This is a genomic window from Streptomyces sp. NPDC107559 (assembly GCF_055657365.1).
This window is the reverse complement of record NZ_JBVKBD010000004.1, coordinates 380,991-437,484: the sequence shown is the minus strand read 5'-3', so window position 1 is coordinate 437,484 and position 56,494 is coordinate 380,991. Positions and strand designations below refer to the sequence as shown.

At 72.1% G+C, this 56,494-nt stretch carries 52 protein-coding genes and 1 tRNA gene (2 of these 53 only partly in view); 19 read left to right on the top strand and 34 right to left on the bottom strand.

Annotated elements, in window-relative coordinates; all coding sequences use genetic code 11:
- Positions 1-533, bottom strand: partial view of a trans-aconitate 2-methyltransferase gene (locus tag ACZ7OY_RS16565; protein WP_471912021.1) — the 5' portion only. It extends 286 nt beyond the left edge of the window; 533 of the gene's 819 nt are visible here — the first part of the coding sequence; the start codon lies at positions 531-533; the stop codon falls past the left edge of the window.
- A 110-nt stretch (positions 534-643) separates the two neighbouring features.
- On the opposite strand from ACZ7OY_RS16565, the gene ACZ7OY_RS16560 reads away from it, so the two are divergent.
- A complete protein-coding gene (locus tag ACZ7OY_RS16560) occupies positions 644-1,141 on the top strand; it encodes a MarR family winged helix-turn-helix transcriptional regulator (RefSeq protein WP_471912020.1) in 498 nt (165 codons plus the stop codon).
- A 157-nt stretch (positions 1,142-1,298) separates the two neighbouring features.
- Here the strand turns inward: ACZ7OY_RS16560 and ACZ7OY_RS16555 are convergent, their stop codons facing one another.
- Positions 1,299-2,072 (bottom strand): response regulator transcription factor, encoded by a 774-nt coding sequence (locus ACZ7OY_RS16555; RefSeq protein ID WP_351609019.1) that lies wholly within the window; start codon positions 2,070-2,072, stop codon positions 1,299-1,301.
- A gap of 265 nt (positions 2,073-2,337) precedes the next feature.
- Here ACZ7OY_RS16555 and ACZ7OY_RS16550 point away from each other — a divergent pair, with 265 nt between their 5' ends.
- Positions 2,338-2,805 carry a GNAT family N-acetyltransferase gene (locus tag ACZ7OY_RS16550; RefSeq protein ID WP_471912019.1) on the top strand — a complete coding sequence of 156 codons (468 nt, stop codon included), beginning with the start codon at positions 2,338-2,340 and terminating at the stop codon, positions 2,803-2,805.
- 174 nt (positions 2,806-2,979) lie between these two features.
- Here the strand turns inward: ACZ7OY_RS16550 and galK are convergent, their stop codons facing one another.
- Genes galK through galT form a run of 3 tightly spaced genes read right to left on the bottom strand, consistent with a single transcriptional unit; the run spans position 2,980 to position 6,175 of the window.
- Positions 2,980-4,140: a galactokinase gene (galK, locus tag ACZ7OY_RS16545; RefSeq protein ID WP_471912018.1), complete on the bottom strand. Its 1,161-nt coding sequence runs from the start codon at positions 4,138-4,140 to the stop codon at positions 2,980-2,982.
- Positions 4,140-5,117 (bottom strand): UDP-glucose 4-epimerase GalE, encoded by a 978-nt coding sequence (gene galE / locus ACZ7OY_RS16540; protein WP_471912017.1) that lies wholly within the window; start codon positions 5,115-5,117, stop codon positions 4,140-4,142. The genes galK and galE overlap by 1 nt, the downstream gene beginning before the upstream one ends.
- A complete protein-coding gene (gene galT / locus ACZ7OY_RS16535; protein ID WP_471912016.1) occupies positions 5,114-6,175 on the bottom strand; it encodes a galactose-1-phosphate uridylyltransferase in 1,062 nt (353 codons plus the stop codon). The genes galE and galT overlap by 4 nt, the downstream gene beginning before the upstream one ends.
- Positions 6,176-6,296: 121 nt before the next feature.
- Here galT and ACZ7OY_RS16530 point away from each other — a divergent pair, with 121 nt between their 5' ends.
- The 3 genes from ACZ7OY_RS16530 to argG are packed head-to-tail and all read left to right on the top strand — an operon-like array spanning position 6,297 to position 9,839.
- Positions 6,297-7,976, top strand: coding sequence for a sodium:solute symporter family protein (locus tag ACZ7OY_RS16530; RefSeq protein WP_471912015.1), 1,680 nt, complete (start codon positions 6,297-6,299; stop codon positions 7,974-7,976).
- A gap of 21 nt (positions 7,977-7,997) precedes the next feature.
- A complete protein-coding gene (locus ACZ7OY_RS16525) occupies positions 7,998-8,339 on the top strand; it encodes a hypothetical protein (RefSeq protein WP_471912014.1) in 342 nt (113 codons plus the stop codon).
- Between the two features lie 51 nt (positions 8,340-8,390).
- A complete protein-coding gene (gene argG, locus ACZ7OY_RS16520) occupies positions 8,391-9,839 on the top strand; it encodes an argininosuccinate synthase (RefSeq protein ID WP_471912013.1) in 1,449 nt (482 codons plus the stop codon).
- An 82-nt stretch (positions 9,840-9,921) separates the two neighbouring features.
- Here argG and ACZ7OY_RS16515 read toward each other — a convergent pair whose 3' ends face one another.
- The 4 genes from ACZ7OY_RS16515 to ACZ7OY_RS16500 form a co-directional block, all read right to left on the bottom strand.
- Positions 9,922-10,617, bottom strand: a complete 696-nt coding sequence (locus ACZ7OY_RS16515) for a LuxR C-terminal-related transcriptional regulator (protein ID WP_162469276.1) — start codon at positions 10,615-10,617, stop codon at positions 9,922-9,924.
- Positions 10,618-10,871: 254 nt separating this feature from the next.
- The gene (locus tag ACZ7OY_RS16510; protein WP_471912012.1) at positions 10,872-12,668 is read right to left on the bottom strand and encodes an outer membrane protein assembly factor BamB family protein; all 1,797 of its coding nucleotides are present in this window, start codon (positions 12,666-12,668) and stop codon (positions 10,872-10,874) included.
- Between the two features lie 136 nt (positions 12,669-12,804).
- Positions 12,805-14,580 carry an outer membrane protein assembly factor BamB family protein gene (locus ACZ7OY_RS16505; protein WP_471912011.1) on the bottom strand — a complete coding sequence of 592 codons (1,776 nt, stop codon included), beginning with the start codon at positions 14,578-14,580 and terminating at the stop codon, positions 12,805-12,807.
- A gap of 233 nt (positions 14,581-14,813) precedes the next feature.
- Entirely contained in the window at positions 14,814-16,622 is a 1,809-nt protein-coding gene (locus tag ACZ7OY_RS16500; RefSeq protein ID WP_471912010.1) for an ABC-F family ATP-binding cassette domain-containing protein, read from the bottom strand.
- Between the two features lie 145 nt (positions 16,623-16,767).
- On the opposite strand from ACZ7OY_RS16500, the gene ACZ7OY_RS16495 reads away from it, so the two are divergent.
- Positions 16,768-17,373: a Uma2 family endonuclease gene (locus ACZ7OY_RS16495; protein ID WP_471912009.1), complete on the top strand. Its 606-nt coding sequence runs from the start codon at positions 16,768-16,770 to the stop codon at positions 17,371-17,373.
- A gap of 5 nt (positions 17,374-17,378) precedes the next feature.
- Here the strand turns inward: ACZ7OY_RS16495 and ACZ7OY_RS16490 are convergent, their stop codons facing one another.
- From ACZ7OY_RS16490 to rsmI, 6 genes are all read right to left on the bottom strand, one after another.
- On the bottom strand, positions 17,379-18,272 hold the full coding sequence (locus ACZ7OY_RS16490) for a 4-(cytidine 5'-diphospho)-2-C-methyl-D-erythritol kinase (RefSeq protein WP_471912008.1): 894 nt from the start codon (positions 18,270-18,272) through the stop codon (positions 17,379-17,381).
- Positions 18,269-19,150 carry a 16S rRNA (adenine(1518)-N(6)/adenine(1519)-N(6))-dimethyltransferase RsmA gene (gene rsmA, locus ACZ7OY_RS16485; protein WP_471912007.1) on the bottom strand — a complete coding sequence of 294 codons (882 nt, stop codon included), beginning with the start codon at positions 19,148-19,150 and terminating at the stop codon, positions 18,269-18,271. Before rsmA ends, ACZ7OY_RS16490 begins: the two co-directional genes overlap by 4 nt.
- An 82-nt stretch (positions 19,151-19,232) precedes the next feature.
- The gene (locus ACZ7OY_RS16480) at positions 19,233-20,669 is read right to left on the bottom strand and encodes a ubiquitin-like domain-containing protein (protein WP_471912105.1); all 1,437 of its coding nucleotides are present in this window, start codon (positions 20,667-20,669) and stop codon (positions 19,233-19,235) included.
- 442 nt (positions 20,670-21,111) lie between these two features.
- Positions 21,112-21,996, bottom strand: coding sequence for a TatD family hydrolase (locus ACZ7OY_RS16475; protein ID WP_471912006.1), 885 nt, complete (start codon positions 21,994-21,996; stop codon positions 21,112-21,114).
- A gap of 47 nt (positions 21,997-22,043) precedes the next feature.
- Positions 22,044-22,445, bottom strand: coding sequence for a hypothetical protein (locus ACZ7OY_RS16470; RefSeq protein ID WP_471912005.1), 402 nt, complete (start codon positions 22,443-22,445; stop codon positions 22,044-22,046).
- Positions 22,446-22,892: 447 nt separating this feature from the next.
- Positions 22,893-23,741 (bottom strand): 16S rRNA (cytidine(1402)-2'-O)-methyltransferase, encoded by an 849-nt coding sequence (gene rsmI / locus ACZ7OY_RS16465; RefSeq protein WP_471912004.1) that lies wholly within the window; start codon positions 23,739-23,741, stop codon positions 22,893-22,895.
- A 97-nt stretch (positions 23,742-23,838) separates the two neighbouring features.
- On the opposite strand from rsmI, the gene ACZ7OY_RS16460 reads away from it, so the two are divergent.
- The 3 genes from ACZ7OY_RS16460 to ACZ7OY_RS16450 all read left to right on the top strand — a co-directional run bounded on the left by ACZ7OY_RS16460 (position 23,839) and on the right by ACZ7OY_RS16450 (position 29,306).
- Positions 23,839-25,590 (top strand): dolichyl-phosphate-mannose--protein mannosyltransferase, encoded by a 1,752-nt coding sequence (locus tag ACZ7OY_RS16460; RefSeq protein ID WP_471912003.1) that lies wholly within the window; start codon positions 23,839-23,841, stop codon positions 25,588-25,590.
- Between the two features lie 189 nt (positions 25,591-25,779).
- A complete protein-coding gene (locus tag ACZ7OY_RS16455; protein ID WP_471912002.1) occupies positions 25,780-27,420 on the top strand; it encodes a penicillin-binding transpeptidase domain-containing protein in 1,641 nt (546 codons plus the stop codon).
- 221 nt (positions 27,421-27,641) lie between these two features.
- Positions 27,642-29,306, top strand: coding sequence for a penicillin-binding transpeptidase domain-containing protein (locus ACZ7OY_RS16450; RefSeq protein WP_471912001.1), 1,665 nt, complete (start codon positions 27,642-27,644; stop codon positions 29,304-29,306).
- A gap of 76 nt (positions 29,307-29,382) precedes the next feature.
- On the opposite strand, the gene ACZ7OY_RS16445 is transcribed toward ACZ7OY_RS16450, so the two are convergent.
- Positions 29,383-29,736, bottom strand: coding sequence for an SsgA family sporulation/cell division regulator (locus tag ACZ7OY_RS16445; protein WP_471912000.1), 354 nt, complete (start codon positions 29,734-29,736; stop codon positions 29,383-29,385).
- 173 nt (positions 29,737-29,909) lie between these two features.
- Here ACZ7OY_RS16445 and ACZ7OY_RS16440 point away from each other — a divergent pair, with 173 nt between their 5' ends.
- The 6 genes from ACZ7OY_RS16440 to ACZ7OY_RS16415 all read left to right on the top strand — a co-directional run bounded on the left by ACZ7OY_RS16440 (position 29,910) and on the right by ACZ7OY_RS16415 (position 34,887).
- Positions 29,910-30,962, top strand: a complete 1,053-nt coding sequence (locus tag ACZ7OY_RS16440; protein ID WP_471911999.1) for an energy-coupling factor ABC transporter permease — start codon at positions 29,910-29,912, stop codon at positions 30,960-30,962.
- Position 30,963: 1 nt separating this feature from the next.
- Complete coding sequence (gene cbiQ / locus ACZ7OY_RS16435; protein ID WP_471911998.1) at positions 30,964-31,725, top strand: cobalt ECF transporter T component CbiQ; 762 nt, start codon at positions 30,964-30,966, stop codon at positions 31,723-31,725.
- The gene (locus ACZ7OY_RS16430; protein WP_384730302.1) at positions 31,713-32,471 is read left to right on the top strand and encodes an energy-coupling factor ABC transporter ATP-binding protein; all 759 of its coding nucleotides are present in this window, start codon (positions 31,713-31,715) and stop codon (positions 32,469-32,471) included. Before cbiQ ends, ACZ7OY_RS16430 begins: the two co-directional genes overlap by 13 nt.
- Before the next feature lie 98 nt (positions 32,472-32,569).
- Positions 32,570-33,034 carry a MarR family winged helix-turn-helix transcriptional regulator gene (locus tag ACZ7OY_RS16425; RefSeq protein ID WP_471912104.1) on the top strand — a complete coding sequence of 155 codons (465 nt, stop codon included), beginning with the start codon at positions 32,570-32,572 and terminating at the stop codon, positions 33,032-33,034.
- A 180-nt stretch (positions 33,035-33,214) separates the two neighbouring features.
- The gene (locus ACZ7OY_RS16420; protein WP_471912103.1) at positions 33,215-33,619 is read left to right on the top strand and encodes an organic hydroperoxide resistance protein; all 405 of its coding nucleotides are present in this window, start codon (positions 33,215-33,217) and stop codon (positions 33,617-33,619) included.
- A gap of 104 nt (positions 33,620-33,723) precedes the next feature.
- On the top strand, positions 33,724-34,887 hold the full coding sequence (locus tag ACZ7OY_RS16415; RefSeq protein ID WP_471911997.1) for a serine hydrolase domain-containing protein: 1,164 nt from the start codon (positions 33,724-33,726) through the stop codon (positions 34,885-34,887).
- A gap of 101 nt (positions 34,888-34,988) precedes the next feature.
- Here ACZ7OY_RS16415 and ACZ7OY_RS16410 read toward each other — a convergent pair whose 3' ends face one another.
- From ACZ7OY_RS16410 to ACZ7OY_RS16390, 5 genes are all read right to left on the bottom strand, one after another.
- Positions 34,989-35,264 carry a DUF1876 domain-containing protein gene (locus tag ACZ7OY_RS16410; RefSeq protein ID WP_471911996.1) on the bottom strand — a complete coding sequence of 92 codons (276 nt, stop codon included), beginning with the start codon at positions 35,262-35,264 and terminating at the stop codon, positions 34,989-34,991.
- A 126-nt stretch (positions 35,265-35,390) separates the two neighbouring features.
- Entirely contained in the window at positions 35,391-36,236 is an 846-nt protein-coding gene (locus ACZ7OY_RS16405; RefSeq protein ID WP_471911995.1) for an EamA family transporter, read from the bottom strand.
- Positions 36,233-36,748: a YbaK/EbsC family protein gene (locus tag ACZ7OY_RS16400; protein WP_471911994.1), complete on the bottom strand. Its 516-nt coding sequence runs from the start codon at positions 36,746-36,748 to the stop codon at positions 36,233-36,235. The genes ACZ7OY_RS16405 and ACZ7OY_RS16400 overlap by 4 nt, the downstream gene beginning before the upstream one ends.
- 157 nt (positions 36,749-36,905) lie before the next feature.
- Positions 36,906-39,137 carry an MMPL family transporter gene (locus tag ACZ7OY_RS16395; RefSeq protein ID WP_471911993.1) on the bottom strand — a complete coding sequence of 744 codons (2,232 nt, stop codon included), beginning with the start codon at positions 39,135-39,137 and terminating at the stop codon, positions 36,906-36,908.
- A gap of 99 nt (positions 39,138-39,236) precedes the next feature.
- On the bottom strand, positions 39,237-39,836 hold the full coding sequence (locus tag ACZ7OY_RS16390; protein WP_471911992.1) for a TetR/AcrR family transcriptional regulator: 600 nt from the start codon (positions 39,834-39,836) through the stop codon (positions 39,237-39,239).
- A gap of 242 nt (positions 39,837-40,078) precedes the next feature.
- Between ACZ7OY_RS16390 and ACZ7OY_RS16385 the strand changes: the two genes are divergently transcribed.
- Positions 40,079-43,318 (top strand): S41 family peptidase, encoded by a 3,240-nt coding sequence (locus ACZ7OY_RS16385; protein ID WP_471911991.1) that lies wholly within the window; start codon positions 40,079-40,081, stop codon positions 43,316-43,318.
- 134 nt (positions 43,319-43,452) lie between these two features.
- On the opposite strand, the gene ACZ7OY_RS16380 is transcribed toward ACZ7OY_RS16385, so the two are convergent.
- From ACZ7OY_RS16380 to ACZ7OY_RS16365, 4 genes are all read right to left on the bottom strand, one after another.
- Positions 43,453-43,638 carry a hypothetical protein gene (locus tag ACZ7OY_RS16380; protein ID WP_471911990.1) on the bottom strand — a complete coding sequence of 62 codons (186 nt, stop codon included), beginning with the start codon at positions 43,636-43,638 and terminating at the stop codon, positions 43,453-43,455.
- 86 nt (positions 43,639-43,724) lie between these two features.
- On the bottom strand, positions 43,725-44,609 hold the full coding sequence (locus tag ACZ7OY_RS16375) for an SDR family oxidoreductase (protein ID WP_471911989.1): 885 nt from the start codon (positions 44,607-44,609) through the stop codon (positions 43,725-43,727).
- On the bottom strand, positions 44,606-45,463 hold the full coding sequence (locus ACZ7OY_RS16370; RefSeq protein ID WP_471912102.1) for an alpha/beta fold hydrolase: 858 nt from the start codon (positions 45,461-45,463) through the stop codon (positions 44,606-44,608). Before ACZ7OY_RS16370 ends, ACZ7OY_RS16375 begins: the two co-directional genes overlap by 4 nt.
- 116 nt (positions 45,464-45,579) lie before the next feature.
- Positions 45,580-47,199: a flavin-containing monooxygenase gene (locus ACZ7OY_RS16365; protein ID WP_471911988.1), complete on the bottom strand. Its 1,620-nt coding sequence runs from the start codon at positions 47,197-47,199 to the stop codon at positions 45,580-45,582.
- A 189-nt stretch (positions 47,200-47,388) separates the two neighbouring features.
- Between ACZ7OY_RS16365 and ACZ7OY_RS16360 the strand changes: the two genes are divergently transcribed.
- Positions 47,389-48,009, top strand: coding sequence for a MerR family transcriptional regulator (locus ACZ7OY_RS16360; RefSeq protein ID WP_384730331.1), 621 nt, complete (start codon positions 47,389-47,391; stop codon positions 48,007-48,009).
- 17 nt (positions 48,010-48,026) lie between these two features.
- Here ACZ7OY_RS16360 and ACZ7OY_RS16355 read toward each other — a convergent pair whose 3' ends face one another.
- Positions 48,027-48,830, bottom strand: a complete 804-nt coding sequence (locus tag ACZ7OY_RS16355; RefSeq protein WP_471911987.1) for an exodeoxyribonuclease III — start codon at positions 48,828-48,830, stop codon at positions 48,027-48,029.
- Between the two features lie 67 nt (positions 48,831-48,897).
- Between ACZ7OY_RS16355 and ACZ7OY_RS16350 the strand changes: the two genes are divergently transcribed.
- Complete coding sequence (locus tag ACZ7OY_RS16350) at positions 48,898-49,374, top strand: GNAT family N-acetyltransferase (RefSeq protein ID WP_471911986.1); 477 nt, start codon at positions 48,898-48,900, stop codon at positions 49,372-49,374.
- A gap of 194 nt (positions 49,375-49,568) precedes the next feature.
- Here the strand turns inward: ACZ7OY_RS16350 and ACZ7OY_RS16345 are convergent.
- The 7 genes from ACZ7OY_RS16345 to galU form a co-directional block, all read right to left on the bottom strand.
- Positions 49,569-49,642, bottom strand: a tRNA-Ala gene (locus ACZ7OY_RS16345).
- A 129-nt stretch (positions 49,643-49,771) separates the two neighbouring features.
- Positions 49,772-51,091 carry a divisome protein SepX/GlpR gene (sepX, locus tag ACZ7OY_RS16340; RefSeq protein WP_471911985.1) on the bottom strand — a complete coding sequence of 440 codons (1,320 nt, stop codon included), beginning with the start codon at positions 51,089-51,091 and terminating at the stop codon, positions 49,772-49,774.
- A 171-nt stretch (positions 51,092-51,262) separates the two neighbouring features.
- Positions 51,263-51,898, bottom strand: coding sequence for a GNAT family N-acetyltransferase (locus tag ACZ7OY_RS16335; RefSeq protein WP_351612011.1), 636 nt, complete (start codon positions 51,896-51,898; stop codon positions 51,263-51,265).
- Between the two features lie 17 nt (positions 51,899-51,915).
- Complete coding sequence (locus ACZ7OY_RS16330; RefSeq protein ID WP_471911984.1) at positions 51,916-52,458, bottom strand: MogA/MoaB family molybdenum cofactor biosynthesis protein; 543 nt, start codon at positions 52,456-52,458, stop codon at positions 51,916-51,918.
- The gene (moaC, locus tag ACZ7OY_RS16325; protein ID WP_351612017.1) at positions 52,455-52,967 is read right to left on the bottom strand and encodes a cyclic pyranopterin monophosphate synthase MoaC; all 513 of its coding nucleotides are present in this window, start codon (positions 52,965-52,967) and stop codon (positions 52,455-52,457) included. Before moaC ends, ACZ7OY_RS16330 begins: the two co-directional genes overlap by 4 nt.
- Before the next feature lie 127 nt (positions 52,968-53,094).
- Positions 53,095-54,420, bottom strand: a complete 1,326-nt coding sequence (gene glp / locus ACZ7OY_RS16320) for a molybdotransferase-like divisome protein Glp (RefSeq protein WP_471911983.1) — start codon at positions 54,418-54,420, stop codon at positions 53,095-53,097.
- 5 nt (positions 54,421-54,425) lie between these two features.
- Positions 54,426-55,328 (bottom strand): UTP--glucose-1-phosphate uridylyltransferase GalU, encoded by a 903-nt coding sequence (gene galU / locus ACZ7OY_RS16315; protein ID WP_471911982.1) that lies wholly within the window; start codon positions 55,326-55,328, stop codon positions 54,426-54,428.
- Positions 55,329-55,421: 93 nt separating this feature from the next.
- Here galU and ACZ7OY_RS16310 point away from each other — a divergent pair, with 93 nt between their 5' ends.
- Positions 55,422-56,042 (top strand): 5-formyltetrahydrofolate cyclo-ligase, encoded by a 621-nt coding sequence (locus ACZ7OY_RS16310; RefSeq protein WP_351612024.1) that lies wholly within the window; start codon positions 55,422-55,424, stop codon positions 56,040-56,042.
- Between the two features lie 30 nt (positions 56,043-56,072).
- Here the strand turns inward: ACZ7OY_RS16310 and ACZ7OY_RS16305 are convergent, their stop codons facing one another.
- Positions 56,073-56,494, bottom strand: the 3' portion of a protein-coding gene (locus ACZ7OY_RS16305; RefSeq protein ID WP_471911981.1) for a penicillin acylase family protein. It continues 2,347 nt past the right edge of the window; only the last 422 of its 2,769 coding nucleotides appear in the window; its start codon lies beyond the right edge, outside the window; the stop codon is at positions 56,073-56,075.

Genomic DNA, 56,494 nt, shown 5'->3' with positions numbered 1-56,494 from the left:
ACGGCGTCGTCGTGGCGCAGGACGTCGGCGAGGCGTTCACGCCAGCGGGCCGAGCCGGCCAGCTCGCGCATCAGCCGGTGGCTGGGGGCGTCGAAGTTGCCGGGGACCTGGAAGGCGAGGGTGCCGCCGGGCGCGAGGGCGGCGATCCAGTCGCCGAACCGGTCGAGGTGTCCGGGCACCCACTGGAGCGTGGCGTTGCTGATGATCAGGTCGTACGTCCGCGGGGGCGTCCAGGTGCGTACGTCGGCGGGGGCGAAGTCGAGGCGGCCGCCGCCCGGGGTGGGGCCCGCGTGATCCGCCCGGGCCCGGTCGAGCATCTCCGGCGAGTTGTCGTATCCGGTGATGTGCGCGGTGGGCCAGCGTCCGGCGAGCAGGGCCGTGACGTTGCCGGGTCCGCAGCCGAGGTCGGCGATGCGGGGCGGGTCGCCGGGCAGGTCCGGTACGCGGGCGAGGAGGTCGGCGAAGGGGCGGGCGCGGTGGTCCGCGTGCCGCAGGTACTGGGCGGGATCCCAGGCGGGGGTGGTGGTGGGCATGGTCGGCCTCCTCGGACGGGCACCGGGTGCGCGGTCGATCTCCAGCCTGCCCCCAGAGATATCTTGACGTCAAGAGACTTCATGTCGACACAACCACTACACTGATCGTCATGGAGGACGAGGTCGATCGGCTGGTCGCAGCGTGGCGCCGGGAGCGCCCGGACCTCGACGTGGAGCCGCTGGAGGTACTCAGCCGGGTGAGCAGGCTGGCCCGGCATCTCGATCGCGCGCGCCGGCTCGCCTTCGCCGAGCACAGCCTGGAGCCCTGGGAGTTCGACGTGCTGACCGCGCTGCGGCGCGCGGGGGCCCCGTATCAGCTCTCGCCGGGGCAGTTGCTCACCCAGACCCTGGTCACCTCGGGCACGATGACCAACCGTATCGACCGGCTGACGAAGAAGGGCCTGGTGGAGCGGCTGCCGGACCCCAGCGACCGGCGCGGTGTGCTGGTGCGGCTGACGGAGGAGGGCCAGGACCGTGCGGACCAGGCCCTGGCCGGGCTCCTCGACCAGGAGCGGGCGATCCTCTCCGAGCTCTCCCGCGCCCAGCGCGGTGAACTGGCCGCGCTGCTGCGCCGGCTGACCGCCCCGTTCGACAACATCCCCGGCTGAGCGGCCCGGACGCGACCCGCCTCCGGGCGGCGCGACGGGCACCTTCCGTCAACGCGGGCATGCCACAGGCGTGTTCGGCCGGCCGGAGCACGGGGTCCGGTCGGCCGTCCGCCGCGGCCCGCCCGGGTGCACCGATCGAGTGCACCGGTCGGGCGGGTCAGGCGGTGTGGGTCTCCTGCGGTCTGATCCGGCCGGCGGGCTCCAGGTCGACCGGTCCGACGCCGGCCCGGCGCGCGAGCGCGACGGCGGCGAGGGTGGAGTGCACGCCGAGTTTCCCGAGGACGTTCTGCATATGGGTGCGCACGGTGTGCGGGGAGAGGAACAGCCGCTCGGCGACGGCCTTGCGGCCCAGGCCCGCGACCATGCAGCGAAGCACCTCGCGCTCGCGCGGCGTGAGGGACTCCACCAGCCGTTCGCTCTCGGTGCGGTGCTTGCGGGCGGCGGTCAGCTCCCGCAGGACACCGGTGAGCAGGGCGGGCGGCAGATGCGTCTCGTCCCGCAGCACCCCCCGGATCACGGTCAGCAGCCGCGACAGCGAGCAGTCCTTGGCGACCCAGCCGGAGGCCCCGGCCTGGAGGGCGAGCGCGGCCCGCCGCGGGTCGTCCTTCTCGGCGAGGACGACCGTACGCACCTGGGGCTGCCCCGAGCGGACTCCGGCGACGAGCGATATCCCGTCGACCAGCCCGTCCTCGCCCACCTCCTGCACGGGCACCGCCGACCGTACGCCCGGCACGCTGCCGCCCAGGTCGGCGTCCACGAGCAGCACGTCGTACCTGCGCCCCTCGGCGGCCGCGCGCTCCAGGCTGCGCAGTGCCGCCGGGCCGCTGCCGGCCGCGGAGACGTCGACGTCCGGCTCCGCCGCCAGTGCCGCGGCGAGCGACTCGGCGAAGATCCGGTGATCGTCGACGACCAGGACTCGGATACGAACCACGAAACCCCCTTCCCCAGGCTCCCGAAGAGCAGGGGCCAACCCCACCACCGTCAATGGGGACGCGGACCCGCGCGGGTACGACGCCCGGCATCGGCGCGACCGCACAGCCGCCGCCGTGCAGGAACTGCTACCCCCGATGCGGGCGTCGTACCCGACTTGGTCTCGCCCCCTGATCAGCACCGGCCCCCACCGGTGCTGTTCATCAGAGTACGACTGGGGGCCCGCAGCGGAAGCTCATTTGCAGAACTGATTGGCCGGGACGTTTATGGTGTGCCGCATGTTTCGTATCGAGGCAGAAGTCGACAAAGTGCGGCGTGATCTCCTCCGTACGCGTCTGCGGGACACGAACACGGCGAACTCCCCCGCGTTGCGCGCCCTGCGCGGCACGCCGGGCGAACGCGAACTCCCGCTGCACGTCTGGGCGTCGGACGAGGCGGGTGAGCTGGCCGGCGGCCTGGTCGGGCACACCTGGACGACCTGGCTGCACGTCACCTACCTGTGGGTCGACGAGCGCCACCGGGGTGCGGGGCTGGGTTCGCGGCTGCTGGCGCGGGCGGAGCGCATCGCACGCGAGAAGAGGGACTGCCGGGGGGCCCGGGTGGAGACCTGGGACTTCCAGGCGCCCGACTTCTACCGCGCGCACGGGTACGAAGTGGTGTGCGTGATCCCCGACTACCCGCCGGGGATCACGGAGTACACGCTGACGAAGCGGCTCGTCCGTCCCGGCGGCTGATCGCCGACGGGACGCCGGCGGCCGGGTCCGGGGGATCGGCTCCCCCGGACCCGGCCGCGGCCTCGGCCGCGGAACGCGGACCGGGTGTCAGGACCCGGGCCGCGCCCGGCCGTCGGGACCGCGGGCCCGGTCGGGCCGGGTGGCCGCCCGGCCCGGCCGTGCGGACCGGCGGGCTCAGTCCAGCCGTCCGGCCCCCGCCGAGGGCACCGCCTCGAACACCCGCGGCGCGGTGAAGCCGGCCGCGGCGAAGGCGGCCTCGACCGCCTTGGTGATCGCCTCCACGTCCGACTCCTCGGCCAGCACGATCGCCGAGCCGCCGAAGCCGCCGCCGGTCATCCGGGCGCCCAGGGCCCCGGCGCCCAGCGCCGTGTCCACGACCAGGTCCAGCTCCGGGCAGGAGACCCGGAAGTCGTCGCGCAGCGAGGCGTGGCCCTCGGTGAGGACCGGGCCGATGGCCCGGGTGTCGCCGGCCCGCAGCAGGTCCACGACCCGCTCCACGCGCGCGTCCTCGGTGACGACATGGCGCACCAGGCGGCGCACCTCCTCCTCGTCGCCGAGCCGCTCCAGTGCCGCGCCGAGGTCGGCGTGGTCGATGTCGCGCAGGGCGTAGACGCCGAGGAGGTCGGCGCCCTGCTCGCAGCCGATCCTGCGCTTGCCGTACTCGCCGCCGCTGTGGGCGTGCTTGACCTGGGTGTCCACGACCAGCAGCCGCATTCCCTCGGCGGCCAGGTCGAAGGGGATCTGCCGCTGGGACAGGTCGCGGGTGTCCAGGAACAGGGCGTGGCCCGCCTCGCAGCAGGCCGACGCGGTCTGGTCCATGATGCCGGTGGGGGCACCGACGTAGACGTTCTCGGCGCGCTGGCACAGGCGGGCCAGCTGCCAGCGCTTGAGGCCGAGGTCGTACAGGTCGTTCAGGGCGAGCGCGACGACGACCTCCAGGGCCGCCGACGACGACAGGCCCGCGCCCGAGGGGACCGTGGACGACAGGTGGATGTCGGCGCCGGTGACCGGGTGGCCGGCCTCGCGCAGCGCCCAGACCACCCCGGCCGGGTACGCCGTCCAGTTCTTGTCGCTCTCGGGCGCGAGGTCGTCCAGGGAGAGTTCGGCGACGCCGCCCTCGACGTCCGCCGAGTGCAGCCGCAGCCGGCCGTCGGTGCGCCGTGACACCGCCGCGACCGCGGTGTGCGGCAGCGCGAACGGCATGACGAAGCCGTCGTTGTAGTCGGTGTGCTCGCCGATGAGGTTGACCCGGCCCGGTGCGGACCAGACGCCCTCCGGCTCGGCTCCGTACAGCGCGGCGAATCCCTGTCGGACCTGGACCTGTGGTTCCCCCACTAGTGCTCCCTCGCGGTGCTTGCGGTGTGCTGCGTGAACTCCCAGGCGTCCGCGACGATTCCGGCGAGGTCGGCCCGGGAGGGGTTCCAGCCCAGTTTCTCGCGGGCGGTGGCGGCGGAGGCGACCAGGACCGCGGGGTCGCCGGCCCGGCGCGGCGCGACGACCTCGGGGATCGGGTGGCCGGTGACCTGGCGGACGGTCTCGATGACCTCGCGGACGGAGAAGCCGTTGCCGTTGCCGAGGTTGCAGATCAGGTGCTCGCCGGGCCGGGCGGCGGCGACGGCGAGCAGGTGGGCCTCGGCGAGGTCGGCGACGTGGATGTAGTCGCGGATGCAGGTGCCGTCCGGGGTGGGGTAGTCGTCGCCGAAGACGGAGATGGCGTCGCGGCGGCCCTGGGCGACCTGGAGGACGAGGGGGATCAGGTGGGACTCGGGGTCGTGGCGCTCGCCCTGCGCGCCGTAGGCGCCGGCCACGTTGAAGTAGCGCAGGGAGACCGCGCCGAGGCCGTGGGCGGCCGCCTCACCGGTGATCATGTGGTCGACGGCGAGCTTCGAGGCGCCGTAGGGGGAGGTGGGGGCGGTCGGGTCGGTCTCGGTGATCGGGGTGTTGACCGGCTCGCCGTAGGTGGCGGCGGTGGAGGAGAACACCAGCTTGCGCACGCCCGCGTCACGCATCGCGCCGAGCAGCGCCATGGTGCCGCCGACGTTGTTGTCCCAGTACTTCTCCGGCTTCACCACCGACTCGCCGACCTGGGAGAAGGCGGCGAAGTGCAGGACCGCGTCGTAGGAGGAGTCCAGCCACTTGGCGGCGTCGCGGATGTCGCCCTCGACGAACGCGGCGCCGGCCGGGACGCCCTCGCGGAAGCCGGTCGAGAGGTTGTCGAGGACGGTGACCTCGTGGCCGGCCTCCAGCAGGTGCTGGGCGACCACACTGCCGACATATCCCGCGCCACCCGTGACCAGGTACTTACCGCTCATGAACTCGCTACCTCTCGCAGTCGCTCGGCCGCGCGCTCCGGCGGCACGTCGTTGATGAACACGTTCATGCCGGACTCGGAACCCGCGAGAAACTTCAGCTTGCCGGAAGTGCGGCGGATGGTGAAAAGCTCGAGGTGGAGCGCGAAATCGTCGCGGCTGACCCCGTCGAACTCCGCCAGCGCACCGAACGGCGCCTGGTGCCAGGCGGCGATGTAGGGCGTGGGCGGTTCGCCTTCCCCGAAGATCCGGTCGAAGCGCCTCAAGACTTCCAGATAGACCTGGGGGAATTCTGTGCGTGCGGCCTCACCGAGCGCGAGCAGATCGGGGACGCGGCGCCTGGGATACAGGTGGACCTCGTAGGGCCAGTGCGCGGCGTACGGCACGAAGGCCACCCAGTGTTCACCCTCAAGGACGACACGCCCGCCGGCGAGTTCCCGTTCCAGAACGGCGTCGAAGAGGTTCTCGCCGCCCGACGCCTCCTTGTGTGCCGCCAGTCGGCGCAGCATCAGGGCGGTGCGGGGGGTGACGAAGGGGTACGCGTAGATCTGCCCGTGCGGGTGACCGAGGGTCACCCCGATCTCGGCTCCTCGGTTCTCGAAGCAGAAGACCTGTTCCACGGAGGGCAGATGCGACAGCTCGGACGTCCGGTCGGTCCACGCGTCCAGCACCAGGCGCGCCTGTTCCTCGTCGAGGTCGGCGAAGGAGGAGTGGTGGTCGGAGGTGAAGCAGACGACCTCGCAGCGGCCGGAGTCGCCCGCCAGCGAGGGGAACCGGTTCTCGAAGACGACCACGTCGTAGGACGAGTCCGGGATCTCGCTGAGCCGGTCGCCCCGGGAGGGACAGAGCGGGCACTCGTCGGCCGGGGGGTGGTAGGTGCGGCCCTGGCGGTGCGAGGCGACGGCGACGGCGTCGCCGAGCAGGGGATCCGCGCGCACCTGTGAGGTGGTGACCGTGGGTTCCAGCGGGCGCCGGTCCAGCGCGTCGCGCACCGCGTCGTCGCGCAGGTCGTAGTAGATCAGCTCACGACCGTCGGCCAGTCGGGTCGAGGTCTTCTTCACCGCGGCACTCCATCCGTACACCTGGCGATGCTTCAAACAGAACCGAACACATCGAACCATAAAACCCCATGCAGGTCACCCTCATAACCAAACAAAGAACACCAGGCAAGGTGAGCTCTGGATGCAAACCCCCACATATCTGGCAGAGCAACTGCGGCTGCCCACCAACGCGCTCGACTACACGCTCATGGCGATCTACTTCGCCGTCGTCCTGGGCATCGGATTCGCGGCCCGCCGTTCGGTGCGCACCAGCCTCGACTTCTTCCTCTCCGGAAGATCGCTGCCCGCCTGGATCACCGGTCTGGCCTTCGTCTCGGCCAACCTCGCGGCCACCGAGATCCTGGGCATGGCCGCCAACAGCGCCCAGTACGGCGCGTACACCGTGCACTGGTACTGGATCGGCGCCATCCCGGCCATGGTGTTCCTGGGCCTGGTGATGATGCCGTTCTACTACGGCTCCAAGGTCCGCTCGGTCCCCGAGTTCCTGCTGCTGCGCTTCGACCGCTGGGCCCATCTGCTCAGTTCGGCGCTGTTCGCCTTCGCCGCCGTCCTGATCGCCGGGGTCAACCTCTACGCCCTCGCGATCGTCGTCGAGGCGCTGCTCGGCTGGCCGCAGTGGCCGGCCATCGTGGTGGCCGGCTTCTTCGTCCTCGCGTACATCACCCTCGGCGGCCTGTCCTCGGCGATCTACAACGAGGTCCTCCAGTTCTTCGTGATCCTGGCGGCGCTGATCCCGCTGACGGTGCTCGGCCTGAAGAAGGCCGGCGGCTGGGGCGGGCTGACCGACAGGCTCACCGCGCAGCACGGCCACCACTTCGTCACCGCGTGGGGCGGCACCGGCATCGGCAGCGCCAACCCGCTCGGCGCCAACTGGCTGACCATCGTGCTCGGCCTGGGCTTCGTGCTGTCCTTCGGCTACTGGACGACCAACTTCGCCGAGGTGCAGCGCGCGCTGTCCGCGAAGAACCTCTCCGCCGCCCGGCGCACCCCGCTGATCGCCGCGTACCCGAAGATCTTCATCGTCTTCCTGGTGATGATCCCCGGCCTGGTCGCGGCGGCGCTCGTGCCGGGGATCGGCACCTCCGGATCGGGCCTCCAGTACAACGACGCCATCCCCTACCTGATGCAGGAGCTGCTGCCCAACGGCGTGCTCGGCATCGCGGTGACCGGTCTGCTCGCGGCGTTCATGGCGGGCATGGCGGCCAACGTGTCGTCCTTCAACACGGTGTTCACCAACGACATCTGGGCGCGGTACGTGGTCAAGGGCCGCGAGGACGCGTACTACGTGCGCTTCGGACGGATCGTCACCGTGCTCGGCGTGCTGGTGTCGATCGGCACGGCCTTCCTGGCCTCGTCGTTCTCGAACATCATGAGCTACCTCCAGACGCTGTTCTCCTTCTTCAACGTGCCGATGTTCGCGGTCTTCATCGTGGGCATGTTCTGGAAGCGGGCGTCGGCGAAGTCGGGCTTCTGGGGGCTGCTCGCGGGCACCGTGACCGCGATGGTCAACTACTTCGTCCTCTACAAGCGGGACATCGTCTCCGTCCCCAGCGACCAGGGCGCCAACTTCGTCTCCGCCATCGCGGGCTTCGTGGCGGGCGCGGTCGTCATGGTGATCGTGTCGCTGTTCACCGCCCCGAAGCCGGAGCCCGAGCTCCGGGGCCTCGTCTACGGCACCACGTCCCCCGGGATGTCCGAGGCGCCGGCCGCCGGGGACGACGCCTGGTACCGCAGGCCGGCCCTGCTGGGCTGGGGCGCGCTGATCCTGGCCGCCGCCTGCTACATCCCCTTCTCGTTCTGATCCCGGGAGGACCGAGGAACCGTGTCCGAGCACCACGACCGCCCCGACAGGCCCGAACACCACGGCTACTCCGAGCAGGACGTCCAGCGCGAGGTCACCGAACTGGAGGGCAGGTCCGCCACCGCCGCGCGGATCTTCGACCTGCGCCGGGTCATCGGCGGACTGTTCGTCGTCTACGGCGTCATCGTGACGATCGCCGGGATCTCGCCGTCCGAGGCCTCTCTCGCCAAGTCCGAGGGCGTCGACATCAACCTGTGGACCGGCCTCGGCATGCTGGCGCTGGGCGTGTTCTTCCTGGTCTGGCTGAGACTCCGCCCGACGGCTCCGCCGCAGGCGCCCGAGCGGGTACAGCCGCCCGAGTAGACCTCCCGCACACGGGTTGCATAATCATGCGGATCGTTGAATACTCTTCCTATGTCCAAGGTTCTCACCTCCCTGCCCACCGGCGAGCGCGTCGGCATCGCTTTCTCGGGCGGCCTCGACACCTCGGTCGCGGTCGCATGGATGCGCGACAAGGGCGCCGTCCCGTGCACCTACACCGCTGACATCGGCCAGTACGACGAGCCCGACATCGCCTCGGTGCCCGGCCGCGCCAAGACCTACGGCGCCGAGATCGCGCGCCTGGTCGACTGCCGGGCGGCGCTGGTCGAGGAGGGCCTGGCCGCGCTCGCCTGCGGCGCGTTCCACATCCGCTCGGGCGGCCGCGCCTACTTCAACACCACCCCGCTCGGCCGTGCCGTCACCGGCACGCTGCTGGTGCGGGCGATGCTGGAGGACGACGTCCAGATCTGGGGCGACGGCTCGACGTTCAAGGGCAACGACATCGAGCGGTTCTACCGCTACGGCCTGCTCGCCAACCCGCATCTGCGCATCTACAAGCCGTGGCTCGACGCCGACTTCGTCTCCGAGCTGGGCGGCCGCAAGGAGATGTCGGAGTGGCTGGTGGCCCACGGGCTGCCGTACCGCGACAGCACCGAGAAGGCGTACTCGACCGACGCCAACATCTGGGGCGCCACCCACGAGGCCAAGACGCTGGAGCACCTCGACACCGGCGTGGAGACCGTCGAGCCGATCATGGGCGTGCGGTTCTGGGACCCCGAGGTCGAGATCGCCCCGGAGGACGTGACGATCGGCTTCGACCAGGGCCGCCCGGTGAGCATCAACGGCAAGGAGTTCGCCTCCCCGGTCGACCTGGTGATGGAGGCCAACGCCGTCGGTGGCCGCCACGGCCTGGGCATGTCGGACCAGATCGAGAACCGGATCATCGAGGCGAAGAGCCGCGGCATCTACGAGGCGCCGGGCATGGCGCTGCTGCACGCCGCCTACGAGCGTCTCGTCAACGCGATCCACAACGAGGACACCCTCGCCACTTACCACAACGAGGGCCGGCGGCTGGGCCGGCTGATGTACGAGGGCCGCTGGCTGGACCCGCAGGCGCTGATGGTGCGCGAGTCGATCCAGCGCTGGGTCGGCTCGGCGGTCACCGGCGAGGTGACCCTGCGGCTGCGGCGCGGCGAGGACTACTCGCTCCTCGACACCACCGGCCCGGCGTTCAGCTACCACCCGGACAAGCTGTCGATGGAGCGCACCGAGGACTCGGCGTTCGGCCCGGTGGACCGGATCGGCCAGCTCACCATGCGCAACCTCGACATCGCCGACTCCCGCGCCCGGCTGGAGCAGTACGCCGGCCTCGGCATCGTCGGCACGACCCACCCCGAGCTGATCGGCGTCGCCCCGGCGGCGGCGACCGGCCTGATCGAGACCATGCCGGAGGGCGGCGCCGAGGCCATCGCCTCCCGCGGCGAGGCGTCCGACGACGAGCAGCTGCTGGACCGGGCCGCGATGGAGTTCGGCACCGACTGAACGCGTCGCGCCGTCGGCGGGCGCGTACGTCCGCGAGGGTCCGTCCGGGTTCGTACCCGGACGGACCCTCGCGTTCTCGGTCCTACGGCTCCGCGCCCGTGCTCTGCGGCGGCAGCGGACCGGCCCGGTCCAGCAGGCCGGTGCGGGCCGCCAGGGCCGCCGCCTCCAGCCGCGAGCCGACCCCCAGTTTCATCAGGACGCGCTGGACATGGGTGCGGGCGGTGGACGGGGCGATGCCCATGCCGGCCGCGATCAGCCTGGTGTCCTCGCCGTCGGCGACCCGGACCAGGACCTCGATCTCCCGCGGGGTGAGCATCTGGAGCAGCCGCTGGCCCTCGTCGTCGGGCTGGGCGGCCGGGTTGAGCAGTTCGCTGAACGCCCCCTGGAGGAGCTGTGGGGCCACCGCCGCCTCGCCCGCCCGCGCCTTCATGATGGCCCGCTCCACGCCCTCGATGCGCTCGTCGTGACGTACGTAGCCCGAGGCGCCCGCGGCGAAGGCCGCCGCGATGCCGCGCGGACTGGGTACCGGGCCGAGAACCAGGACCGCGACCTGCGGACGCTCCCGTTTGATCCGTATCACCGGGTCGAAGATGCCCGGTTCGGCCGGTGCCGCCGTGCCCAGCAGGCACACCTCGGGCGCGCGGGTGATCACCAGTTCCGCCGCACCGGCGGCCGGTGCCGCCGCGGCCAGCACCCGGTGACCCCTCAGCTTCAACGCCGAGGCCAGCGCCTCGGCGAGCAGTCGGTGGTCGTCGACCACCATCAGCCGCACTCCCACAGAGCAACCCCCCAGTCCCCCCAATGGGTCCCCCCTGGGGCTGCCCACTGGTCCGCATGGCCGAAGGGCCCCCCGGCTCCCCCGTCCTTCATGCCCCCGGAAGCTACACGCTTGTTCGACGTTGCGCTCCCCCTACTGGTGAGAAGTGCCCCGGATCGCCGAAATTCCTCACATTCGAGGGTGATGAGCGGTACGCGCACGGCCCCGCCCCTGAGCAGGGACGGGGCCGTGCGCTCGGGCCCGGGTGCGCCGGGTCAGCCGTCGGTGCCGAACGCGACCGCCAGGGCCTCCTTGCCGCCCACACCGGACAGCGGCTTGTTGGCGAAGACCTGGGACATGTACAGGCGGCCCCCCGCGTAGAGGATCTCGGCGTACTCGGGGAGCATGCTCTGCTCCACGGTGTGCACCTCCGACGTCGCCGGGTTCTCCATCAGCGTCGTCTCCTTGAAGCTGCCGCCGTCGATGCTCACGATCTGGCCGCCCTTGTCGTAGGGCGGGCGCTTGTAGGCGAGCAGGGCGGTGCCGTCCATGCGCAGCGGGGTGATCGTGTAGCCGTCGCCGGCGTCGGCGCGCTGGCCGGTCTGCTTGCCGGTGGCGAGGTCGAAGGCGACGATCTCGTTGGACCGGCTGCCCGACCCGGCGCCCTCGTGCTCCTCGGTCGGCACGTAGATCCGGTCGGCGGCGACGACGACGCCCTTGCAGTACTCGATCCGGCTGATGCCCTCGCACTTCGCCGCGTACTGGTCGCCCGGCGCGGAGATACGGGTGCGCAGGGCGCCGGTCCTGTTGTCGATGGAGAAGAAGTCCGAGATGCCGCTGCCGTCGCCCGCGCTGTCGCCGACGTCGGCGGCGACGACCAGCGGGTCCGTCGAGACGACGCTGGCGTACTCGATGCCCTTGGTCATCTTGTACTCCGAGATCACCTTCCCGCCGGCCGGGTCGATGGTCTGGATGCTGAGCTGATGGTTGTCGTAGTCGCCGCACTTGCGGACCGCGACCAGCTTCGCGCCGCCGCCGTAGCCCGCGTCGTAGCAGGTGTCGCCGACCTTCGGGGACCACAGCAGCTTGCCGGAGTCGATGTCGAAGGCGGCGCCGCCCTCGGTGGCGCCCAGGGCGGCCGTGTGGGCGCTGACGGTGACGTTGTCGAAGGTGATCGGCTGGTCACCGGAGTTGACGGTCTTCGTCCACAGCTTCTTGCCCGCGTCGAGGTCGATCGCGGCGACCTGGCTGCATCCGTGCGAGGGGTCGGCCTTGGTCGGCATCGCGGGTTCGTAGAGGATCGCCGTGCGGTTGTCCTCGGTGGTGTGGCGGGCGGCCTCGCACACCGGGCCGGGCAGCTTGATCGTCCACAGCCGGGTGCCCTTGGCGGGGTCGTAGCCGACGACCTCGGCGGCGCCGGTCTTGACGTACGTCTTGCCGGTGAGCCAGGAGCCCTGGGTGCTCATGGTGGCGGCGACCGAGGGCATGGGGACCTGGAAGAGCACCTTGGACGCGGTGTCGGCGGGCACCTTCTCCGTGCCGCCGGAGCCGCCCCCGGTGGTGTCCTTGCCGTCCTTGCCGTCCTTGCCCCCGGTGCCGCCGCTGGAACTGCCGGTGTCGTGCTTGCCGTTGCCGCCCTTGCCGGACGAGGAGTACCAGATGCCGCCGCCGACGATCAGCGCGATCGCGACGACGGCCGCGACGATGATGAGCAGCTGGGCGTTGGGCTTGCGCCCGCCGCCGGACGGTCCGCCCGCGGGCCCGCCGGGCTGCTGCCCGTAGCCGTACGGGCCCGGCTGGGGGGCGCCGGGGTAGCCGTAGCCGGGCTGCGGGACGGTCGGCGGCTGCGGGTAGCCGTAGCCGGGCTGCGGCGCGGGTGGCTGCGGGTAGCCGTAACCGGGCTGCGGCGGCTGGGGGGTCTGCGGGTAGCCGTAGCCGGGCTGCGGGGTGCCCTGCGGCGGCGGCGGGGTGCCCTGCGGCTGCGGCGGCGGGGGCTGCTGGCCCGGGGGCGGGCCGAAGCCGCCCTGCGGCTGCGGGGGCTCGTTCGGGGGCGGGGGCGGCGGCTGGCTCATGGTCTGGCTACCTCAAGAACGCGACTGGGACGGGGACGGGGGCCGGGACCGGGACGGGGACCGGCGCCGGGAACGGCGGGATCGGACAAGGACAGGGGCGAGCGGGAGAAGACGGGACCGGGGCTGCCGGCCGGGCTCACTTGCCGAAGGCGAGCATCAGCTTCTCCTTCGCGTCGTCCTTCCCGGTCAGATGGGTGGAGGAGAGGTAGAAGCGCCCGTCGGCCCAGGCGATCGACTTCGAGAAGAAGCCGGACTCGATCCGGGCGGTGCCCTGCGGGTTCTGGAGCAGCTTCGTCGGGGTGTGGACGGTGCCCGCGGTCGCGATCGAGACGACCTGGCCGCCCGCGTCGTACGTCGGCTCGACATAGGCGACGAGCCGACCGCCCTCGATCCGGATCGGCTGCATCGACGTGTCCGCCGGGGACTTCACGCGCCACTTCTCCTTGCCGGTGGAGAGGTCGACGGCGACGATCTCGTTGGCTCCGGTGGTGGCCTTGGTCGGCAGGTAGAGGGTGTTCGCGTCGGCCGCGACGCCCTCGCAGCCCTGGAGGTCCCGGTCGAGCAGGGCCCAGCCGCACTCGGGGGCGAAGTCCTCGTCGACGCCGACCTCCGAACGGAAGGTGCCGTCGGTCTTGATGGTGGAGATGTTCCAGGCGTTCTTGCCCTGGTTGGTCAGGTAGAGGACGAGCGGGTCGAGCGAGTACGCGCGCTCGACCGACCAGCCCTTGTCGAGCTTCTGCGTCCACCGGACGCCGCCGGTGCGCGGGTCCAGCCCCTGTACTTCCTCGTGCTCGTCGGCGCCGCCGGCGCCGCAGGACGCCACGGAGACCAACTGCCGCTCGCCGCCGGCGAAGGCGGTGGGGAAGCAGGCGGTGCCGTACTTCTTCTTGTCGAACAGCTTCTTGCCGCTGTGCAGGTCGTAGGCCGTGCCGGACTGGGAGCGGCCGACCATCAGCGTGTCGCCGGCCAGCGTCAGGTCGACGGATATCACGCTGTCGAACAGCGCGCCGTCGGCGACCTGGGCGGTCCAGCCCTTCGCGCCGGTGTTCAGGTCGATCTGCTGGAGCTGGTTGCACTTGGCGCGGCTGCTGCTGCCGTTCATGTACGCCACGACGACCTTGTCGTCGGACGACTTGACGGGGGTGACCGCGCAGATCTTCTGCGGGAAGGTGATCGGGTCCCAGGCCGGCTTGCCGTCCGCGACGCCGTAGGCGACGAGTTCCTTGTAGGCCGCCTTCACCGCGGCCTTGCCGGTGATCCACATGCCGGGGGCGTCGGCTCCGGAGGCGGGCGCGTCGGGCGCCTCCTTGTACCAGAGCACCTTGGCCTCGCCGGGCTTGCGGCCCGCGTTGAGGTCCTGGGTGTCCGCGTTGCCGCCGCTGCCGTCGCCCGGGTTGACCGGGGCGTCGGTCCCGGGGCTGTCGCTCCCGGACGCGACCGGCTTGCCGCCCTTGCCGTCCTTGCCCGCCTCGTCGTCACCGCCGCCGGTCGTGAGCGCCACCACGACGGCGCCGACGACGAGCAGCGCGACGACCGCGGCCCCGGCGGCGAGCGCGGGCCGCCGCTTGAAGGGGTTGCGCGAACCGGCGGACGTCCCGTCCGGGGCGACCGGGTACGGGGGCTGCGGCGGATAGCCGTAACCGGGCTGCGGGCCGTACGGGCCCGGCTGCTGCTGACCGTACGGACCTGCCTGCGCGGGCTGACCGTACGGACCTGCCTGCGGGGGCTGACCGTACGGGCCGGGCTGGGGGGCGTACGGGCCGGGCTGCTGCGGAGCGCCGTAGCCGGGCTGCGGGGCCTGCGGCGGCTGGGGCGGCACGGGCGCGCCGAAACCGGGGCCGCCGGACGGCGGTTGGTCCTGCGGCGGGCCGAAGCCGCCCTGCGCGGACGGCTGGTCGGGCGGTTGCGTCATCAGCGTGTCTCCCCCTGGCTCACTGATTTCTCGCCACGCCCTGAGCTGCGTGATGGATGCAGAGTCGTCTCAGCGAGTTATCAGACGCTCTGTTCTATCACCCGGCACCGACCGTTCACGGGCCCGCGCTCTCCCCTGTTCCCAAGGGAGAACCGGCCCGTGACGCCCTCGTTATGCGCCGTCACGCCCCCTTCACGCGACCCGCGCGCCGTACGCCCCGGCCGGGCCGGGGATCAGGCGTCCTCTGCGAGTTCCAGCCAGCGCAGCTCCAGTTCGTCCCGTTCACCCGACAAGTCCCGCAGCTGGGAGTCGAGTTCGGCCACCTTCGCGAAGTCGGTGGCGTTGTCGGCGATCTGGGCGTGCAGCTTGGACTCCTTTTCGGTGATCTTGTCCAACTGCCGCTCGATCTTCTGGAGTTCCTTCTTCGCGGCACGCTGGTCGGCCGCGCTCTTCTCGGTCGTGGCCCGGGCCGGGGCCGCGGACCCGGCGGCGGCCGCGGCCGCCTCCTCCATGCGCTGACGACGCTCCAGGTACTCGTCGATGCCACGCGGCAGCATCCGCAGGGTGGCGTCGCCGAGCAGGGCGAACACCCGGTCGGTGGTGCGCTCGACGAAGAACCGGTCGTGGGAGATGACGATCATCGAGCCGGGCCAGCCGTCGAGGACGTCCTCCAGCTGGGTGAGGGTCTCGATGTCGAGGTCGTTGGTGGGCTCGTCGAGGAAGAGGACGTTGGGCTCGTCCATCAGCAGGCGCAGCAGTTGCAGCCGTCGGCGCTCACCGCCGGACAGGTCGCCCACCGGCGTCCACTGCTTCTCCTTGCTGAAGCCGAACGTCTCGCACAGCTGCCCGGCGGTCATCTCGCGTCCCTTGCCGAGGTCGACACGCTCACGCACCTGCTGGACGGCTTCCAGGACCCGCAGCTTCGGGTCCAGCTCGGCGACCTCCTGGGAGAGGTAGGCGAGCTTGACGGTCTTGCCGACGTTGACGCGTCCGGCGGCGGGCTGCGCCTCGCCCTGGCTGCGGGCGGCCTCGGCCATGGCCCGCAGCAGGGACGTCTTCCCGGCGCCGTTGACGCCGACCAGGCCGATGCGGTCGCCGGGGCCGAGCTGCCAGGTGACGTGCTTGAGCAGCACCTTGGGGCCGGCCTGGACGGTGACGTCCTCCAGGTCGAAGACGGTCTTGCCGAGCCGCGACGAGGCGAACTTCATCAGCTCGCTGGTGTCGCGCGGCGGCGGGACGTCGGCGATCAGCTCGTTGGCGGCCTCGATCCGGAAGCGCGGCTTGGAGGTGCGGGCGGGGGCGCCGCGCCGCAGCCAGGCCAGCTCCTTGCGGACCAGGTTCTGCCGCTTGACCTCCTCGGTCGCGGCGATCCGCTCACGCTCGGCGCGGGCGAAGACGTAGTCGGAGTAGCCGCCCTCGTACTCGTGCACGTCACCGCGCTGCACGTCCCACATCCGGGTGCAGACCTGGTCGAGGAACCAGCGGTCGTGGGTGACGCAGACGAGCGCGGAGCGGCGCTCGCGCAGGTGCCGGGCGAGCCAGGCGATGCCCTCGACGTCGAGGTGGTTGGTCGGCTCGTCGAGGACGATCAGGTCCTGCTCGTCGATGAGGAGCTTGGCGAGCGCGATACGACGGCGCTCGCCGCCGGAGAGCGGGCCGATGACGGTGTCCAGGCCCTGCGGGAAGCCGGGCAGGTCCAGCCCGCCGAACAGGCCGGTCAGCACGTCCCGGATCTTGGCGTTGCCCGCCCACTCGTGGTCGGCGAGGTCGCGGATGACCTCGTGCCGGACGGTGGCGGCCGGGTCGAGGGAGTCGTGCTGGGTGAGCACGCCCATCCGCAGCCCGCCGTTGTGGGTGACGCGGCCGGAGTCGGCCTCCTCCAGCTTGGCGAGCATCCGGATCAGGGTGGTCTTGCCGTCGCCGTTGCGGCCGACCACTCCGATCCGATCGCCCTCGGACACGCCGAGCGAGATGCCGTCGAGGAGGGTACGGGTGCCGTACACCTTGCTGACGTTCTCGACATTGACCAGGTTGACGGCCATTTCACTCCTGCGCAGGGGGGTCGGTCAGCCTTCTAGCCTAGGCCCTGCGGAGGCGGGAGCGGGGCGCGAGGGCATGGTCACCCTTTGTGATGACCCGATCGGGATACGGCCGCTACGGTGGGGGGCAGGCAGCAGGATCCCGTCCATGGGAGGAACCATGACCGCCGAGTCCGCAGAGCAGCCTGTCCAGTGGCCGGTGCCGCCGCAGGACGGCTACACGGTGGACGACCTTTTCACGCTGCCGGATCTCCCGCCGCACACCGAGCTGATCGACGGGAGTCTCGTTTTCGTGAGTCCGCAGCGCCGTTTCCGCTTCCTCGTGATCGACCTGTTGGTCGCTGGACTATGCGGATCTCTCGGCCCGGAGTTCAGCGTCGAACGGGAGATGACCGTCGTCCTTGACGACCGGAACGGGCCCGAACCCGATGTCTGCGTGGTGCGAGCCGATGCGGTCACCGGGCTGGACCAGACCCGGTTTCACGCCGAGGACGTCCTGCTCGCCGTGGAGGTCGTCTCCCCCGAGTCGGGATCCCGGGATCGTACGACCAAACCGCAGAAGTACGCCGCCGCGGGGATCCCGAACTTCTGGCGTGTCGAGCAGGACGGAACCACCGGCGGCCCACTCGTCCATGTCTATGAGCTCGACCCTGTCACCGGGTCCTACGTGCACATGGGCCTGCACCGGGACAACCTCAAGGTCGACAAGCCGCGCCCGATCGGCATCGACCTGACCGCCGTCGGCAGGCGCTGACCCTCTCAGACCACCGTCGCCCCGGGCACCGGCCCCGCCGCCGTCCGTACCGCGCGGCAGGTGCCGGAGGCCGCGAGCGCCTCCGCCACCTTCTCCGCCGATTCCGCGTCGCGGGTCAGGAACGCCGTCGTCGGCCCCGACCCGGAGACCAGCGCGGCGAGCGCACCCGCCCCGCGTCCCGCCGCCAGTGTGTCGGCCAGTTCCGGGAAGAGGGACAGCGCGGCGGGCTGGAGGTCGTTGGAGACGGCCGCCGCCAGCGCCTCGGGGTCGCCCTTCGCCAGCGCCTCCAGCAGATCGGCGCAGGCCACCGGCTCCGGGATGTCCCGGCCCTCGGCCAGCCGGTCGAACTCGCGGAAGACCGCCGGGGTCGACAGGCCGCGGGAGGCCATCGCGAACACCCAGTGGAAGGTCCCGCCGGTCTCCAGAGCGGTCAGCCGCTCCCCGCGCCCGACGCCGAGCGCCGCTCCGCCGACCAGACTGAACGGCACGTCGCTGCCGAGCTCGGCGCAGATCTCCAGCAGTTCCTCGCGGGAGGCGCCCGTGCCCCACAGCGTGTCGCAGGCGAGCAGCGCGCCCGCGCCGTCCGCGCTGCCGCCCGCCATGCCGCCGGCCACCGGGATGTCCTTGGCGATGTGGATGTGCACGGCCGGTTCGAGGCCCCGCCGCCCGGCCAGCGCGATCGCGGCACGCGCGGCGAGGTTGCTGCGGTCCAGCGGGACCTGGGCGGCGTCCGGGCCCTCGCAGGTGACCCGCAGCTTGTCTGCCGGGGTCACGGTGACCTCGTCGTACAGCCCGACGGCGAGGAAGACGTTGGCCAGGTCGTGGAAGCCGTCCGGCCGGGCCGCCCCGACCGCCAGCTGGACGTTGACCTTGGCCGGAACCCGTACCGTGACGCTCACTCGCCCGTCCCCTCGTAGGCGTCCTTGTGCTCGGCGATGCGCGCGAACTCCTCGACCGTCAGCGACTCCCCGCGCGCCTGCGGCGAGACACCGGCGGCGACCAGGGCCGCCTCGGCGGCCGCCGCGGAACCCGCCCAGCCGGCGAGCGCCGCGCGCAGCGTCTTGCGGCGCTGCGCGAACGCCGCGTCGACAGCAGCGAAGACCTCCGTGCGGGAGGCCGTGGTCTTGATCGGCTCGGTCCGCCGGACCAGCGAGACCAGCCCGCTGTCGACGTTCGGCGCGGGCCAGAAGACATTGCGGCCGATCGCCCCGGCCCGCTTGACCTCGGCGTACCAGTTGGCCTTGACCGAGGGCACGCCGTAGACCTTCGAACCGGGTGCGGCGGCCAGCCGGTCGGCGACCTCCGACTGCACCATCACCAGGGTGCGCTCGATGCTCGGGAAGGTCTGGAGCATGTGCAGCAGCACGGGGACGGCGACGTTGTACGGGAGGTTCGCGACCAGCGCGGTCGGGGCCGGGCCGGGCAGCGCGCCGACGTGCATCGCGTCGGAGTGCACGAGCGCGAACCGGTCGGCGCGCTGCGGCATCCGGGCGGCGACGGTCGCGGGCAGCGCGGCGGCCAGCACGTCGTCGATCTCCACCGCCGTGACCCGGTCGGCGGCCTCCAGCAGGGCGAGGGTGAGGGAGCCGAGCCCCGGACCGACCTCGACGACCACGTCGTCGGGGCGGACCCCGGCGGTGCGCACGATACGGCGGACCGTGTTCGCGTCGATCACGAAGTTCTGGCCGCGCTGCTTGGTCGGGCGCACCCCGAGGGCGGCCGCCAGTTCGCGGATGTCGGCGGGGCCCAGCAGGGCGTCAGGGGTGGGGCTGCTCACGGCACCAGGGTACGGGGCCACGGGCGGCCGCTCGTCCGCTGCGCCGCCGCCCGCCGTCCGTCCCGCCGCCGTCCGGGTCCGCTCACCCGTGCAGCCGTGACCCGCAGTGCGGCCAGGGTGTCGCCCCCCGCCGTACGTACAGCCGCTTGGCCCGCCGTGTCTGCTCCGCGGCCGGCGCGTCCTGCGGCCGTCCGCTCCCGCCGAGGCTGTGCCAGGTGTGCGTGTCGAACTGGTAGAGCCCGCCGTACGTCCCCGACCGGTCGACGGCGTCCGGCCGGCCGCCCGACTCGCAGGCCGCGAGACCCCTCCAGTCGAGGTGGTCGGCGCCGCGGGCCGACGGCGGCAGCGGCTTCGTGCCCACCCTCACCAGCTGGGACCGTGGCTCCCGGATCCGCTCGGACCGCTCGCGCCGCGGCTTCTGCCGCACGCCGTTGACGGTCCGCAGGGCGTAGGTGATGCGCCGCAGCCCCGGCCGTCCGACCCGTTCGACGACCTCCGTGCCCCGCAGCAGCGAGGCGTCGGCGACGCGCCGCACCTCGAACGGGATCGCCTCCTCCCGGACCTCCCTGCCGCCGGTGATCCGCAGCACGGTCACCGTCTGCCCGTCGCGCGGGAAGCTCCCGGCCGGGACCGAGACGGCGTCCTGGCCGTGCAGGGTGATCCCGGCCTGCGCGACGGCCTCGCCGACGGTCGCGGCGTTGGTGCGCACGGTGCGGGCCCGGCCGTCCGCCATGATCGTGACGGCGCGTTCGGTACGCACGTCCAGTGCGAGCCCCTCCCGCCCGATGCGCCGGTGACGCGCGGCGGACAGGTACGCGCCCTCCACCCGCACCCCCAGCTGTTCCAGCGCCTCCTGCACGGTGTGCGCCGTCGTCCACACCTCGACCCGCCGGCCGTCGACGGTGAGCCGCACCGGCCGTCCGTAGCGCACCGCGATCTCCTGGCCCGAGGCCAGTGGCGTGCCGGGGGCGGGCGCCACCGTGTCGTGCGCTCCGACCCGGACGCCCTCCTGCGCGAGCAGCTCGGTCACGTCGTCGGCGAAGGTGTGCAGGGTGCGCGGTCTGCCGTCGACGTCCAGCTCGACGGCCTTGTCCTGGGCGACGAAGGCGGTGGTGCCGCCGGCCAGGACGGCGACGACCAGCGCCCGCGGGAGCAGTCGGCGCACCCGGCCGTCCACCCGCCCGGCGTACCCGAGCCTGTGCCGCCGCGAGGGGCGCCGGTCCGGCGTGACGCGCTCGACGAGCGTGGGCGCTTCCGCACCCGGCGGGCGCAGTGTCTGGCGCGGAAGCGTGGCATCCTCCGACCCGTACATGCCGTAGGGCCCGGGGGCCTCGTAGGACCCGTACCTCTCGTACGCTCCATGGGCCTCGTAGGACCCGTACCTCTCGTACGCTCCATGGGCCTGGTAGGACGCATAGGACTCGTACGTCTCGTACGAGTCCTGCACCTCGTCCGTCTCGAACGCTTCGTACGTCCCGTACACCCCGTACGCGTCGTACGGCTCGCGCGCCTCACGCATCCCGGGCGTCTCATAGGCGGGCCGGTACGTGTCCTGGTACCTGTCCTGCTGCACGTCCTGGTGCACGTCCTGGTACGTGTCCCGGTACATCCCGAAGGGCTCGTACGCCCCGGGCGCCGCGTACACGCCGTACGCCAGCGTCTGGGCGTTGTGCAGGTCGAAGCCGCCGTGGGGGTCGGCCTCCGGGGCCGGAGGGCCGGGATCGGGGCCGGGGCCGCCGTGTCCCGCGTACCCCCCGTACCCCATGTAGGGCTCGTACGCCTGATACGTCTCGTACTGCGAGTTGCTCACGCCGACACGCTCCACAGGGCCAGACGGGTCCGGATCGGGCCCCCAGAACCTAGCGGAGCGGGCGTCACTCTCCAAAGCCGTGCGACTACGCACAGTCGTGCCCAGAGTGAGTGCCGGTCGCCGCGATTACGGCCCGCCGGTCACGAGGCGGTCACATCACGTAGTCGAAGGCGCGGGCCGTGTTCGCCGCGAGGGCTCCCGCCAGCGCGTCCTCGTCGATGCCCCGCACGGCGGCCAGGGCGCGGACCGTGACCGGAATGAGATACGGGGCGTTGGGCCGTCCGCGGTACGGGGCCGGAGTCAGGAAGGGCGCGTCGGTCTCCACCAGGAGCAGCTCCAGCGGGGCGACGGCGACGGCGTCGCGCAGGTTCTGGGCGTTCTTGAAGGTGACGTTGCCGGCGAAGGACATGAAGTACCCGGCGCGGGCGCAGACCTGCGCCATTTCGGCGTCGCCGGAGTAGCAGTGGAAGACGGTCCGCTCCGGGGCGCCCTCCTCCTTCAGCACGCGCAGGACGTCGGCGTGGGCGTCGCGGTCGTGGATGACCAGCGCCTTGCCGTGCCGCTTGGCGATCTCGATGTGGGCGCGGAAGGACCGCTCCTGCGCCTCCTTGCCCTCGGGGCCGGTGCGGAAGTAGTCGAGTCCCGTCTCGCCGACGCCCTTGACCTGGGGCAGCCCGGCCAGCCGGTCGATCTCGGCGAGCGCCTCGTCGAGCGCGGCGGTGCCGCCCGGGGTGCGCGCGCCCTGCCGGGACCAGCCGTCGGGGTCGCCGTGCACGATGCGCGGGGCCTCGTTGGGGTGCAGGGCGACGGTCGCGTGGACGCTGTCGTGGGCGGCCGCGGTCTCGGCGGCCCAGCGTGAGCCCTTGATGTCGCAGCCGACCTGGACGACCGTGGTGACCCCCACCGACGCCGCTTTCGCGAGGCCCTCCTCGACGGTGCCGGACTGCATGTCGAGGTGGGTGTGGGAGTCGGCGACCGGCACCCTGAGGGGTTCCGGGAGCGGCGGCGCCGCGTTCTTGTCGTCGTTCGAAGGCATGCCCCGATCCTACGAAAGGGGCATGCCGTCCCGGGCCGTGCGGGGCGTCAGCTCACCCTGCGCTGGAACGGGTGCAGGAGATCGGACAGGTGCCAGTGGTGCTCCGCGGGCCCCGGCGTCCCCTGCTGCTCCCGCTGCTCCCGCTGCTCCCGTGTGTGGCGCGGCTGCCGGTGCAACAGGTCCTGCACGAAGGACACCTGGCCCGCGCGCATGATCCGTACGACGTTGCCGTCGCAGTTCACACAGGCCGGGCGGCTCAGCGGGGACGGCACGACCCGGCCGCCCGTGACGTAGAGCACGAACTCGTTGCCGTCGGCGTCCGTGTGGTGCTCGATCTCGTACGACTGTTCCCAGCCGTGCCCGCACCTCATGCAGGCGAAGGAATAGGACTCGTTGACCACGGACGTCGCTCCGTCGCGAAGTCCGGTCCGCCCTGCGATCTCACTCATGCCAGCTCCTGCTGTCCGCTGGACAAGCGCCCCCGGCGAGGGAGTTCCCCCCGGAACCCCGGCGAAGGCGAGGGACGGGTGCGTCCCTGTGTCCAGTGGACGCCTCCACCGGCCCGAATGCATCAGGGCTGTCGAGTGTTGGAGCCGATTTGGACCTTCCTTGCCGAAACGGCCTCGGGAGGCGGGCTGGGCTTTGCCTGGCGCGAGCGCCCTTTGCCCGCGCATGGGGCGCTCGCTCATGGGAGAAGCGCCCTGCTCAGAGGGTGTGCGGCGACCGGTGCGAGGCACCTCGGAGAGCGCGGCCGGACCGCCGCAGGGCGCCGCGGCGGACGGCGCGAGGCATCCGCACGAACGGCGCAACGCGCCTCCGCGGACGGCGCAACGCGCCTCGGAGATCGGCGCAGGGTGCCTCGGCGCAGGGTGCCTCGGCGGACGGCGCGAGGCGGCTCAGCGGCCGGCGTTCTTCGCCGCGACCACCGCGTCGAACACCTCGCGCTTGGGCAGGCCGGCCTCCGCGGCGACCGCAGCGATCGCCTCCTTGCGGGGCTCCCCCGCCTCCTCGCGCACCCGTACCCGGCGCACCAGTTCCTCGGCGTCGAGTTCCTGCCCGCCCCGCTCGGCCGCCCCCTCGACCACGACGGTGATCTCGCCCCGCACGCCCTCGGCGGCCCACGCGGCCAGCTCGGCGAGGCCGCCGCGCCGGACCTCCTCGTACGTCTTGGTCAGCTCGCGGCAGACGGCGGCACGCCGGTCGGCGCCGAAGACCTCGGCCATGGCGGCGAGAGTGTCGTCGAGCCGGTGCGGGGCCTCGAAGTACACCAGGGTGCGGCGCTCCCCGGCGACCTCCCGCAGCCGGGACAGCCGCTCGCCCGCCTTGCGCGGCAGGAAGCCCTCGAAGCAGAAGCGGTCGACGGGCAGCCCGGACAGCGCCAGCGCGGTCAGCACGGCGGACGGTCCGGGTACCGCGGTGACCTTGACGTCCTTCTCGACGGCCGCGGCGACCAGCCGGTAGCCGGGGTCGGACACGGACGGCATGCCCGCGTCGGTGACCAGCAGCACCCGGGCGCCGCCCACCAGCGCCTCGACCAGTTCCGGCGTGCGGGCCGCCTCGTTGCCCTCGAAGTACGACACCACCCGCCCCTTGGGCATCACGCCCAGGGCCTGGGTCAGGCGCCGCAGCCGCCGGGTGTCCTCGGCGGCAATGACGTCGGCGCCGGCCAGTTCCGCGGCGAGCCGCGGCGGGGCGTCCTGAATGTCGCCGATGGGGGTGCCCGCCAAAACAAGGGTTCCAGTCACGCCCCCCATCCTCCCAGGGGCCGACGTATGGGGACGCATCCGGACCGGTACCGGCCTTGCACGGGACTCGCACAGAAGGGTTCCCTACGATGGCGCGGTGACCAGTACCGCGTCCTCCACGGACATCCGGCAGGGCCGGGCCCCGCACGACCAGCAGCCGTCGTGGCAGCAGCGGCTGAGGCGATTCGGCTACTCGGCGCCGGCGTCGGGACCCGCGAGCGACGTCCGCGAACGGCTCGTGCCGCCGTACGCCGAACCCAGCCCCCGGCTGTGGGCGGCGCTCGGCCTCCCGCCCACCCTGACCGACCGCCTGAGGCGCTGGTCGGGCTGGGGTGGCCCGCTGCTGGTCACCCTGTTCGCGGGGGTGCTGCGGTTCTGGAACCTGGGCAGCCCGAGGGCGGTGATATTCGACGAGACGTACTACGCGAAGGACGCGTGGGCGCTCGTCCACCGCGGGTTCGAGGTCAACTGGGACAAGAACGCCAACGACCTCGTGCTGTCCTCCCACGGGCATCTGACCATCCCGGTGGACGCGGCCTACGTCGTGCACCCGCCGGTCGGCAAGTACGTCATCGGGCTCGGCGAGCTGATCTTCGGGTTCGACCCGTTCGGCTGGCGGTTCATGACGGCGCTGCTCGGCACGCTCAGCGTCCTGGTGCTGTGCCGGGTCGGCCGCCGGATCTTCCGCTCCACCTTCCTGGGCTGCCTGGCGGGCGCGCTGATGGCTGTCGACGGACTGCACTTCGTGATGAGCCGCACCGCGCTGCTCGACGGCGTGCTGATGTTCTTCGTCCTGGCCGCGTTCGCCTGTCTGGTCGTCGACCGCGACCGGGCGCGCGCGCGACTCGCGGCGGCGCTCCCCGAGGACGCGGACGGCCTGGCCCGGCCGAACGCGCTCGTCGCCGAGACCACCCGGCTGGGCCTGCGGCCCTGGCGCTGGGCGGCCGGTCTGCTGCTCGGCCTGGCCATCGGCACCAAGTGGAACGGCCTGTACATCATGGCGGGGTTCTGCGTCATGACGCTGCTCTGGGACGTCGGCTCCCGCAAGGTCGCCGGCGCGCGCAACGCGTACACGACGGTCCTCAAGCGCGACACGGGTCTCGCGTTCCTGGCCACCGTGCCGGTCGCGATCGCCACCTATCTCGTCTCCTGGACCGGCTGGATCCTCTCCGCGGACGACGGCTCCGGCGGCTACTACCGCAACTGGGCCGTCACCGACGGGAAGAACAGCAGCTGGTCCTGGCTGTTCCCGGACTGGTGGCGCAGCCTGTGGCACTACGAGCACGAGGTCTACAACTTCCACGTCCACCTCTCCTCGCCGCACACCTACCAGTCGAACCCGTGGAGCTGGCTCGTGCTGGGCCGCCCGGTCTCGTACTTCTACGAGTCCCCGCTGCCCGGCACCGACGGCTGCCCCTCCGACGCGAGCGAGAAGTGCGCGCGCGAGGTCCTGGCGATCGGCACGCCGATGCTGTGGTGGGTGGGCTGCTTCGCGCTGCTGTACGTGCTGTGGCGCTGGTTCTTCCGCCGTGACTGGCGCGCGGGCGCGATCGCCTGCGGCATCGTGGCCGGATACCTGCCCTGGTTCATGTACCAGGAGCGCACCATCTTCCTCTTCTACGCCGTCGTCTTCGTGCCGTTCCTCTGTCTGGCGGTGGCGATGCTGCTCGGCGCGATCGTCGGGCCACCGGGCTCGACCGAGACCCGCCGCGTCGCGGGCGCGACCGGCGCGGGCGTCCTGGTCCTGCTGATCGCCTGGAACTTCATCTACTTCTGGCCCCTGTACACCGGCCAGGCCGTCCCGATCGACGACTGGAGATCGCGGATGTGGCTGGACACCTGGGTCTAGCCGATACGCCACAATCCCCGGCCCCAGGTGTGGGGCCGGGGATTGTGGCGTATCTCGGCCAGGGAGCGCACCCGATTCGGTCAACTCCTGTCACAACAGCCGCCGCTGCCCTTAGTGTGTACCAGGTCGAGAGTTTCTGAACGTGTTCAGAAACTGCCCGGAAGGGTCACAACGGGGAGGGACGCGCACATGCGCAAGGGGGCAAAGTCCGCCATAGTCACCACGGTGTTCACCGTGATGGTGGGCGGGGCGGGATACGGCGCCTACAACTTCGTGTCGGCGCTGAACGAGAGCTCGGAAGGCGGGTCGTCGAATGCGGGCGGGACGGCCCCGGTGAAGACCGGTCCGCCGAGCCGCGACGAGGTGAAGGAGACGACCGCCGGGTTCTTCGCGGCCTGGGAGAAGGGAGACGCGGCGAAGGCGGCGGCGTTCACGAACAACGACGCCAAGGCCGAGCCGCTGCTGACGTCGTACAGCCAGGACGCGCACATCACGGGGGTGCGGATCACGCCGGGCACCGCGAGCGGCGCCACGGTCCCCTTCACGGTCAAGGCCACGGTGTCCTACGACGGGAAGTCCGAGCCGCTCGACTACAGCAGCAGCCTGACGGTGGTGCGCGGGGTCACCACCGGGCGGGCACTGGTCGACTGGGAGCCCTCGGTCGTACACCCGCAGCTGACCGGCATGGACGACACCCTGGTCACCAGCGAGTCGGCGAAGCCGCCGATCGAGGCCGTGGACCGGAACGGGAAGGTCCTGACGAAGGAGAAGTACCCCTCCCTCGGGCCGATCCTGGACGAGCTGCGCGAGAAGTACGGCGAGCAGGCGGGTGGCACGCCTGGCGTGGAGCTGAGCATCCGGCACGCCGACGGCAACGCCGCCGACACCACGCTGCTGACCCTCGTGAAGGGCAAGGCGGGCCGGCTGCCGACGACTCTCAGCGCGACCGCTCAGGCGGCCGCCGAACGGGCGGTCCAGAAGTACGCGGAGTCGTCCGTGGTGGCCGTGCAGCCGAGCACCGGCGAGGTGCTGGCCGTCGCCAACCACCGCAACGACGGCTGGAACGCGGCCTTCCTGGGGCGGCTGGCCCCCGGCTCCACCATGAAGATCATCAGCGCGGCGACCCTCATCGACAACGGGATCACGACCGCGAACGGACCGGCGCCCTGCCCTGACAACGCTGTCTCGGAGAGCCAGACCTTCCACAACCTCACGAACATGGCGCCGGACGAGCACGCCACCCTCTCCGACAGCTTCTCGCGCTCCTGCAACACGGCGTTCGTGAAGTACGCGAACGAGGTCAAGGTGGACTCCCTGACGCAGGAGGCCCAGAACCGGTTCGGGCTCGGCAAGGACAACTGGAAGACCGGCATCCCGTCCTTCGACGGCTCCGTCCCGGCCTCCGGCGGCCCGGACACCGCCGCGAACCTGATCGGCCAGGGCCAGGTCCAGATGAGCCCGCTGGACATGGCCTCGGTGACGGCGACCGCGATGACGGGCGCCTTCCACCAGCCGGTGATCGTGCCCCGCAGCCTCGACGACCGCGAACTCGCCACCGCGCGGGGCCTGTCGGCCGGCACGGTCCAGCAGCTGCGCTCCATGATGAACCGCACGGCCGTCAGCGGCACCGCGGCCCGCGTGATGTCCGGTCTGCGCGGCCACATCGGCGCGAAGACCGGCTCCGCCGAGGTCGACGGCCAGGCCAAGTCGAACAGCTGGTTCACCGGGTACCGCAACGACGTCGCGGCGGCGGCCATGACGCAGGAGGGCGGCCACGGCGGCGACGCGGCGGGCCCGATCGTGGCGGCGGTGCTGGGCGCGGCCGGCTGAGGCGGACCGCGGAGCCGGGCCCGCGCGGCCGTGCGGCGCCCCCACGGCCCGGGGCCCGCGCCGCCGGTGCACACAGCCCCCACGGCCGATGTGAAGCCGCTCGTAAGGGTGGCTCACGTCACCCGCACAGGACGGGACTCTAGGCTGGTCGCGTCGTTGGGTGTGTGAGGGCAATGTGAACGGCGGGGCGAGGGGCCCTGGGAAACGCGGAGGGCAGGGCTGTGGGCAAGCGGAGACGGGTCGCCGAGCAACGGCGGCGCACGAGACCTGCGATGGTCGGCGGGATCGTCGCCGTCGTGGTGGCGGGCGCCGGGCTCGGGGTGTACGCGCTGTACGGCGGGGCCTCGGCCGAGAGCGGGTCGACGGCCTCCGACAAGCCGAAGGTCAAGACCGGCCCGCTGTCGGCGACCGAGGTCACCACGACGGCCGCGCGGTTCCTGACGGCCTGGCAGAAGGGCACTCCCGCCCTGGCCGCGGCGGCCACGGACGACTCCGCGGCCGCGGCCGCCCTGCTGACCGGCTACACCAAGGACGCCCATGTCACCGGCGTCACCCTCACCGCGGGCGCCCGCGTCGGCGACAAGGTGCCGTTCTCGGTGAAGGGCACGGTGACGTACAAGGGCGTCAGCAAGCCGCTCGCGTACGACAGCGCGCTCACGGTCGTGCGCCGGGCCTCGGACGGCAAGCCGCTGGTCGGCTGGCACGCCTCCGTCGTCCACCCCGACCTCCAGGACGGCGACACGCTCGTCACCGACGACTCCGACACCCCGCCGGTTACGGCCCTGGACCGGAACGGCGGGGAGATCACCACCGCCAAGTACCCGTCGCTGGGCCCGGTGCTGGACGGGCTGCGCGAGAAGTACGGCAAGATCGCGGGCGGCAAGGCGGGCATCGAGCTGCGGGTGATGCGCGGGAAGGCCTCGAAGGCCGGCAAGGCCTCCGACAAGACCCTGCTGGAGCTGAGCCAGGGCACCCCGGGCACGGTGAAGACGACGCTGAGCCCGACCCTCCAGGCGGCGGCCGAACAGCAGGTCACCAAGCAGGCGCGGGCGTCGGTGGTCCTCATGCGTCCGTCCACGGGCGAGATCCTCGCGGTGGCCAACACCAGCCACACCTTCAACACGGCGTTCCAGGGCTCCCTCGCGCCCGGCTCCACGATGAAGGTCATCACCTCCTCGCTGCTGATCGAGAAGAACCTCGCGTCGGCGGACAAGAAGCACCCCTGCCCCAAGACCTTCGACTACGGCGGCTGGAAGTTCCACAACGACGACGACTTCGAGATCAAGGACGGCACGTTCAAGGCGAGCTTCGCGCGCTCCTGCAACACGGCCTTCATCAGCCAGGCGGGCAAGCTCTCGGACTCCGACCTGACCAAGCAGGCCCAGCAGGTCTTCGGGCTGTCGATGAACAACTGGGCGATCGGTGTGCCCACCTTCGACGGCGAGGTGCCGCCGCAGAGCAGGGCGCAGAAGGCGGCGGAGCTGATCGGCCAGGGCGGGGTGCGGATGAACCCGCTGAACATGGCGTCGGTGGCCGCGACGGTCAAGTCGGGCACCTTCCGCCAGCCCTACCTGGTCTCCGCGAAGACGGACGGCCGCACGCTGGCCACCGCCACCCGCACCCTGTCCGGCGCGACGCTGGCGCAGCTGCGCGAACTCATGCAGTACACGGCCGCCTACGGCACCGCCGCGGAGGCGATGTCGGGGCTCGGTCCGGACTACGGCGCCAAGACGGGCTCGGCGGAGGTGGACAACCAGGAGAAGCCGAACGGCTGGTTCACGGCGTACCGCGGGGACCTCGCGGCCGCCGGTGTCGTCCAGGCGGGCGGGCACGGCGGTGACACTGCGGGCCCGATCGTGGCGGCCCTGCTGCGGATGGGCGGCTGAGCCTCCACCGGGACAGCCGTCCTGGTGGCGGCGGGCCGCGCAGACGGCCGCCGGGCCGCGCAGTCGCCGGCCGTCGTCAGTTCGACAGGGGCACGGTCGCGGCCCTGTACGTGCGGCGCAGGAACCGGATCAGGGTCTTCGTGTCGAACTGCACCACCGAGACCCCCTGCGCCGAGTGGAACTCGACGACGGTCTGGACCCGGCCGCACGGCCACACCCGTACGTCCCCCGAGCCCGCCGGGGCGCGCAGCCCCTGCTCCAGCAGGGACCGGGAGAACGTCCACTCGGGCCGGTCGGGGAGAGCGATGCGCACGGCCCGGGGATCGGCGTCCGGGTCGTAGCGCAGACGCACGGGGACCGCCTCGGGCTCCGCCCGGTCGTTCTCGTCGGTGACGATGTGGGCTCGCGCGAACTGCTCGACTACAGACATCGACGACCCTTCACCATGCGTGACCGCTGCGAAATCTACTCCTCCACCTCCCCTCTAATGTCCCATATTTCACAGAATATGCCTTTTGAGACAGGCATCCCGTTCAAGCGATGCACGATGCACGAGCATCTCGCTCTTGCAACTCGTTCGCATTAAGCCACTATCATCGAACGGTGCATGTGCCTGACGGATTCATCAACGCCCCCACCTCCGCCGTGACCGGAGTCGTCGCCGCGGGAGCCATCGCCGTGAGCCTGCGCGGCGCCCGCCGCGAGCTCGACGAGCGCACGGCCCCGCTGGCCGGACTCGTGGCCGCGTTCATCTTCGCCGTGCAGATGCTGAACTTCCCGGTCGCGGCCGGGACCAGCGGACATCTGCTGGGCGGCGCGCTGGCCGCGATACTCGTGGGCCCCTTCACCGGGGTCCTGTGCGTGTCCATGGTCCTGCTGATGCAGGGCATCCTCTTCGCCGACGGCGGCCTGACCGCGCTCGGCGTGAACATCACCGACATGGCGATCGTGACGACGGTGGTCGCCTACGCCGTCTTCCGCGGCCTGCTGCGGGTGCTGCCGCGCAAGCGGCGGTCGGTGACGGTCGCCTCCTTCGTCGCCGCCCTGCTCTCCGTCCCGGCCGCCGCCGTGGCGTTCACGCTGATGTACGCGATCGGCGGCACCACGGACGTGGCCGTCGGCAAGGTCGCCACCGCCATGGTCGGCGTGCATGTGCTGATCGGCATCGGCGAGGCCGTGATCACCGCGCTGACCGTCGGCGCCGTGATCGCCGTACGTCCGGACCTCGTCCACGGCGCACGCGGTCTGGAGCAGCGGCTGAAGCTGCGCGTGAACGGCGACCTGGTCGACGTCCCCGCCGCCGCGCCCGCCCCGGTGGCCGCCCGCACCTCCCGGCGCACGCTGTGGATCACCGGTCTCGTCACCTCCCTCGTGCTGGCCGGGTTCGTCAGCTTCTACGCCTCGGCCAGCCCCGACGGCCTGGAGAAGGTCGCCCACGACCAGGGCATCGACCGCAAGACCGAGCGGCACGCCTCCGACGGCTCCCCGCTGGCCGGCTACGGCGTCAAGGACGTCGGCGACGCGCGTCTGTCCGGCGGTCTCGCGGGCGTGATCGGCGTCGGTGTCACCGTCGTCGCGGGCAGCGCGGTGTTCTGGACGGTACGCCGACGCCGTACGGCCGACGCGTCGCCCGCCTCCGTGTCCGCGGGCGCCTGAGATGGGGGCGGGACACGCACACCGGCTCTACCGGCACGGCCACTCCGCCGTGCACGCGCTGCCGCCGCACACCAAGCTGGCCGCCGCGTTCGCCTTCGTGGTGGTCGTGGTGTCGACCCCGCGGGAGGCGATGTGGGCGTTCGGCCTGTACGCCGCCCTGCTGGCCCTGGTCGCGTACGCCGCACGGGTGCCGGCCGGTTTCCTGCTGAAGCGGCTGCTGATCGAGGTGCCGTTCGTCGCGTTCGCCGTGCTCATGCCGTTCGTGGCGGAGGGGGAGCGGGTGGACGTGCTGGGCCTGTCGCTGAGCGTCTCCGGTCTGTGGGGCGCCTGGAACGTGCTCGCCAAGGGCACCCTCGGCGTCGCCGCCTCCGTCCTGCTGGCCTCCACCACCGAACTGCGCGAACTCCTGCTCGGCCTGCAACGCCTGAAGCTGCCGCCCCTGCTGGTGCAGATCGCCTCCTTCATGATCCGGTACGGCGACGTCATCACCGACGAGATGCGGCGGATGCGCATCGCACGGGAGTCGCGCGGCTTCCAGGCGAAGGGCGTACGGCACTGGCCGGTGCTCGCGAAGTCCGCGGGCGCGCTGTTCATCCGCTCCTACGAACGGGGCGAGCGGGTGCACCTGGCCATGGTCAGCCGGGGGTACGCCGGCGCGATGCCGGTCATCGACGAGGTGACCGCCTCCCGGGCGCAGTGGTCGTACGCCCTCACCCTCCCCTTCGCCGCCCTCGTCGTATGTCTGCTGGGATGGACGCTGTGACACCTTCACTGGACGTGGCCGGACTGGCCTTCGCGTACCCCGACGGCCACCAGGCCCTGTTCGGCGTGGACTTCTCCATCGCGCGCGGCGAACGGGTCGCGCTGCTCGGGCCGAACGGCGCGGGCAAGACGACCCTCGTGCTGCACCTCAACGGCATCCTGACCGGCGGCGCGGGCACGGTGACGGTCGCGGGGCTGCCGGTCGGCCGGAAGCACATGGCCGAGATCCGCCGCCGGGTGGGCATCGTCTTCCAGGACCCCGACGACCAGCTCTTCATGCCGACCGTCCGGGAGGACGTGGCCTTCGGTCCCGCGGCGGCCGGTCTGCGGGGACCGGAGCTGGAGCGGCGGGTGGACCGCGCGCTGGAGCAGGTCGGCATGGCGGGGTTCAAGGACCGCCCGCCGCACCACCTCTCCTTCGGACAGCGCCGCCGGGTGGCCGTGGCGACCGTGCTGGCGATGGAGCCGGAGATCCTGGTCCTGGACGAGCCCTCGTCGAACCTGGATCCCGCCTCCCGGCGCGAACTCGCCGACATCCTGCGGTCGTTGGACGTGACCGTGCTGATGGTCACGCACGACCTGCCGTACGCGCTGGAGCTGTGCCCGCGGGCGCTGATCCTGAGCGAGGGCGTGATCGCGGCCGACGGGCGCACGGGCGAACTGCTCTCGGACGACGCACTCATGCGCTCCCATCGCCTGGAACTTCCCTTCGGCTTCGACCCCCGCTCGGTGACAATGGGCGCGTGACGCACCAAGAGGACGCCGGGCCGGACTCCGCGGCGGACACCGGGCCGCAGGCCGCACCGGGCGCGGAGCCGGTCCCCGGACCCGGCACCGGGCCGGACATCGAGCCGCCGCTGCCGGACGCCGAGCCGCCGCTGCTGGACGACCAGTTGTGCTTCGCGCTGTACGCGGCCCAGCGCGCGGTGACGGCCGCCTACCGCCCGCTTCTCGACGAGCTCGGTCTCACCTATCCGCAGTACCTGGTGCTGCTGGTGCTCTGGGAGCGGGGCGAGATCACCGTCAAGGAGCTGACCGAGGCGCTGCGGCTCGACTACGGCACGGTCTCGCCGCTGCTGAAGCGGCTGGAGTCGGCCGGCCTCGTGCATCGGGAGCGCTCGCCGCACGACGAACGCTCGGTGTTCGTCGCCGTCACCGGGCGCGGGGAGGCGCTCAGGGAGCGTGCGGCACGACTGCCCGGCGCGCTGCTCACGGCGACGGGGCTCGACTCGGCGGCGGTGCTGAGGCTGCGCGAGGAGCTGTGGGAGCTGACCGGACGGGCGCACGACGCGGCCGGACGACTCCGCTGAACCGTCACCCGCAAGCGTTACCCACGGTAACTCCCCCCGTCCCCCACCCCGCCCATACCGGCCGGTACCTTGTGCACGATGTACCTGTAGCTTCCGTGCCGCCTGCCGTTTGTGCAACGCCCTGGGGGAGGTCCCGCCGTGATCGAAGGTGCCACCGTCGACACCCGCCCGACAAAGATCATGTACGTCGCCGAGGCCACCGCGCACGGCGGCCGCAACGGCTATGTCACCAGTCAGGACGGCCAGATCGACCTGAAGGTCGCGATGCCCCCGGCGCTGGGCGGCGACGGCGACGGCACCAATCCGGAGCAGTTGTTCGCGGCCGGCTACAGCTCCTGCTTCCACAACGCGCTGATCCTCGTCGGCAACCGCGCGGGCTACGACCTGACCGGCTCCACGGTCGCCGCGAAGGTCGGCATCGGCCCCAACACGACCCACGGCTACGGCCTCGCGGTCGCCCTGAGCGTGTCCCTGCCGGTCCTGGACGCGGAGATCGCCGCGAAGCTCGTGGACGCGGCCCACCAGGTCTGCCCCTACTCCAACGCCACCCGCGGCAACATCGAGGTGTCGATCGTCCTGGGCTGAGCCGTACCGCCCGCCGTCCGGCCGGGGCCACCCCGTGGAATCGAAGGCCGGACGGATGTGTTGCACTGACTGTCGTAAGTCGGTGCAGGGAAGGGACCCCGGACGTGAATGTGCACGGCACAGTAGCCGAGGGCTTCGAGCCGGTCAGGGAAGCGTTCGTACGCAACTTCGAGGTGCTCGGGGACCGGGGCGCGGCGGTGGCCGTCTACCGGGACGGGCACCGGGTCGTGGACCTGTGGGGCGGCACCCGGGACGTCGACGGCTCGGCGCCCTGGGAGCGGGACACCGCCCAGATAGTGCGCTCGGCCACCAAGGGCGTGGCCGCCGCCGCGCTCCTGCTGCTGCACCAGCGCGGTGAACTGGACCTTCAGGCTCCGGTCGGCACCTACTGGCCCGAGTACAAGGCGGCGGGCAAGGAACGGACCCGCGTCGCGGACGTGCTGGCGCACCGCGCGGGCGTGCCGGTGCTGGACCGGCCGCTGAGCCCCGCCGAGGCCGCCGATCCCGACCTCGGGGCAGCGGCGGTCGCCGCGCAGGCGCCGGTCTGGGAGCCGGGCACGGCGCACGGCTACCACGCACAGACCTACAGCTGGCTGACCGGCGAACTGGTCCGGCGGATCACGGGCCTGCCGGTCGGCGAGTGGATCGCGGCCGAGATCGCCGGACCGGCCGGAGCCGACTTCCGGCTCGGGATCGCCCCGGCGCAGGCCGGCCGGGCGGGCCGGGTCGGGCAGATCGAGCCCCCGGCGGGCGCGGGCGCCCTGCGGGTCCGGCCCACGCGGGCCGTCGCCGACGCCTACGCCGACCCCGAGTCCCTGACCCGCCGCGCCTTCGCCGCGATCACGCCCCTGCCGGACGAGAACGACCCGGCGTACCGGGCGGCGGCGCTGCCCGCCTCCAACGGCATCGCGACGGCCGACGGACTGGCCCGCTTCTACGCCTCCCTGATCGGCGAAGTCGACGGCGGGACGCGGCTGTTCACCCCGCAGACGATGGAGCTGGCCCGGGGCGAGCAGGCCGCGGGCGCCGACCGTGTCCTGGTCGTCGGCACCCGCTTCGGTCTGGGCTACATGCTGCACGGCGCGGCCTCGCCGCTGCTGTCCCCCACCTCCTTCGGCCACCCCGGCCGCGGCGGCGCGCTCGGCTTCGCCGACCCCGAGTCGGGTCTCGCCTTCGGCTATGTGACGAACGGGTTCAGGACGAGCGTGACGGCCGACCCCCGGGCGCAGGCCCTGGTGCGGGCGGTACGCGAGGCACTGCCGCACTGAGCGACGACGCCCGGGACGGGGCGGCCGGGACGGGACGGCCGGGACGCCGCCCCCGGCCGCGGACGCCCTGACCGCGGACAGGCCCTAGACGTGGACAGAACCTAGACGTGGATCGCGTGCGAGATCCGCCCGGACTCGGCGTCGATCTCCCCGTGCGCCTTGTCCAGCAGTTGCATGGCGATCTCGTTCAGCGCACGGGCGGCCGCCACCTCCTCCCCGACTCTCGGCTGATTGGAGTCGGAGTGGTGACGGCTGGCGTGACCGTGCCCGCGTACCTCGCTGCCGTCGGGCAGGCGCACCAGCGCGACCGCGCGCGTGTGCTGGTCGTCCTCCAGGAACTCCATCTCGACATGCCATCCCACTGCGGTGTGCATCATGACGATCACCTCCACGAACACCTGCTTCCAGAGTGCCCCTCCGCACGCACCACCGCACCCACGGAAACCCCACGAACCCCCGTCTCCCCGGCCGGGACGCCCGCCCCCGCCGGGCCCGGACAGGCCCTAACCTGCGTGCAGCATCAGCCCGATGCCCACCACCAGCAGTCCGGCCGCCGCGATCCGCGGTGCCCCGAAACGCTCCTTGAAGAACAGGGCGCCGATGCCCGCGCCGACGATGATCGACGATTCGCGCAGCGCCGCGACCGGTGCCAGGTCGGCCTTCGTCTGCGCCCACAGCACCAGCGCGTACGCCGCCACGGACAGGGCCGCGCCGAGCAGCCCGACCGCGGCGAAGGGGCGCAGGACGGAAGGCAGTTCCCGGCCCCGGCGGCAGAGGGCGTACAGCGGGACGGCCGCGCCCTGGACGGCCATCAGCCACGCGATGTAACCCAGGGACGAGCCAGAGGCGCGTACCCCCAGACCGTCGACGACCGTGTACCCGGCGATGGTCAGACCGGTCGCCAGCGCGGCGCCGATCGCCGCCCAGGGGGGACGGCGCCCGCGCAGCCCCCACAGCGCGACCCCGGTGAGGCCCGCGCAGGACACCAGGACGCCCGCGGCCGCCCAGCCGTCCGGCACCTCGTGCGCGAAGGCGGCGGCGAGCACGGTGACCACGAGCGGCGCGCTGCCCCGGGCGATCGGATAGGCCTGGCCGAAGTCGCCCAGCCGGAACGAGGTCATCAGCAGCGCGACGTACGCGACGTGGATGGCGGCGGACGCCAGGAGGTACGGCCAGGCCCGTGCCTGCGGGAACGCCGTGAACGGCGTCACCGCCAGCCCGATCAGCAGGCCGCCGCCCATGATCAGCGTGAACCCGGCCAGTTTGTCGGTGATCCGGTGCGCGATCGCGTTCCAGGAGGCGTGCGTGACCGCGGCCAGCAGGACGGCCGCGGTCACCAGCGGGGTCACTGAGCGGGCTCGCGCACGTCCACGAGATTGGCGCCGGCGTGGGCGATCAGGGTCTGCGGCGCCATCGGGAAGACGCTGTACGGGGTGCCCGCGGCGGCCCAGACGACGTCGTGGGCGAGCAGGGAGCGGTCGGCGAGCACGCGGGTCGCCGTGCGGTGCCCGAAGGGCGGTACGCCTCCGATGGCGTACCCGGTCGTCTCGCGCACCACGTCGGCCCTGGCCCGGGTCACCTTCTCGGCCCCGAGTTCCTTGCGCACGAGTTCCAGGTCCACCCGGGAGGCGCCGTCCATGAGCACCAGCACCGGCACCCCGTCCGCGGCGAAGATCAGGGACTTGCAGATCTGGCTCAGTTCGCAGCCGATCGCGGCGGCCGCCTCGCCGGCGGTGCGGGTGGCGTCCGGGAAGCGTCGTACCCGCCCTTGCAGTTCGGCGAGTCCCATCTCCCGCAGGGCCTCGGCGAACCGGGGGTGTGCTGCGGAGTCTTCTGCGGCAGTGCCGTCGGTCGTCGTCATGCACGGCACGCTAGCGGTACGTGTACCGAGCAGGCGAACGGGTTCCGCGGGCCGGCCGCGCGCCGGAGCGGCGGGAGCCGCCCGACGCGCGAGGCCGGTGAGGGCGCCCCGTCCCCACGGAGCCCTCACCGGCCGGTCCTTCGGCGCGGCCGAGACGTCAGACGCGGGCCGGCTCGCGGTGCGCGTCCGGTTCCGTGTCACCGGAACCGGTGGCGCGGCCGAGGCCCTCGCCCTCCACGTCCATGTTCGGCAGGGCGCGGTCCAGCCACCTCGGCAGCCACCAGGCCTTGCGGCCGAGCAGGGCGAGCACCGCCGGGACGATGGCCATCCGGACGACGAACGCGTCGAAGAAGACCGCGATCGCGAGGCCGAAGCCGATCATCTTGATCATCGACTCGCTGGAGCCGATGAAGCCGGAGAAGACGGCGATCATGATGACGGCGGCGGCCGTGACCACCCGTGCGCCGTGCCGGAAGCCGGTGACGACGGCCTGGCTCGGCTTCTCGCCGTGCACGTACGCCTCGCGCATCCGGGTCACGAGGAACACCTCGTAGTCCATGGCCAGTCCGAAGACCACGCCCACCATGAAGATCGGCATCATCGACATGATCGGGCCGGTCTGCTCGACGCCCAGCAGGCCGGACAGCCAACCCCACTGGAAGACCGCGACCACGGCGCCCAGCGCCGCCATCACGCTCAGCAGGAAGCCGAGCGCCGCCTTCAGCGGGACCAGGATCGAGCGGAACACCATGATCAGCAGGAGGAAGGCGAGACCAACCACCAGCACCAGGTACGGGACCAGGGCGTCGTTCAGCTTCTGCGAGAAGTCGATGTTCATCGCCGTCGAACCGGTGACCAGCACCGTCGCGTCGGTGTCGCCCTTGATCTCGGCGCCCGCGTCACGGATGCCGTGCACCAGGTCCTCGGTGGTGACCGAGGACGGCTTGGAGTCCGGGATCACGGTGATCGTCGCGGTGTCGCCGGCCTTGTTGTACGTCGCCGGGGTGACCGTGACGACGTCCTTGAGGCCCTTGATCTCGTCGCTGACCCGGGAGACGGCCGCCTTCGGGGAGTCGCTGGCCTCCGCGTCGACGACGACCATCAGCGGTCCGTTGAAGCCGGGCCCGAAGCCCTCCGACAGCAGGTCGTAGGCGCGGCGCTGGGTCGTCGACACCGGCTGCGAGCCGTCGTCGCCGAGGCCCAGTTCGAGGGAGGCCGCCGGGACGGCCGCCGCGCCGAGGCCGAGCACGCCCAGCAGCAGCACGGCCATCGGCCGCCGTACGACGAAGCTCGCCCAGCGGGCGCCCATGTTGGGCCGGCCGGGACGCGCGGCCGCCTTGCGTGCGGCCCGGGCGCCGCCCAGCAGCCGGCTCTTCATCCCGGCGGGCTGCACCTTGCGTCCGGCGTAGCCGAGCAGCGCGGGGATCAGGGTCAGCGCGATCAGGACCGCGATGGCGACCGTGCCGGCCGCGGCGACGCCCATCTTGGTGAGCATCGGGATGTTGACGACCGACAGGCCGACCAGCGCGATGACCACCGTCAGGCCCGCGAAGACCACCGCGGAGCCCGCCGTGCCGACGGCCCGTCCGGCCGCCTCCTCGCGTTCGCGGCCCTCGGCCAGCTCGGCCCGGTAGCGGGAGACGATGAACAGCGCGTAGTCGATGCCGACCGCGAGGCCGATCATCATCGCGAGGGTGGAGGTGGTCGTGCCCAGGTCGAGCACGTTCGCCAGGGCCGTGATCGTCGAGACGCCGATGCCGACGCCGATCAGGGCGGTCAGCAGGGGCAGTCCGGCCGCGATCAGCGAGCCGAAGGTGATGACCAGGACCACCGCGGCGATCGCGATGCCGATGACCTCCGTGGAGCCGGTCTCGGGCGTCGCGGTCAGCGCGTCACCGCCGATCTCGACGGTCAGCCCGGAGTCCCGCGCGTCCTGCGCCGCCTCGTTCAGGGCGTCCTTGGACGCGTCCTTCAGCTCCATGCCGGAGACGTCGTACTTCACGGACGCGTAGGCGATCGTGCCGTCCTTGCTGACCGCGTGGGTCTTGAACGGGTCGGCGACGGAGGTGACCTCGGAGCCGTCGGACAGCTCCTTCACCGTCGAGCGGACGACGGCCTTGTTGGCGGCGTCCGTCATCTTCTCGCCGTCCGGCGCCTTGAAGACGACCCGCGCGGTGGCGCCGTCGGCGCTCATCCCGGGGAAGCGCTGTTCCAGCAGGTCGAAGGCCTTCTGCGCCTCGGTGCCTGGAATGGAGAACGAGGTGCTGCCGGCCGCGGGCGCGTTGGCCGCGCCGACACCGGCGAGGGTCAGCAGCGCCACCCAGATCAGGGCGACGAAATGCCGTCGCCGGAAGGCGAAACGGCCGAGTTTGTACAGGAAAGTGGCCACGAGGGCGAACTCCCGGTCAGTCGTGGGGTATTCAGGGCAGGGGTGATCAGCCCGACGACGTGAGCGGTTACGTCAGGTGGGGGCTAGCGTGGGGAGGGGTCAGCCGGTGGGGACGCCGAGGGCGGGGAGGACCACGGCGTCGATGTACGAGATGAGGAAGTCCTGCGTGGGCGGCTGGTCGTCGATCACGGCCCGGGTGGCGAACGCTCCGATGAGCATGTGCACCACGTACTCCAGCGCGGGACAGTCGGCGCGGACCTCACCGCGGTCGACGGCCCGGCGCAGCAGCACCCGGAACTCTTCCATCTCCGGCTCCACCAGCAGTTCCCGGAAGGCCCGCAGCAGATCGGGGTTGGTGTGCACCGCCATGAACAGGCCCCGCATCAGCGCGGAGTTCTGTTCCATGGCGCAGTCGTCCTCGCGCGAGGCGATGGCGTGGAAGTCGCCCCGCAGGGATCCGGTGTCGATGTCGCCCGCGCGGCCCGGCTTGTTGTGCCGGATCGCCCTGGCGACGAGTTCCGGCTTGCCGCCCCACTGGCGGTAGAGCGTCGCCTTGCTGGACCGGGTGCGGGCGGCCACGGCATCCATGGTGAGGGCGTCGTAGCCGACTTCCCGGAGCAGGTCGAGCACGGCCCCGTACAACTCGGCCTCGCGCTCGGGCGTGATCCGACTGCGCCGCGCGGTTGCGACCTCGGTCATGCCACTCACCACTTCCGCTCCGGCGTGCGCTTCGGACGACCTGCTTCGAACGACATTCTTCCGTACGCGATTCCGTACCTGTTCCGTACATCGTCGTCGTACGTCGTTGTCGTACAGGACGAATGTAGCGCAGCCTCTGTGCGAAACGAAACCGTTTCGTACGTGTGCTGGGTCACCCCCGGACGACACGCACCCTTTTTTCACGAGTTGCCCGGGGCCATTCGGCGGAAAAGCATGGGGAGGTGAGCTATCTGCGTCTGCCCCATCTCAACGAAGACCTGCTGTGCTTCGTCGCCGAGGACGACCTCTGGCTGACCTCGCTCGACGGGCCCGGCCGCGCCTGGCGTCTCACCGTCGACCGCACCAAGGTCGGCCACCCCCGCTTCTCCCCCGACGGCCGCGACATCGCGTACACGACCTGGCGCAGTCTCGTCCCCGAGATCCACCTCGCGCCGGTGGACGGCGGGCCCGGCCGAAGACTCACCTACTGGGGCAGCGCCGACACCCAGGTCTGCGGCTGGACCCCGGACGGCGACATCCTCGCCGTCGCCTCCCACGGCCAGCCCTTCCCCTACTTCACCTGGGCCTACAAAGTGCCCACCGACGGCGACCCCGGCGGCCGGCTGCCCTGGGGCCCGGTCTCCGACATTCAGGTCGCCGACCTCGACGGGGACCGCAAGACCCTCCTGCTGACCGGCACCCCGCCGCACGAACCGGCCGTCTGGAAGCGCTACCGCGGCGGGGCCATGGGCCGCCTGTGGCTGCACGGGAAACAACTGGTCCCCGACATCGGCGGCCACCTCCAGTCCCCGGTGTTCGCCGACGGACGGATCGCGTTCCTCTCCGACCACGAGGGCATCGGCAACCTGTACTCGTGCGCCTACGACGGCTCCGACCTGCGCCGCCACACCGACCATGACGCCTTCTACGCCCGCAACGCCTCCAGCGACGGCACCCGCGTGGTGTACCAGTGCGCGGGCGACCTGTGGATCGTCGACGACCTGAGCCCGCGCTCCGTCCCGCGCAAGCTGGACATCCGGCTGGGCGGACCGCGGGCCGGCCGCCGCCCCTACCAGGTGCCCGCCGCCCAGCACGTGGACGGCATCTCCGTGGACGAGACCGGGCGGGCCGGCGCCGTCGTGGTGCGCGGCAGCCTGTACTGGCTGACCCACCGGGACGGCCCCGCCCGCACCATCACCGACACCCCGGGCGTACGGGTGCGGCTGCCGGAGATGCTCGGCTCCGGCGGACAGGTCGCGTACGTGACGGACGCGGAGGGCGAGGACGCCGTCGAGATCGCCTACCTGCCCCGGGCCACCGGCGACCGCCCGCCCCGGCGTCTGGCCTCCGGCGAACTGGGCCGGGTCCTGGAACTGGTCTCCGATCCGGAGGGCGAGCGCATCGCCATCGCCGCACACGACGGACGACTGCTGCTGATCGACGCCACCGAGGAGTCCAACGGAGAGGTGACCGAGCTGATCCGGTCCGTCAACGGGCCGGTGCGCGACCTCGCCTTCTCCCCCGACGGCGCCTGGCTGACCTGGTCGCACCCGGGCATCGGGCGGTCCCTGCGGCAGATCAAGATGGCCCGGATCGCCCACAACGGCGGGACCGGCCTCGTCGTCGACGTCACCAACGGCCGCTTCGAGGACGAGAACCCGGTGTTCACCCGGGACGGGCGGTACCTGGCCTTCCTGTCCTGGCGCGGCTTCGACCCGGTGTACGACGTGCACACCGGCGACCTGTCCTTCCCGCTGGGCTGCCGCCCCTACCTGGTGCCGCTGTCGTCGGCGACCCCCTCCCCGTTCGCCCTGACCCCGGAGGGCCGCCCGGCGGCCGGCGGGCTGGACCCGATGGAGGACGAGGGCGGCGACGGCGCCGTGACCGTGGAGGTCGAGGGGCTGGAGAGCCGGGTGACCCCGTTCCCGGTGACCGCCTCCAAGTACTCGGCGCTGTATCCGGTCGCGGGCGGCGGCCTGGTCTGGCTGCGCTGGCCGATCTCGGGCGCGCTGGGCGAGACCTTCGCCAACCCCGACGACACCAGCGGGCGGCCCACCCTGGAGCACTTCAACATCACCAAGGCGAAGAAGTCCGAACTCGTCGGCCACCTGGACTGGTTCGCGGTGAGCGGGGACGGGACCCGGCTGGTCGTGGTCGACGAGGGTGAACTGCGGGCCGTGCCGTCCGGCGAGGCCGGCGACAGCGACAGCACCGTCTGGATCGACCTGCGGCGCATCCTGCACGAGGTCGACCCGCCCGCCGAGTGGCGCCAGGCCTACGACGAGGCCGGCCGGATCATCCGCGCCTACTTCTGGGACCCGGGGATGTGCGGCATCGACTGGGACGGGGTGCTGGAGCAGTACCGGCCGCTGATCGAACGGGTCGCCTCCCCGGACGAGTTCGCCGATCTGCTGCGCGAGGTGCTGGGCGAACTCGGCACCTCGCACGCCTACGTCACCCCCTCGCGCCGCAACGAGGGCCCGCCGCACTACCAGCGCCGGCAGGGCCTGCTGGGCGCCAACCTGGTGTGCCGGGACGGCGGCTGGATGGTCAAACGGATCCTGCCCGGCGACTCCTCCGACTCCAAGGCCCGCTCCCCGCTGGCCGGCACCGGCATCCGCGAGGGAGCCGTCCTCACCCATGTGGACGGGCGGCCGGTGGACCCGGTGACCGGCCCGTACCCGCTGCTGGCGGGCGCGGGCGGCACGACGGTGGAGCTGACGTTCACCCCGGCGGAGGGCGAGGCCGGCCGCGCCCGGCGGGTGGCCGTGGTGCCGCTCACCGACGACCGGCCGCTGCGCTACCAGGACTGGGTGGCCAAGCGCCGCGAGGTCGTACGCGAACTGGGCGCCGGCCACTGCGGCTATCTGCACATCCCCGACATGGGCGGCTCCGGCTGGGCCCAGTTCAACCGGGACCTGCGTATGGAGGTGTCCCGGCCCGCGCTCATCGTGGACGTACGCGGCAACGCCGGCGGCCACATCAGCGAACTGGTCGTGGAGAAACTCACCCGCCGCATCCTCGGCTGGGACCTGACCCGCGACGCCCAGCCGGTGTCGTACGCCTCCAACGCCCCCAGGGGACCGGTGGTCGCCCTCGCCGACGAGGCCACGTCCTCCGACGGCGACATGATCACGGCCGCCTTCAAACTGCTCAACCTCGGCCCGGTGGTCGGCCAGCGCACCTGGGGCGGGGTGGTCGGCATGACCGGACGCCACCAGCTGGGCGACGGCACGGTGATCACCGTGCCGATGAACGCCGCCTGGTTCGACGACTACGGCTGGTCCATCGAGAACCACGGTGTGCTGCCCGACCTGGAGGTGCTGCGCACCCCGCTGGACTGGGCGGAGGGACGGCACGCCCAGCTGGACGACGCCGTGCAACTCGCCCTGGACCTGCTGGAGACGAACCCGCCCGCGACCCCGCCGGACCGCAGCCGGGTACCGGACCGGTCCCGGCCGAAGCTGCCGCCCCGCGGCTGAGACGCGCTGCCGCCGCGGAGCCGGGACACGGACAAGGAGCCGTGGCCGCGGCGGAGTCGAGGACGTGAGGAAGGGGTGCCCCTCGTCAGGGGCACCCCTTGCTCATTCAGCTTGGTTCAGCGAGGAGATCCGCTTCAGGCGTCGTAGTCCTGGTTGAAGCGGTCCTCCTGCTCACGGGTGCTGCGCTCCGTGTCACCACGCTGCGGCTCACGGCCCCGCTGTTGCGACTGCTGGGCGCGCTGCTTGGCCTCGTCGGCCTTCTGCTTGCCCTTGTGCTGCACCTGCTGAGCCTGGTCCTGGAACTTGTCCTTCATACCCATGTGGGTTCACTCCCGTGTTGGGGGGGGGAAGGCCCTTGATCGGGCCTCGACCAGATTCACACGGCCGGACACGGAGCGCATGTCGATCAGTCACGGTGCGTAGCGCGGGCCTGTTCGTCGGCCGCCCCACCCGCTCCCACCAGGCCCGATCGCATCCCCTGCAACCTGGGCGCGAACCGGCGCATCTCCCGCTGCCCGACGCTCCCGATGAGCCCCGGCAGATATCCGCGCACCCCCTGCATCCCGCGCAGCCACCACTGCCCGTACACGTGAGCCGACCGCCGTTCGATGCCGGCCACCAGCCGGTCCACCGCGGGACCAAGCGGGTAGGTCTTGTTCGACGGCCACGGCAGCCGCTGCCGCAGCTCGCGCATCACCTCGTCCTGGTCGGCCCCGCGCACCATGTCCGTGTCGGTCCAGGACAGATACCCCACCCCGACCCGGACACCCTGGTGGCCGACCTCGGCACGCAGACTGTGCGCGTACGCCTCCACCCCCGACTTGGACGCGCAGTACGCGGTCATCATCGGGGCGGGCGTGATGGCGGCCAGGGAGGCGATCTGGAGCAGATAGCCGCGGCTTGCCACCAGCGCCGGGAGGAAGGCGCGGGCGGTCACCGCCGAGCCGATCAGGTTGACCTCGATCACCCGCCGCCAGGCCACCGGGTCGGAGTCGGCGAACGGCCCGCCGGCGGCGACCCCGGCGTTGGCGACGACGATGTCGACCTTCCCGAACCGCTCCACGGCCTCCCGCGCGACCCGCGCCATGGCCTCGTCGTCGGTCACGTCGGCGCACCAGTGGGCGCTGTCGCCGTGCAGCCGCTCCGAGACCTGCTTGAGGGCGTCCGGCTCCAGCCCCACCAGCGCCACCTTGGCGCCGCGCGCGGACAGCTTGCGCGCGAGCTGCTCCCCCACGCCGCGCGCGGCTCCCGTGACGACCGCGACCTGCCCCTCGAGACCGACCCTGCTCATGCGCCCTCCTTGACCTGTACGTACGTGGAGACGAGTGCCCGGATCCGCCCGGTGACCAGCTCGGGCGCCTCGACCGGCGTCATATGGCCGAGGCCGGGGAGTTCGGTGAGGCCGACGCAGTGCGGCAGCGCGGCGGCCAGCGAGCGGGCGTGCACCGGCGGGGTCAGCCGGTCGGCGGTGCCCACGACGACCTCCGTCGGCACCGACAGCTCCGTCACCCCGTGGTCGAGATCGAGCCGGTCGAGCACCTCCGACCAGGCGTGTCTGACCCGGCGCGGGCACGCGTGCACGATCCGGGCGCAGGCGTCGACCAGGTGCGGCGCCGAACCGGCGCCCATCGTGGCGTACTTGAGGATCCGCCGGGCGACGGGAGTGACCGGCCCGAGCGGTGCCCTCGACCCGAGGATGTGCCGGGTCAGCCAGGTCCGCAGCCCGCCGGCCCGGATCGGTACGACGGTCGACTCGGCGACCAGCCGTGAACTGCCGGTGCTGCACAGCAGGACGGCCGCCGTGTGCGCGCGGAACACCGGGCGGGCGGCGGCGGCCAGGACCGTCATGCCGCCCATGGAGTGCCCGGCGACCACCGCCCTCTCGCCGGGTGCGAGGGTCGCCGCCAGTACGGCTTCCAGGTCGTCGGCGAGCGCGTCGGTGCCGTAGGTCCGGCCCGCGGGACTGCGGCCGTGGCCGCGCTGGTCGTAGGCGATCACCCGGTGGTCGACCGCCAGTTCCCGCACCTGGGCGGCCCAGAACGCGGTGGAACAGGTCCAGCCGTGGGCGAGGACGACGGCCGGGGCGCCCTCGGGGCCGTGCACCTCGACATGGAGTTCGGCGCCGTCGGCGGAGACGGCGGTCAGCTCGCGGGCGGGGACGGGCGGGACGTAGGTGTCCGGGGCGTGGGTGTCCGGGGCGTGGGTGTCCCCGGCGTGGGTGTCCCCGGCGTGGGTGTCCCGGGCGGCGGGGACGCGACGGCTCACGCGCTCGCCTCCGACTTCCGGGTGCGGCCGGACCGCACGGACTGCCCCGTGGGCTCGGCGGATCCGGCGGGCTCGGAGGCTTCGGCGGGCTCGGAGGCTTCGGCCCGTACGGACTGCCGGCCGGCCGGGGGCGGGTCGGCCGGGGCGCGCAGCACCTCGTACTCCGCGAGGTCCACCCGCCGGGTCTCGCGTCGGAACTCGCTCGTCGTGCCCGGCCAGATGGTGGTGTTGCGCCCGCTCGCGTCCAGGTACCAGCTGGTGCAGCCCCCGGTGTTCCACACCGTGCGCTTCATCCGGTCCTGCACCCGGCGGTTCCAGGCGTTCACCGCGCTCGGCCGGGCGACGAGGGCCGCGCGCCCGCCGAGCACGTCCAACTGCCGTACGTAGTCGGCCAGGTAGTTCAGCTGGGACTCGATCATGAGGATCATGGAGGAGTTGCCCAGGCCGGTGTTGGGCCCGATGATCGTCATCCAGTTGGGGAAGCCGGCCGCCGAGGCGCCGCGCAGCGACTGCATACCGCCCTTCCACGACTCGGCGAGCGTCCGCCCGTCGGCCCCGACCACCCGCTCGGCGATGGGCATGTCGGTGACGTGGAAGCCGGTGCCGAAGACGATCACGTCGGCCTCGGTCTCGGTGCCGTCGACGGCGACCAGGGTGGAGCCGCGGACCTCGCGCAGCCCGCTCGCCACCACGTCCACGTTGGGCCGGGCGAGGGCCGGGTAGTACTCGCTGGACAGCAGGATCCGCTTGCAGCCGATCCGGTAGTCGGGGGTCAGCTTGGCCCGCAGGGCCGGGTCCTTGATCGCGCGGGTCATGTTGCGCCGGGCCAGCCGCTCGACGAAACCGAGTTCGTCCGGGTGCTTGGTGAACGCCTGGACCTGCAACTCCCTTATGCCCCAGAGCAGTCCGCGGCGCAGCCGCGAGGTGAGCGGCACGGCCCGGTGCAGCGCCCGCTCGGCCCCGGTGATCGCGCGGTCGACGCGGGGCATGACCCACGCCGGGGTGCGCTGGAACAGGGTGAGCCGGGCGACCTCGGGCTGGACGGCGGGCACGATCTGGATCGCGGACGCCCCGGTGCCCACCATCGCGACCCGCTTGCCGCGCAGTTCCTGGCCGTGGTCCCAGCGGGCCGAGTGGAAGACCGCGCCGGGGAAGGAGTCCAGCCCCGGGATGTCCGGGATCCTCGGCTCGGACAGCGGCCCGGTGGCGGAGACGACGACATCGGCGCGCAGCCGCCCGCTCGTGGTCTCGATCTCCCAGTACAACCCCTGCGGGTCCCAGGTCATCATCGTCACTTCGGAGTCGAAGCGGATGTGGGGCCGCAGGTGGAAGAGGTCCGTCACGTGCTCCAGGTAGGCACGGATGTGCTCCTGCCCGGAGAAGGTGCGCGGCCAGTCGGGGTTGGGCGCGAAGGAGAACGAGTACAGGTGGGACGGCACGTCGCAGGCGCAGCCGGGATAGCTGTTGTCCCGCCAGGTGCCGCCGACGCTGTCGGCCCGCTCCAGGACGACGAAGTCGGTGATCCCCTCGCGTCGCAGCCGCACGGCCGCCCCGAGCCCGCCGAACCCGGACCCGATCACCGCCACCCGTACATGCTCGTGCTCGTGCTCGGCCATCCCTGAGCCTCCACGCATCGCCTCGGACTACGCCAGTGAACACTGGCGCAATGGGGAGAGTAGAGCAGTGGCGTACCGATGGGTAGGGGGCGCGGGAAGGACGTCGGGACCATCCGCCCGCCCCCGGCCGGAGCCGGCACGGCATAGGCTTCCGGCGTGGCAGAAGACGGCGCACGACGCGAGTACCGCATGGAGGAGCTGGCCAGGCTGGCCGGCATCACCGTCCGCACCCTGCGCTTCTACCGCGAACGCAAGCTCATCCCGCCGCCCCGCCGCGAGGGCCGCATCGCCTGGTACGACGACCATCACCTGGCCCGGCTGCGCACCATCTCCGCACTGCTGGACCGCGGCCACACCCTGAACGGCATCGCCGAACTCGCGGAGGCCTTCGACAACGGCCGTGACGTCGGCGAACTGCTCGGCCTCGACGCCCCCACCGAGGAGGAGCCGGTCCGCCTCACCCCCGAGGAACTCGCCGCCCGCTTCGAGGGCGAGGTCACCCCGGAGAACCTCGCCGCCGCGATGGACCTCGGCTACCTCGGCACCGACGGCGACGAGATCGTCCACATCAGCAGCCGCCTGCTGGACGTCTCCTCGGCCCTGGTCCGCGAGGGCATCCCGCTCGCGGAGGTCCTGGCCGCGGGCAAACAGGTCCGCGAACACGCGGACGCCCTCGCGGAGATCTTCCGGTCCCTGGTCCTGCGCCACGCCCCCGAAGAAGACCTCCAGCGCCTGCGCCCCCTGGCCCGCAGCGTGGTCGAGGCGGAACTCTCCCTGGCCCTGGACCGCCGCCTGCGCAAGCAGGACTGAGCCCTGCCGGACAGGCTCTAGAAGTTGTAGACCACGGTCACCGGCGCGTGGTCCGACCACCGCTCGGCGTGTGTGGCGGCCCGCTCGACGTATCCCTTGACGGCCTTCGCCGCGAGCCCGGGCGTCGTGATCTGGTAGTCGATGCGCCATCCTGAATCGTTATCGAAGGCCCGCCCCCGGTACGACCACCACGAGTACGGGCCCTCCGTGTCCGGGTGCAGTTCGCGTACGACGTCGACGTAGCCGCCGTCGGCCGGGTCGAGGACGTTGCCGAGCCACTCCCGCTCCTCCGGCAGGAAGCCGGAGTTCTTGGCGTTGGCCCGCCAGTTCTTCAGGTCGGCCTGCCGGTGGGCGATGTTCCAGTCGCCGCAGACGACGACCTCGCGTCCGTCGGCGGCGGCGCGGGCGCGCAGGTCCTTCAGATAGGGCAGGAACTCGTCCATGAACCGGACCTTCTCGTCCTGCCGCTCCGTGCCGACCTCGCCGGAGGGCAGATAGAGCGAGCCGACCGTGACGCCCGGCAGGTCCGCCTCGACATAGCGCCCGCTGCCGTCGAACTCGGCCGATCCGAAGCCGATCCGGACCGCGTCGGGCTCGCGCCGGGTGTAGAGGGAGACGCCCGCGCGCCCCTTGGCCGCGGCCGGAGCGTGCACCACGTGCCAGCCCTCCGGGGCGCGCACCTCCTCGGGCAGCTGCTGCGGCTCGGCGCGCACCTCCTGGAGGCAGAGCACCTCGGCGGAGGTCTCCGCCAGCCACGGGACGAAGCCCTTCTTGGCGGCGGCCCGCAGTCCATTCACATTCACCGTGGTCACTGTCAGCACCAGGGCACGATACCGGCACACTGGACGGAGCCCCGATTCGATTGCGCATACACATACAGTGAGCAACATGAACATACGTCCCGTCCCGTTCGATCACCCCGACGCCGTCAGGCTCAACGACGAGGTCCAGGCCGAGTACCACGTGCGCTACGGCGACGGCGGCGACGCCACCGTGCTGGCCGCCTCGGACTTCGATCCGCCGAACGGCGTGTACCTGATCGCGTACGACGCGACCGACCGGCCCCTCGCCACCGGCGGCTGGCGCGTCCAGGACAAGAACCTCGAGGGCAACGAGGACGGCGACGCCGAGCTCAAGCGCATGTACGTCGTCGCGGACGCCCGCGGCCGCGGGCTCGCCCGCCGGATGCTGGCCGCCCTGGAGGAGGACGCCCGCGCGGCCGGCCGGGTCCGCATGGTGCTGGAGACCGGCGTCAAGCAGCCCGAGGCCATCGCCCTCTACACCTCCAGCGGCTACGAGCCGTGCGTCAAGTTCGGCCACTACCGCCACCACGAGTCGAGCCGCTGCTACGCCAAGGCCCTGTGACCGGCGGCGGGTGTGCCGGGTCACATCCGTACGACACCTTCGTAGAACACCTCTGTACGACGCGCCGAAGCCTCGACCGGGAGACCCGGTCGAGGCTTCGGACCGCGTGGGAGACCCGGTGGCCGGACCGACGCGTACAGCTTGGTGAAATAGCCAAAGCCCCGGTCGGTTTCCCGACCGGGGCTTTGATTGCGTGGACCTGAGGGGATTCGAACCCCTGGCCCCCTCGATGCGAACGAGGTGCGCTACCGGACTGCGCCACAGGCCCTTGCAACGAGTGAAACTCTAGCATCCCGATCGCCGTGCTTGGAAATCCGTTCCCGGGCCCCGGGCGAGCTGCCGATCGGGGGCGACGTCGCAGGTGGGACGGGGAGCACCCCCGTCCCGCCGCGAGGCGTCACTCGTTGGCCGCCCGGGGGCGCCCGCCTTCGTCGTACTGGTCGAACAGCGGCGTACGTCCGCGTTCGCGCGAGCGGCGGGCGGAGGCCGCCCGGCGGGCGTCGCTCCGGCCGCCCGCGCCGTCGCGCTCGTCCGTCTGCCCGGCGTCGTCCGCGTCGGCACCCGGCGCGGCACCGTCGCCCGCCGCCCCGGCCCCCTCGGCCGTCCCGGCCTCGGGCTCCGGCTCCCGGGCGACGGAGCTGGACCGCGCGGAGCTCCATGCGTCCGGCCCGCCGAGATCCACGTCGGAGGTGGCTCGGGGGGCGACCGGCGCGGTCACGTACGTCGGCAACGGCACCGGCACCGGGTCCCAGCTCTCGCCCGGGCCCGGCCGCCGCTGGCGCTCCCGCTGCTGGTCGACCCACTCCGCGTGGTCGGTCTGCTCGACGAGCGCGCGCCGGTCGGCGGCGAGCGCCGCCGAGAGGGCGGAGTCGGTCTCCGGGTCGTACGCCTCCTCGGACTCTCCGGCGTCCGGCTCGGCCCGCGAACCGGTCTCGACCGCCGCACGCCGACGGGGCTGGCGGCTGCGCTCCCGCAGCCGCTGGGCCGCGACCTCGGCGCGGCGCCGGTCCATCTGGAAGGCGAACCGCCGGCGCTCCTGGGTACGGAGGTAGGCGATGTAGGCGCTCAGCAGCACGGCGGGCACGGCGGGCGCCCAGAGGAACGTCAGTCCTCCGACGGCCGCGACGATCGCGCCGAGCGTGAAGGCGACGAAGAGCAGGACGGTCGTACGCCTGCGGCGCGCCAGTGCCTTCGAGCGCTTGGCGCGGGCGGCGGCGGCCGCCTGCGCCGAGGCGGCGCGCCGGTCGTCGGGTACGCGGGTGCGCTTCGGGGCCCCGTGGGGTTCGGGGGCCGGCGCGCCGTGCCGGTCGTGCGCCGGTTCCTGCGCCGCTTCGCGCACCGGCTCGCGTCCGGGTTCGTGCGCCCCTTCACGCGTCGGTTCGCGTGCCGGTTCCGGGTGCTCCGGTGCCTGGGCCGGTACCACCGCCTGTGCCCGCGGGCGGGTCGGGGGCATGGCGAAGGCCCGGACGTCCACCGAATCGGTGACGGCGTCCGGGACGCCGGCGTCGGACTCCCCCTCCTCGGCGGAGCGCGCCTGCAGGTCCTTGGCGTATCGGCGCTCCATACCCGCCCTTCCGGACAGCAGCCGGATGGCGGTGCTGAAGCGTTCCGTCGGACGGGCCTCGTTCAGCTCGTCCTGCCTACGGAGCCACATCGGCACCAAGTAGGCGGCCCAGGCCCCGACAATGACTGCGTAGATGAGGCCGCTGCTGCTCACGTCTCACACGGTAGAGGGGTTTACGTGAGGCCATCCGCCAATTGAGCCGGTGTGTCGCACGATCTGGCTGATATTTCGAGCTTTTTTTGCGACCGATGCGATCAGCAGGCCGTCGCAGGCGCGAATTTAATGCCCGAGACGGTCACTCCCCGATCAATTTCGAACATTTATTCAATTACCGGGGCCGTGCGGGATTCCCTGGTCCCGGGGCACGCTCTGGGGCCGGGTGCGCCGCCAGCGACTCAGCAGCCCCTCCGGCACCTCCTCCGCCGTGAGGGCGAAGACGAGATGGTCCCGCCACGCCCCGTCGATGTGGAGATAACGGGGCCGCAGCCCCTCCTCGCGGAATCCGAGTTTCTCCACGACCCGGCGGCTCGGCCTGTTCTCGGGCCGAATGCAGACCTCGACCCGGTGCAGTCCGACCGTGCGGAAACAGTGGTCCACGACGAGCGCGACCGCCGTCGGCATCACCCCGCGCCCGGCCACGGACTGGTCCACCCAGTAGCCGACATGGCCCGAGCACATCGAGCCCCAGGTGATGCCCGCCACCGTCAGCTGCCCGACCAGGCGGCCCTGGTACTCGATGACGAACGGCAGCATCCGGCCCGCCCTCGCCTCCGCGCGCAGATGCCGGACCATCTGACGGTAGGTCGGCCGGTGCGTGATCGGCCCGCTGGGCGTGGGCGGCGGGATGGTCGCCTCCCAGGGGCGCAGCCAGTCACGGTTGCGCCGGTTGACCTCACGCCACGTCCGCTGGTCGCGCAGCTTTATCGGCCGCAGGACGACATCGCCGTCCACCAGCTCCACCGGCCAGGACGCGCTGTTCAGCTCGCACCCCCACTACTGGCACCGGGCCCGGGATGGTCGCCGCCCCGGATCTGGTCGACGGCGTGCACCAGCAGGGGCTCCAGCACGGCCAGGCCGTCCTTCACCCCGCCGGTCGAGCCCGGCAGGTTGACGATCAGGGTCCCGCCGGCCACTCCGGCCAGACCCCGGGAGAGCGCCGCGGCCGGCACCTTCTGCCGTCCGTACGCCCGCACGGCCTCCGCGATGCCCGGCACCTCCCGGTCGATCACCCGTCGGGTGGCCTCGGGGGTGCCGTCGGTGGGCGAGATGCCGGTGCCGCCGGTGGTGACCACGACGTCGTACCCGGCCTCGACAGCGGCGCGCAGCGCGGCCTCCACCGGGTCCCCGTCGGGCACGACCTGCGGCCCGTCGACGGCGAACCCGAAGCCGCGCAGACCGTCCGCGACCAGCGGGCCGCCCCGGTCCTCGTACACCCCGGCGGCGGCCCGGTTGGAGGCGGTCACGACCAGGGCGGCGTACGGAGCGGTCAGGGCGCCGCCGAGCGCCGGCGCGCTACTCATGAGCGGCTCCAGTCGCCCGACTTGCCGCCTGTCTTCTCCTCCACCCGCACGTCCGTGATGACCGCCTCCTTGTCGACGGCCTTGACCATGTCGACCACGGTGAGCCCGGCGACACAGACCGCGGTGAGGGCTTCCATCTCGACGCCCGTGCGGTCCGTGGTGCGCACCGTGGCCACGATCTCCACGGCGTCGTCCGCGACCGACAGGTCCAGTTTCACACCGGACACCGCCAGCGGGTGGCACAGCGGGATCAGGTCGGGGGTGCGCTTGGCGCCCATGATGCCCGCGATCCGCGCCGTGGCCAGGGCGTCGCCCTTGGGCAGCCCCTCGCCGCGCAGCAGTTCGACCACGCGCGGCGAGACCAGGACCCGGCCGGCGGCGCGGGCGGTGCGCGCGGTCACGGCCTTGTCGGACACGTCGACCATACGGGCGGCGCCCGCGTCGTCGAGGTGGGTCAGTCGGTCCTGCACAGGCGGTCCGGGGGTCTCCCCCCGGGAAGGCACAGTCATGGTGTGTCGCGCTCCCGGTCCGGGCCCGTCGCGGTACGGCGCACGGGCCTGTTGTGCGCGACACGGTACCGCCAAGCCGGGACGCGCAGCGGGCCAGGACCGTCCTGCGAACGGGTGCCCGCGGGGCTCAGCCGAGCAGGACGACCTCGACCTCGGTGCCGGGCTCGACCGAGGTCACGTCCTCGGGGACGACGATCAGCGCGTCGGCGTGGGCGAGGGCGGCCACCAGATGGGATCCGGAACCGCCGACCGGCCGGACGGTGCCGTCGTCGCAGTGGCTGCCACGCAGGAACTGTCTGCGGCCCGCCGGGGAGGTCAGCGCCTTGTCCGCGGCCAGGGTCACGCGCGTGGTCGGCCGGTGGACGTCGGCCAGCCCCATGAGGGTGCGGATGGCCGGCCGGACGAACAGCTCGAAGGAGACGAACGACGACACCGGGTTGCCGGGCAGGGCCAGCAGCGGGATGTGGTCGGCGCCGATGGCACCGAAGCCCTGGGGCTTGCCTGGCTGCATGGCGAGCTTGCGGAACTCGATGCCGCTGCCCGGTTCGTCCTCGTCGCCGACGTGCGACAGCGCCTCCTTGACCACGTCGTACGCCCCGACGCTGACGCCGCCCGTGGTGACCATGAGGTCGGCGCGCACGAGCTGGTCCTCGATGGTGGAGCGGAGGATGTCGGCGTCGTCGGCGACGGCTCCGACCCGGTAGGCGATCGCGCCGGCGTCGCGCGCGGCCGCGGTGAGCGCGAAGCTGTTGGAGTCGTGGATCTGCCCGCTGCCCAGCTGTTCGCCGGGCTGGACCAGCTCGCTGCCGGTGGACATGACGACCACGCGCGGGCGGGGCCGTACCCGCACGGTGCCGCGGCCGATCGCGGCGAGCAGGGCGATCTGCGAGGGCCCCAGGACGGTGCCCGCCTCCAGGGCGAGGTCGCCCGCCCTGACGTCGCTGCCCTTGGCCCGCACATGGGCGCGTGCCTCGGCGGGCCGGTGCACCCGCACCAGTCCGCGGGCACCCCCGGGGTCGAGGCCGGCGGCCCGCATCCCGCTGACCGGCCCCTCGCCGAGTCCGCCGTCGGTCCACTCCACGGGGACGACGGTCTCGGCACCGGGCGGCAACGGCGCGCCGGTCATGATGCGGGCGGCCTGGCCGGGACCCACGTGGAGCAGGTCGCGCTGGCCGGCCGCGACGTCCCCGACGACGTCCAGGACGGCCGGGAACTCCTCGCTCGCGCCCGCGACATCCGCCACCCGTACCGCGTACCCGTCCATGGAGCTGTTGTCGAACGGCGGCAGGGACCCCGGCGCCAGGACGTCGTCGACCAGGACGCAGCCCTGGGCGTCGAGGAGTTGGAGCTCGATGGGTTCCAGGGGACGGACGGTGGCGAGGATGTCCTGAAGGTGCTCGTCCACCGACCAGATGCGGTCCTGGCCTGCGGTGCGGGACGCGGCGGTGCTCAACGGCGTTACATCTCCTCGGCTACGTAACTGCGAAGCCAGGTCCGGAACTCCGGGCCCAGGTCTTCACGTTCGCACGCGAGTCTGACAATGGCACGCAGGTAGTCGCCTCGGTCGCCGGTGTCATAGCGGCGGCCCTTGAAGACGACGCCGTGCACGGGTCCGCCGACCTTCTCGTCCTGCGCCAACTGCTGGAGCGCGTCGGTGAGCTGGATCTCGCCGCCGCGGCCCGGCTCGGTGGTGCGGAGTATGTCGAAGATGTGCGGGTCGAGGACATAGCGGCCGATGACCGCGTAGTTCGACGGGGCATCCGCCACGTCGGGCTTCTCGACCAGGCCGGTCACCTTGACGACGTCGCCGTCCTCGGTGGCCTCCACGGCCGCGCAGCCGTAGAGGTGGATCTGCTCGGGCGCGACCTCCATGAGCGCGATGACGCTGCCGCCGCGCTGCTCCTGGACCTCGACCATGCGCGCCAGCAGCGGGTCACGGGGGTCGATCAGGTCGTCGCCGAGCAGGACGGCGAAGGGTTCGCGGCCCACGTGCGGGGCCGCGCACAGCACGGCGTGGCCGAGGCCCCTGGGGTCGCCCTGACGCACGTAGTGCATCGTCGCGAGGTCGCTGGACTCCTGCACCTTGGCGAGCCGCGCGGCGTCGCCCTTCTTCTGGAGGGCGGACTCGAGCTCGTAGTTGCGGTCGAAGTGGTCCTCGAGCGGGCGCTTGTTGCGGCCCGTGATCATGAGGACGTCGTCGAGGCCGGCGGCCACGGCCTCCTCGACCACGTACTGGATCGCCGGCTTGTCGACGACCGGCAGCATCTCCTTGGGAGTGGCCTTGGTGGCCGGCAGGAACCGGGTGCCGAGGCCCGCTGCGGGAATGACAGCCTTGCTGATCCTGGGGTGCGACTGGGTCATGGCCGACACCTTATCGGGTGCCTTTGTGCAGAATCTGTGGTCCGGATTAATTTCGGCTCACATACACGTATTGAAACCTTATGGGAGTACTTTATGCATCGCCGCAGGCCTCCAGCCCATTCTGACAAGCAGACGTTGCGACGCGAGCTCCTCCAGGTGAGAAACAGGTTTACCGCGGATGACGTGGAGGCGGCGGCAGGCGCGCTGGCGGAGCGGGCGCTGGAACTGCCCGAGCTGGCCCGCGCGGGCACGGTGGCCGCCTATGTCTCGGTGGGGAGCGAACCCGGGACGCTCGCGCTCCTGGACGCGCTGCGCGCGCGGGGGGTGCGGGTGCTGCTTCCGGTGCTGCTGCCCGACAACGACCTGGACTGGGGCGAGTACGCGGGAGCGGAGTCCCTCGCGCGCGTGCGGCACGGCGGGAAGATGGCGCTGCTGGAACCGGCGGGCGAGCGCCTGGGCCCGGACGCCGTGACCGCGGCGGACGCGGTGCTGCTGCCCGGCCTCGCCGTCGACGCGCGCGGCATGCGCCTGGGCCGCGGCGGGGGTTCGTACGACCGGGTGCTCGCCCGGCTGGAGCGCGCGGACGCCCACCCCGCGCTCGTGGTGCTTCTCTACGACCCGGAGGTCGTCGGACACGTTCCCGAGGAGGCGCACGACCGGCCGGTCCACGCGGTGGTGACACCGTCGGCCGTGCGCCGCTTCGGGAACGTCTGACTCAGCGTCGGCTCAGTCCGCCGGATCCGCTCACGGCTTGAGCTCCAGTGTGTCGCTCGTGCTCGCGTCGACCGCCTTCTGCGAGAACGACCAGGGCAGCAGCTCGCCCGCGGCCCACTTGTCCGTCTGGTCGGTGTAGTGGGCGCTGTAGGCGTGCCCGGAGGCACCGGTGAGGTTGATCCACTTCGACTTGTCGAGATCGGCGAGGTTGACCACCATCCGCATCGACGGCACCCAGACGACGCCGTAGCCGCCGGCCGCGTTCCAGCCGGTCGCGTCCACCGCCGACTCGCCGCCGCCGAGCTCCCAGGGTCCGCGGTTGAGGGCGTACTGGATGAAGGAGGGACCGGCGGTGCCCAGGGTCTGGTTCTTCAGGAACAGGCGGTGCAGCCGGCCCCAGTTCCAGGTGTCGATGTCCTTGCCGAGCTTGGCGGTCAGCTCCCAGCGGGCGT

Bases quoted from the DNA above. Each gene is read 5' to 3' on its own strand.
- ACZ7OY_RS16560 (WP_471912020.1), top strand. From the start codon at position 644: ATGGAGGACGAGGTCGATCGGCTGGTCGCAGCGTGGCGCCGGGAGCGC.
- ACZ7OY_RS16550 (WP_471912019.1), top strand. From the start codon at position 2,338: ATGGTGTGCCGCATGTTTCGTATCGAGGCAGAAGTCGACAAAGTGCGG.
- galE (WP_471912017.1), bottom strand. From the start codon at position 5,117: ATGAGCGGTAAGTACCTGGTCACGGGTGGCGCGGGATATGTCGGCAGT.
- ACZ7OY_RS16530 (WP_471912015.1), top strand. From the start codon at position 6,297: ATGCAAACCCCCACATATCTGGCAGAGCAACTGCGGCTGCCCACCAAC.
- argG (WP_471912013.1), top strand. From the start codon at position 8,391: ATGTCCAAGGTTCTCACCTCCCTGCCCACCGGCGAGCGCGTCGGCATC.
- ACZ7OY_RS16510 (WP_471912012.1), bottom strand. From the start codon at position 12,668: ATGAGCCAGCCGCCGCCCCCGCCCCCGAACGAGCCCCCGCAGCCGCAG.
- ACZ7OY_RS16505 (WP_471912011.1), bottom strand. From the start codon at position 14,580: ATGACGCAACCGCCCGACCAGCCGTCCGCGCAGGGCGGCTTCGGCCCG.
- ACZ7OY_RS16500 (WP_471912010.1), bottom strand. From the start codon at position 16,622: ATGGCCGTCAACCTGGTCAATGTCGAGAACGTCAGCAAGGTGTACGGC.
- ACZ7OY_RS16495 (WP_471912009.1), top strand. From the start codon at position 16,768: ATGGGAGGAACCATGACCGCCGAGTCCGCAGAGCAGCCTGTCCAGTGG.
- ACZ7OY_RS16480 (WP_471912105.1), bottom strand. From the start codon at position 20,669: ATGCGTGAGGCGCGCGAGCCGTACGACGCGTACGGGGTGTACGGGACG.
- ACZ7OY_RS16475 (WP_471912006.1), bottom strand. From the start codon at position 21,996: ATGCCTTCGAACGACGACAAGAACGCGGCGCCGCCGCTCCCGGAACCC.
- ACZ7OY_RS16470 (WP_471912005.1), bottom strand. From the start codon at position 22,445: ATGAGTGAGATCGCAGGGCGGACCGGACTTCGCGACGGAGCGACGTCC.
- ACZ7OY_RS16455 (WP_471912002.1), top strand. From the start codon at position 25,780: ATGCGCAAGGGGGCAAAGTCCGCCATAGTCACCACGGTGTTCACCGTG.
- ACZ7OY_RS16445 (WP_471912000.1), bottom strand. From the start codon at position 29,736: ATGTCTGTAGTCGAGCAGTTCGCGCGAGCCCACATCGTCACCGACGAG.
- cbiQ (WP_471911998.1), top strand. From the start codon at position 30,964: ATGGGGGCGGGACACGCACACCGGCTCTACCGGCACGGCCACTCCGCC.
- ACZ7OY_RS16430 (WP_384730302.1), top strand. From the start codon at position 31,713: ATGGACGCTGTGACACCTTCACTGGACGTGGCCGGACTGGCCTTCGCG.
- ACZ7OY_RS16420 (WP_471912103.1), top strand. From the start codon at position 33,215: ATGTACGTCGCCGAGGCCACCGCGCACGGCGGCCGCAACGGCTATGTC.
- ACZ7OY_RS16410 (WP_471911996.1), bottom strand. From the start codon at position 35,264: ATGATGCACACCGCAGTGGGATGGCATGTCGAGATGGAGTTCCTGGAG.
- ACZ7OY_RS16400 (WP_471911994.1), bottom strand. From the start codon at position 36,748: ATGACGACGACCGACGGCACTGCCGCAGAAGACTCCGCAGCACACCCC.
- ACZ7OY_RS16390 (WP_471911992.1), bottom strand. From the start codon at position 39,836: ATGACCGAGGTCGCAACCGCGCGGCGCAGTCGGATCACGCCCGAGCGC.
- ACZ7OY_RS16380 (WP_471911990.1), bottom strand. From the start codon at position 43,638: ATGGGTATGAAGGACAAGTTCCAGGACCAGGCTCAGCAGGTGCAGCAC.
- ACZ7OY_RS16375 (WP_471911989.1), bottom strand. From the start codon at position 44,609: ATGAGCAGGGTCGGTCTCGAGGGGCAGGTCGCGGTCGTCACGGGAGCC.
- ACZ7OY_RS16365 (WP_471911988.1), bottom strand. From the start codon at position 47,199: ATGGCCGAGCACGAGCACGAGCATGTACGGGTGGCGGTGATCGGGTCC.
- ACZ7OY_RS16360 (WP_384730331.1), top strand. From the start codon at position 47,389: ATGGAGGAGCTGGCCAGGCTGGCCGGCATCACCGTCCGCACCCTGCGC.
- ACZ7OY_RS16350 (WP_471911986.1), top strand. From the start codon at position 48,898: ATGAACATACGTCCCGTCCCGTTCGATCACCCCGACGCCGTCAGGCTC.
- ACZ7OY_RS16330 (WP_471911984.1), bottom strand. From the start codon at position 52,458: ATGAGTAGCGCGCCGGCGCTCGGCGGCGCCCTGACCGCTCCGTACGCC.
- moaC (WP_351612017.1), bottom strand. From the start codon at position 52,967: ATGACTGTGCCTTCCCGGGGGGAGACCCCCGGACCGCCTGTGCAGGAC.
- galU (WP_471911982.1), bottom strand. From the start codon at position 55,328: ATGACCCAGTCGCACCCCAGGATCAGCAAGGCTGTCATTCCCGCAGCG.
- ACZ7OY_RS16310 (WP_351612024.1), top strand. From the start codon at position 55,422: ATGCATCGCCGCAGGCCTCCAGCCCATTCTGACAAGCAGACGTTGCGA.